Annotated in this window: 56 protein-coding genes, 1 tRNA gene and 1 pseudogene (1 of these 58 only partly in view); 23 read left to right on the top strand and 35 right to left on the bottom strand. The window is 66.2% G+C overall.

Annotation, left to right across the window (positions count from 1 at the left end):
- Positions 1-929, top strand: partial view of a DEAD/DEAH box helicase gene (locus tag EGT50_RS16800; RefSeq protein ID WP_127955782.1) — the final stretch only. 1,432 nt of this gene lie to the left of the window's left edge; 929 of the gene's 2,361 nt are visible here — the last part of the coding sequence; its start codon lies beyond the left edge, outside the window; its stop codon occupies positions 927-929.
- Positions 930-1,047: 118 nt separating this feature from the next.
- Here EGT50_RS16800 and EGT50_RS16795 read toward each other — a convergent pair whose 3' ends face one another.
- Both EGT50_RS16795 and EGT50_RS16790 read right to left on the bottom strand, forming a co-directional pair.
- Positions 1,048-1,461 carry a hypothetical protein gene (locus tag EGT50_RS16795; protein WP_127955781.1) on the bottom strand — a complete coding sequence of 138 codons (414 nt, stop codon included), beginning with the start codon at positions 1,459-1,461 and terminating at the stop codon, positions 1,048-1,050.
- A gap of 170 nt (positions 1,462-1,631) precedes the next feature.
- Positions 1,632-2,255, bottom strand: a complete 624-nt coding sequence (locus tag EGT50_RS16790) for a TetR/AcrR family transcriptional regulator (protein ID WP_127955780.1) — start codon at positions 2,253-2,255, stop codon at positions 1,632-1,634.
- Positions 2,256-2,355: 100 nt separating this feature from the next.
- Here EGT50_RS16790 and EGT50_RS16785 point away from each other — a divergent pair, with 100 nt between their 5' ends.
- The 3 genes from EGT50_RS16785 (at position 2,356) to EGT50_RS16775 (ending at position 5,941) form a co-directional block, all read left to right on the top strand.
- Positions 2,356-4,026, top strand: a complete 1,671-nt coding sequence (locus tag EGT50_RS16785; RefSeq protein ID WP_235870795.1) for an FAD-dependent monooxygenase — start codon at positions 2,356-2,358, stop codon at positions 4,024-4,026.
- 45 nt (positions 4,027-4,071) lie between these two features.
- Positions 4,072-4,854: an alpha/beta fold hydrolase gene (locus EGT50_RS16780; RefSeq protein WP_127955779.1), complete on the top strand. Its 783-nt coding sequence runs from the start codon at positions 4,072-4,074 to the stop codon at positions 4,852-4,854.
- 166 nt (positions 4,855-5,020) lie between these two features.
- A complete protein-coding gene (locus EGT50_RS16775) occupies positions 5,021-5,941 on the top strand; it encodes an SMP-30/gluconolactonase/LRE family protein (protein WP_127955778.1) in 921 nt (306 codons plus the stop codon).
- 40 nt (positions 5,942-5,981) lie between these two features.
- Here EGT50_RS16775 and EGT50_RS16770 read toward each other — a convergent pair whose 3' ends face one another.
- Genes EGT50_RS16770 through ssd form a run of 7 tightly spaced genes read right to left on the bottom strand, consistent with a single transcriptional unit; the run spans position 5,982 to position 10,671 of the window.
- Entirely contained in the window at positions 5,982-6,335 is a 354-nt protein-coding gene (locus tag EGT50_RS16770) for an Rv3654c family TadE-like protein (protein ID WP_127955777.1), read from the bottom strand.
- Positions 6,332-6,688 (bottom strand): TadE family type IV pilus minor pilin, encoded by a 357-nt coding sequence (locus EGT50_RS16765; RefSeq protein WP_127955776.1) that lies wholly within the window; start codon positions 6,686-6,688, stop codon positions 6,332-6,334. Before EGT50_RS16765 ends, EGT50_RS16770 begins: the two co-directional genes overlap by 4 nt.
- Positions 6,685-6,888 (bottom strand): DUF4244 domain-containing protein, encoded by a 204-nt coding sequence (locus EGT50_RS16760; RefSeq protein ID WP_127955775.1) that lies wholly within the window; start codon positions 6,886-6,888, stop codon positions 6,685-6,687. Before EGT50_RS16760 ends, EGT50_RS16765 begins: the two co-directional genes overlap by 4 nt.
- Before the next feature lie 60 nt (positions 6,889-6,948).
- Entirely contained in the window at positions 6,949-7,536 is a 588-nt protein-coding gene (locus EGT50_RS16755; RefSeq protein WP_408014654.1) for a type II secretion system F family protein, read from the bottom strand.
- Entirely contained in the window at positions 7,533-8,354 is an 822-nt protein-coding gene (locus EGT50_RS16750; RefSeq protein WP_127955773.1) for a type II secretion system F family protein, read from the bottom strand. The genes EGT50_RS16755 and EGT50_RS16750 overlap by 4 nt, the downstream gene beginning before the upstream one ends.
- On the bottom strand, positions 8,351-9,529 hold the full coding sequence (locus tag EGT50_RS16745) for a TadA family conjugal transfer-associated ATPase (protein ID WP_127955772.1): 1,179 nt from the start codon (positions 9,527-9,529) through the stop codon (positions 8,351-8,353). The genes EGT50_RS16750 and EGT50_RS16745 overlap by 4 nt, the downstream gene beginning before the upstream one ends.
- Complete coding sequence (gene ssd, locus EGT50_RS16740; RefSeq protein WP_127955771.1) at positions 9,526-10,671, bottom strand: septum site-determining protein Ssd; 1,146 nt, start codon at positions 10,669-10,671, stop codon at positions 9,526-9,528. The genes EGT50_RS16745 and ssd overlap by 4 nt, the downstream gene beginning before the upstream one ends.
- Before the next feature lie 311 nt (positions 10,672-10,982).
- Between ssd and EGT50_RS16735 the strand changes: the two genes are divergently transcribed.
- Positions 10,983-11,927 carry an HAD family hydrolase gene (locus tag EGT50_RS16735; protein ID WP_408014656.1) on the top strand — a complete coding sequence of 315 codons (945 nt, stop codon included), beginning with the start codon at positions 10,983-10,985 and terminating at the stop codon, positions 11,925-11,927.
- Between the two features lie 409 nt (positions 11,928-12,336).
- On the opposite strand, the gene EGT50_RS16730 is transcribed toward EGT50_RS16735, so the two are convergent.
- From EGT50_RS16730 to EGT50_RS16710, 5 genes are all read right to left on the bottom strand, one after another.
- Complete coding sequence (locus EGT50_RS16730; RefSeq protein WP_127955769.1) at positions 12,337-13,098, bottom strand: Fic family protein; 762 nt, start codon at positions 13,096-13,098, stop codon at positions 12,337-12,339.
- Between the two features lie 140 nt (positions 13,099-13,238).
- Entirely contained in the window at positions 13,239-14,855 is a 1,617-nt protein-coding gene (locus EGT50_RS16725) for a dipeptide ABC transporter ATP-binding protein (protein WP_127955768.1), read from the bottom strand.
- The gene (locus EGT50_RS16720) at positions 14,852-15,694 is read right to left on the bottom strand and encodes an ABC transporter permease (protein ID WP_127955808.1); all 843 of its coding nucleotides are present in this window, start codon (positions 15,692-15,694) and stop codon (positions 14,852-14,854) included. The genes EGT50_RS16725 and EGT50_RS16720 overlap by 4 nt, the downstream gene beginning before the upstream one ends.
- Positions 15,695-15,713: 19 nt before the next feature.
- On the bottom strand, positions 15,714-16,640 hold the full coding sequence (locus EGT50_RS16715; RefSeq protein WP_127955767.1) for an ABC transporter permease: 927 nt from the start codon (positions 16,638-16,640) through the stop codon (positions 15,714-15,716).
- A 3-nt stretch (positions 16,641-16,643) separates the two neighbouring features.
- Positions 16,644-18,260 (bottom strand): peptide ABC transporter substrate-binding protein, encoded by a 1,617-nt coding sequence (locus EGT50_RS16710; protein ID WP_127955766.1) that lies wholly within the window; start codon positions 18,258-18,260, stop codon positions 16,644-16,646.
- Between the two features lie 294 nt (positions 18,261-18,554).
- Between EGT50_RS16710 and acs the strand changes: the two genes are divergently transcribed.
- From acs to EGT50_RS16680, 6 genes are all read left to right on the top strand, one after another.
- Positions 18,555-20,501, top strand: coding sequence for an acetate--CoA ligase (gene acs, locus EGT50_RS16705; protein ID WP_127955765.1), 1,947 nt, complete (start codon positions 18,555-18,557; stop codon positions 20,499-20,501).
- Positions 20,502-20,772: 271 nt separating this feature from the next.
- Positions 20,773-23,103, top strand: a complete 2,331-nt coding sequence (locus tag EGT50_RS16700) for an ATP-binding protein (protein ID WP_127955764.1) — start codon at positions 20,773-20,775, stop codon at positions 23,101-23,103.
- Positions 23,104-23,240: 137 nt separating this feature from the next.
- Positions 23,241-23,618 (top strand): Zn-ribbon domain-containing OB-fold protein, encoded by a 378-nt coding sequence (locus tag EGT50_RS16695; protein WP_127955763.1) that lies wholly within the window; start codon positions 23,241-23,243, stop codon positions 23,616-23,618.
- Positions 23,619-23,876: 258 nt separating this feature from the next.
- Positions 23,877-25,100, top strand: coding sequence for a Na+/H+ antiporter NhaA (gene nhaA, locus EGT50_RS16690; protein WP_127955762.1), 1,224 nt, complete (start codon positions 23,877-23,879; stop codon positions 25,098-25,100).
- A gap of 55 nt (positions 25,101-25,155) precedes the next feature.
- A complete protein-coding gene (locus EGT50_RS16685; RefSeq protein WP_127955761.1) occupies positions 25,156-25,680 on the top strand; it encodes a phage holin family protein in 525 nt (174 codons plus the stop codon).
- Positions 25,681-25,711: 31 nt separating this feature from the next.
- Positions 25,712-26,647, top strand: a complete 936-nt coding sequence (locus EGT50_RS16680; protein WP_127955760.1) for an alpha/beta fold hydrolase — start codon at positions 25,712-25,714, stop codon at positions 26,645-26,647.
- 24 nt (positions 26,648-26,671) lie between these two features.
- Here the strand turns inward: EGT50_RS16680 and EGT50_RS16675 are convergent, their stop codons facing one another.
- From EGT50_RS16675 to nth, 4 genes are read right to left on the bottom strand one after another with little or no spacing between them, the layout of a single operon-like run.
- Complete coding sequence (locus EGT50_RS16675) at positions 26,672-27,862, bottom strand: MarP family serine protease (RefSeq protein WP_127955759.1); 1,191 nt, start codon at positions 27,860-27,862, stop codon at positions 26,672-26,674.
- Positions 27,859-28,665 (bottom strand): NUDIX hydrolase, encoded by an 807-nt coding sequence (locus EGT50_RS16670; protein ID WP_127955758.1) that lies wholly within the window; start codon positions 28,663-28,665, stop codon positions 27,859-27,861. The genes EGT50_RS16675 and EGT50_RS16670 overlap by 4 nt, the downstream gene beginning before the upstream one ends.
- Entirely contained in the window at positions 28,662-29,330 is a 669-nt protein-coding gene (locus tag EGT50_RS16665) for a TlpA family protein disulfide reductase (protein ID WP_127955757.1), read from the bottom strand. Before EGT50_RS16665 ends, EGT50_RS16670 begins: the two co-directional genes overlap by 4 nt.
- 5 nt (positions 29,331-29,335) lie before the next feature.
- A complete protein-coding gene (nth, locus tag EGT50_RS16660) occupies positions 29,336-30,016 on the bottom strand; it encodes an endonuclease III (RefSeq protein ID WP_127955807.1) in 681 nt (226 codons plus the stop codon).
- A gap of 175 nt (positions 30,017-30,191) precedes the next feature.
- On the opposite strand from nth, the gene EGT50_RS16655 reads away from it, so the two are divergent.
- Together EGT50_RS16655 and EGT50_RS16650 are read left to right on the top strand one after the other, a co-directional pair.
- The gene (locus EGT50_RS16655) at positions 30,192-30,479 is read left to right on the top strand and encodes a hypothetical protein (protein ID WP_127955756.1); all 288 of its coding nucleotides are present in this window, start codon (positions 30,192-30,194) and stop codon (positions 30,477-30,479) included.
- 233 nt (positions 30,480-30,712) lie between these two features.
- The gene (locus EGT50_RS16650; protein ID WP_005515884.1) at positions 30,713-31,387 is read left to right on the top strand and encodes a Crp/Fnr family transcriptional regulator; all 675 of its coding nucleotides are present in this window, start codon (positions 30,713-30,715) and stop codon (positions 31,385-31,387) included.
- A 129-nt stretch (positions 31,388-31,516) separates the two neighbouring features.
- Here EGT50_RS16650 and EGT50_RS16645 read toward each other — a convergent pair whose 3' ends face one another.
- The 4 genes from EGT50_RS16645 to EGT50_RS16630 all read right to left on the bottom strand — a co-directional run bounded on the left by EGT50_RS16645 (position 31,517) and on the right by EGT50_RS16630 (position 33,848).
- Positions 31,517-32,302, bottom strand: a complete 786-nt coding sequence (locus EGT50_RS16645) for an MBL fold metallo-hydrolase (protein ID WP_127955806.1) — start codon at positions 32,300-32,302, stop codon at positions 31,517-31,519.
- A 128-nt stretch (positions 32,303-32,430) separates the two neighbouring features.
- Positions 32,431-33,195, bottom strand: coding sequence for an SDR family NAD(P)-dependent oxidoreductase (locus tag EGT50_RS16640; protein ID WP_127955755.1), 765 nt, complete (start codon positions 33,193-33,195; stop codon positions 32,431-32,433).
- 12 nt (positions 33,196-33,207) lie between these two features.
- Positions 33,208-33,678: a RidA family protein gene (locus tag EGT50_RS16635; protein ID WP_127955754.1), complete on the bottom strand. Its 471-nt coding sequence runs from the start codon at positions 33,676-33,678 to the stop codon at positions 33,208-33,210.
- 5 nt (positions 33,679-33,683) lie between these two features.
- Positions 33,684-33,848 carry a DUF4177 domain-containing protein gene (locus tag EGT50_RS16630; protein ID WP_127948305.1) on the bottom strand — a complete coding sequence of 55 codons (165 nt, stop codon included), beginning with the start codon at positions 33,846-33,848 and terminating at the stop codon, positions 33,684-33,686.
- Between the two features lie 49 nt (positions 33,849-33,897).
- On the opposite strand from EGT50_RS16630, the gene EGT50_RS16625 reads away from it, so the two are divergent.
- Positions 33,898-34,920, top strand: coding sequence for an ArsA family ATPase (locus EGT50_RS16625; RefSeq protein WP_127955753.1), 1,023 nt, complete (start codon positions 33,898-33,900; stop codon positions 34,918-34,920).
- Positions 34,917-36,056, top strand: coding sequence for an ArsA family ATPase (locus tag EGT50_RS16620; protein WP_127955752.1), 1,140 nt, complete (start codon positions 34,917-34,919; stop codon positions 36,054-36,056). The genes EGT50_RS16625 and EGT50_RS16620 overlap by 4 nt, the downstream gene beginning before the upstream one ends.
- 145 nt (positions 36,057-36,201) lie before the next feature.
- Here EGT50_RS16620 and EGT50_RS16615 read toward each other — a convergent pair whose 3' ends face one another.
- A complete protein-coding gene (locus EGT50_RS16615; protein ID WP_127948302.1) occupies positions 36,202-36,525 on the bottom strand; it encodes a WhiB family transcriptional regulator in 324 nt (107 codons plus the stop codon).
- Positions 36,526-36,833: 308 nt separating this feature from the next.
- On the opposite strand from EGT50_RS16615, the gene EGT50_RS16610 reads away from it, so the two are divergent.
- Positions 36,834-39,161 (top strand): penicillin-binding protein, encoded by a 2,328-nt coding sequence (locus tag EGT50_RS16610; protein WP_127955805.1) that lies wholly within the window; start codon positions 36,834-36,836, stop codon positions 39,159-39,161.
- A 44-nt stretch (positions 39,162-39,205) separates the two neighbouring features.
- Positions 39,206-39,838: a DUF2231 domain-containing protein gene (locus EGT50_RS16605; protein ID WP_127955751.1), complete on the top strand. Its 633-nt coding sequence runs from the start codon at positions 39,206-39,208 to the stop codon at positions 39,836-39,838.
- 96 nt (positions 39,839-39,934) lie between these two features.
- Here the strand turns inward: EGT50_RS16605 and EGT50_RS16600 are convergent, their stop codons facing one another.
- Positions 39,935-40,411 carry a GatB/YqeY domain-containing protein gene (locus tag EGT50_RS16600; protein WP_127955750.1) on the bottom strand — a complete coding sequence of 159 codons (477 nt, stop codon included), beginning with the start codon at positions 40,409-40,411 and terminating at the stop codon, positions 39,935-39,937.
- 100 nt (positions 40,412-40,511) lie between these two features.
- Between EGT50_RS16600 and EGT50_RS16595 the strand changes: the two genes are divergently transcribed.
- On the top strand, positions 40,512-41,450 hold the full coding sequence (locus EGT50_RS16595; RefSeq protein ID WP_206615862.1) for a metallophosphoesterase: 939 nt from the start codon (positions 40,512-40,514) through the stop codon (positions 41,448-41,450).
- A 54-nt stretch (positions 41,451-41,504) separates the two neighbouring features.
- A tRNA-Pro gene (locus EGT50_RS16590) sits at positions 41,505-41,581 on the top strand.
- Between the two features lie 150 nt (positions 41,582-41,731).
- On the opposite strand, the gene EGT50_RS16585 is transcribed toward EGT50_RS16590, so the two are convergent.
- The 9 genes from EGT50_RS16585 to EGT50_RS16535 all read right to left on the bottom strand — a co-directional run bounded on the left by EGT50_RS16585 (position 41,732) and on the right by EGT50_RS16535 (position 49,602).
- Positions 41,732-42,469, bottom strand: coding sequence for a hypothetical protein (locus tag EGT50_RS16585; protein WP_127955748.1), 738 nt, complete (start codon positions 42,467-42,469; stop codon positions 41,732-41,734).
- Between the two features lie 214 nt (positions 42,470-42,683).
- Positions 42,684-43,847: a YVTN family beta-propeller repeat protein gene (locus EGT50_RS16575; RefSeq protein ID WP_235870792.1), complete on the bottom strand. Its 1,164-nt coding sequence runs from the start codon at positions 43,845-43,847 to the stop codon at positions 42,684-42,686.
- Positions 43,848-44,041: 194 nt separating this feature from the next.
- Complete coding sequence (locus EGT50_RS16570) at positions 44,042-44,869, bottom strand: metal-dependent hydrolase (protein ID WP_127955746.1); 828 nt, start codon at positions 44,867-44,869, stop codon at positions 44,042-44,044.
- Positions 44,870-45,096: 227 nt separating this feature from the next.
- Positions 45,097-45,936 (bottom strand): mycofactocin-coupled SDR family oxidoreductase, encoded by an 840-nt coding sequence (locus tag EGT50_RS16565; RefSeq protein WP_127955745.1) that lies wholly within the window; start codon positions 45,934-45,936, stop codon positions 45,097-45,099.
- Positions 45,937-46,039: 103 nt separating this feature from the next.
- On the bottom strand, positions 46,040-46,876 hold the full coding sequence (locus EGT50_RS16560) for a mycofactocin-coupled SDR family oxidoreductase (protein WP_127955744.1): 837 nt from the start codon (positions 46,874-46,876) through the stop codon (positions 46,040-46,042).
- A 46-nt stretch (positions 46,877-46,922) separates the two neighbouring features.
- The gene (locus tag EGT50_RS16555; RefSeq protein ID WP_127955743.1) at positions 46,923-47,759 is read right to left on the bottom strand and encodes a mycofactocin-coupled SDR family oxidoreductase; all 837 of its coding nucleotides are present in this window, start codon (positions 47,757-47,759) and stop codon (positions 46,923-46,925) included.
- A gap of 45 nt (positions 47,760-47,804) precedes the next feature.
- A complete protein-coding gene (locus EGT50_RS16550) occupies positions 47,805-48,644 on the bottom strand; it encodes a mycofactocin-coupled SDR family oxidoreductase (RefSeq protein WP_127955742.1) in 840 nt (279 codons plus the stop codon).
- 31 nt (positions 48,645-48,675) lie between these two features.
- Positions 48,676-49,065, bottom strand: coding sequence for a hypothetical protein (locus EGT50_RS17425; RefSeq protein WP_408014653.1), 390 nt, complete (start codon positions 49,063-49,065; stop codon positions 48,676-48,678).
- A gap of 303 nt (positions 49,066-49,368) precedes the next feature.
- The gene (locus EGT50_RS16535) at positions 49,369-49,602 is read right to left on the bottom strand and encodes a hypothetical protein (RefSeq protein WP_127955741.1); all 234 of its coding nucleotides are present in this window, start codon (positions 49,600-49,602) and stop codon (positions 49,369-49,371) included.
- 67 nt (positions 49,603-49,669) lie between these two features.
- Between EGT50_RS16535 and EGT50_RS16530 the strand changes: the two genes are divergently transcribed.
- From EGT50_RS16530 to EGT50_RS16520, 3 genes are all read left to right on the top strand, one after another.
- Positions 49,670-51,040 (top strand): MFS transporter, encoded by a 1,371-nt coding sequence (locus EGT50_RS16530; RefSeq protein WP_127955740.1) that lies wholly within the window; start codon positions 49,670-49,672, stop codon positions 51,038-51,040.
- Positions 51,040-52,506 carry a pyridoxal phosphate-dependent decarboxylase family protein gene (locus tag EGT50_RS16525; RefSeq protein ID WP_127955739.1) on the top strand — a complete coding sequence of 489 codons (1,467 nt, stop codon included), beginning with the start codon at positions 51,040-51,042 and terminating at the stop codon, positions 52,504-52,506. The genes EGT50_RS16530 and EGT50_RS16525 overlap by 1 nt, the downstream gene beginning before the upstream one ends.
- Positions 52,507-53,073: 567 nt before the next feature.
- A complete protein-coding gene (locus EGT50_RS16520) occupies positions 53,074-53,829 on the top strand; it encodes an SDR family oxidoreductase (protein WP_127955738.1) in 756 nt (251 codons plus the stop codon).
- Positions 53,830-53,856: 27 nt separating this feature from the next.
- Here the strand turns inward: EGT50_RS16520 and EGT50_RS16515 are convergent, their stop codons facing one another.
- Complete coding sequence (locus EGT50_RS16515; protein WP_127955737.1) at positions 53,857-55,647, bottom strand: multicopper oxidase family protein; 1,791 nt, start codon at positions 55,645-55,647, stop codon at positions 53,857-53,859.
- 90 nt (positions 55,648-55,737) lie between these two features.
- Positions 55,738-57,006: an ion channel protein gene (locus tag EGT50_RS16510; protein ID WP_235870791.1), complete on the bottom strand. Its 1,269-nt coding sequence runs from the start codon at positions 57,004-57,006 to the stop codon at positions 55,738-55,740.
- A 370-nt stretch (positions 57,007-57,376) separates the two neighbouring features.
- On the opposite strand from EGT50_RS16510, the pseudogene EGT50_RS17120 reads away from it, so the two are divergent.
- A pseudogene (locus tag EGT50_RS17120) lies at positions 57,377-57,671 on the top strand (hypothetical protein); the annotation flags it as partial.

Raw genomic sequence — 57,671 nt, 5'->3', positions numbered from 1 at the left:
ACCTGGACGCGGCAGAGGTGCTCGCCGACCTCTCGGCTCGAGGTCTGATCCGGCGGCGCCCGCAGGGCTGGTTCATCGCCTCGGACTGCGATCCGCACTCGTCGCTCGATATCCGGGGCGGCATTGGAGGCCAGGTCGCGATCGTCGACGGCGAGTCAGGTCGCCTCCTCGGGACCGTCGACGCAGGCCGAGCGCCCGCGACCACCCATCCTGGCGCAGTCCATATCCACCAAGGTGAGTCGTTCGTCGTCGACGAACTCGATCTCGAGGAGGGCATCGCGATCGTCCATGCCGAGGAACCCGAGTGGACCACCTCGGCGCGTGAAATCACCGACATAGCGGTCGGTGACATATCGGAACACAAACGCTACGGCGAAGTCGACGTTGCGTTGGCGCACGTCGAGGTGACCCACCAGGTGGTCGGCTACCTGCGTCGGCTGGCGTCGGGACAGGTGCTCGACTCCGTTGAACTGGACATGCCCGCCCAGACACTCCATACCCGAGCCGTGATGTACACCATCACACCCGAAATGCTCGCGGACGCGGGCATCGGCGCCGACCGGGTCCCCGGCGCTCTGCATGCCGCCGAGCACGCCGCCATCGGGCTACTCCCCCTGGTGGCGACGTGCGATCGCGGCGACATCGGCGGCGTATCTACGGCCCTCCACCCCGACACCGGGCTGCCGACCGTGTTCGTCTACGACGGCCATCCGGGCGGAGCCGGATTCGCCGACCGTGGCCACGCCGAGTTGGTGCGCTGGCTCGGCGCGACCCGATCGGCGATCGTCTCGTGCGAGTGCGCCGCCGGCTGCCCGTCGTGCGTGCACTCCCCCAAGTGCGGCAACGGAAACCAGCCACTGGACAAGGATGGCGCGATCCGTGTCCTCTCCGCGGTACTCGTCTCGGTGGCTCCGGAGTCAGCTGCTTGAGTCCGACATCGCGCCGCCGAACTCGTACCCAAGGAACTTTGTCATCTCCAGCGGTGACCCAAGGGGCCATCCCTATCAGCTGCCGCCCACTGCGATCACATACGCGTGTTGCGTGTGATCACTTCTTGGGTTCGGTGGCGTGAGGCGAGTCGAACCAGCGGAAGATGTCATCAGGTGTCGATTGCGGGGCGTAGTTGAAAACGAAACGCGCCGAAGGCAGTTCGGCATGGACGAGGTTGACCAATGACTCGAACAGCAATGTATTCCGCGCAACCAGCCGTACGCCCGCGCCGATCAGCACGGCATCGTATCGGGTGGTGGTGATCGCATCGCGGATCACGTCGACGGCGGTTTCACCGAAATCGATGAGGATGTTGTCGACATCGAATCCAGCCGCACGCAGAGCCGCGACATTGTCGTCGTTGGCCTTGCGCAGCGCGTCTGGAGTCAGGCCTTCGAACTGAGCGAAATCAGGTGAGGTGAAGTCGATCAGGTCCGGGTCGAGGCCGGTCTGCAGCACCTTGACGGTCATGGCGGACCTCCGGGATCACACAAGAAGTCATCATCTGTTGACAATGCTGCCACGGAGCACGAGGTATGTCAACGCATGGTGACTAGGGGTCGAAGCGCAGACAGAACGACGGCGAACGCGGCGTCGAGGCTGGAAAGAACTGTTCTCATAGCACCGTCTGGTACCACGCTTCAGGTGTTCGTTGTGCGTGCCGCAGACCCTCGTCGGCGACGCACCGTCTTGGGCTTGATCTCTTCGGGAGCGGGGCCGGCTAGAAGCTGGCGGATCACCGGGCTGATCCACGCGGCGAGTTCGTCGTGGCTCAAGTTGGCGACTGCGGGATTGGCCAGCACATACCGTGTAGTTGCCAACCCGATGATGAGAGCACCCATGAGGCCGGCGCGTTCAGCAGCGTGATCAGGGGTGATCGTGGCGAGCTTGGGTGCCACCTGCTCGGCGAACACTTGCCGCATCGTCTCGGCGGCGGTGGGACTGGTCATCGCCGCGCGCAACAGGGCAACGAATGTGGTTTCGTCTTCCCATACCGCAAAGAACTTCGGCAACAGCGCTTCGGCCACGTCTTCGGGATCGGTGTCGTTGAGGTCCGGCAGCTCGACGCGGAAATCCGCGGCCGCGGCGAAGAGATGTTGTTTGCTACCGAAATAGCGGATCACTAGGGCCGCATCCACACCGACGTCGGCGGCAACCGCTCTCAGCGTTGTGCGCTCGTAGCCGTCGGCACCGAAGCGAACACGTGCAGCACGAAGGATGTCAGCGCGGGTTCCCGCGGCATTGCGAGGCCGGGCGGCAGTCATCTCACCAGCATAAGTCATCAACAGTTGACATCATCATGCCGCCGGGGCTACGGTTAAGTCATCAACTGTTGACTTGGGTAAGGGCCAAGGAGTGGGGACCATGAAGTCGCAGATGATTCGCGCCGAGAACAAGGTGCCGGTGGTGATCGTTGGAGCCGGACCAACCGGGCTGACAGCCGCGGTTGAACTGTCTCGGCTGGGTATCAACGTACGCATCGTCGACAAGGCGCCGAGGCGGTCGGACACATCACGAGCGCTGGCCATTCAGGCGCGCACCGTCGAGCTGTTGAGGCCCCGGGCTGTCGGCGAGGAAATGCTCCGACTGGGCAATCCGGTGAGTGCAACGACCCTGTACGCCAAGGGCCGCAAGCTGGCCGATGTGGAGCTGTACCGGATGCCCAGCGAGTTCAACTACATTCTGCTGCTCGCACAGTCGGAGACCGAACGTATTCTCGCCGATCAGTGCGCTCGTCAGGGCGTGAAGATCGAGCGCGGTGTCGAACTGATTTCGGTCACACAGAATCACCAGGCTGCCAAGACCCACGATGACAACACGGTGGAGGTGCTGCTGCGCAGCGCCGATGGGACCGACGAACGGGTCGAGGCGTCGTACCTCATCGCCGCGGACGGTGCACACAGCCCCACCCGCAAGGCGCTCGGGCTGAACTTCGAGGGCACTTCGTTTACCCAGAAATACGCCTTGGGCGATCTGCACCTTGCCGGCGAACTTGCCGAAGACCAGATGTCCGTCTTCTTGGCACCCAGGGGGTTCATAGCAGTATTCCCGATGGGCGAGGGGCGATTCCGGTTCACCGCGACCGACCCCGACGGGATTGCCGGTGAGGCGGCCGAACCGACACTGAAGGACATTCAACGCCTCTACGATCGCGTCTCTCACGTTCCGGCAACGCTGTACAACCTGAACTGGAGCTCGCGGTTCCGCATCAACAGCCGACACATGTCCACGTTGCGCGCCGGGCGAGTGTTCTTCGGCGGCGACGCCGCCCATGTGCACAGCCCAGCCGGCGGGCAGGGCATGAACACCGGAATCCAGGACATGATCAACTTGTCGTGGAAGCTGGCAATGGTGCTCAAGACCCAGGCGAAACCCGAATTGCTCGACACCTACCAAACCGATCGGCTCCCGGTCATCAAACAAGTGGTCCATATGACCCGAAGAATGACCAGAGTTGTCAACTCCACCAATCCACTCGTGCATACGGCGCTGACACGACTTACACCGCGCCTGCTCACCAGATCAGCGACCCAGGACAAAGTCACACCGCGGCTCGGACAGCTCACCGCCACCTATCGCAACTGCCCTATTGCCAAGCATGCGGGCCGCATTGGCGACCTACGGGCCGGTGACCGCGTCCCCGATATGGACCTGCACACGGTCGAGGACGAGCAGACAAAAACTGGGCCACCTGGCGCTGGCCGGTGTCGGCACCTCTACGACATGCAAGACCTGTCCGGCCTGACGCTGTTCATCACCGCCGCGGACTCCGCCATCGACGATTCCTACCGCCCGTTCCGGCATCTGATCACCGTCCATCGCGTGCGCATCGCGACGAGCCAACCGCGGCTGCGCGGCAGTGACGCCGACATCGCAGAACGGTTGGCCGCCCAGCCCGGCTGGATGCTAGTGCGGCCCGACGGCTACCTCGCCGCCGCAGGCCACCCAACCGATGCGGCCACACTGACCCGCTGGCTCGAACAGTGGTTCATTCGGAATGTGACAGTTGCGAAATCCGCGACCTCAACGAGTTGACGGGTATCGACGACTGACGCCGAGAGGTCTGGAAACATCGGGACAGTGACTGCGGTATTGCATGCTCACCGCTACGGCCCGGCCGGACCCATCCGAGTCCTGGCCATCCACGGATTGGCAGGACACGGTTATCGCTGGCGGCAGCTGGCCAGGCAGTACCTCGATGACCTGCCGCTGGTCGCGCCGGATCTGCTGGGTCACGGCCGCTCGTCGTGGGCCGCGCCGTGGACGCTCGAGGCCAACGTCGCCGCGCTCGCCACACTGATAGAACAGGACGCTGATCAGCCTGTGATGGTGGTCGGGCACTCATTCGGCGGCGGGTTGGCATTGCATCTGGCCGCGGCGCGGCCCGATCTCGTCGACTCGCTGGTGTTGCTCGATCCAGCGATCGGGTTGGACGGGCACTGGATGCGCCGAAGCGCCGAGGAGTTGTTGGAGGCGCCGGACTACGCCGACCGCGACGAGGCTCGCCAGCACAAGGCATTGGACTTGTGGAGCGACGTACCCGCCAGCGAGCTGGAGGCCGAGCTCGACGAGCATCTCATCCCGTGGCCCGCGGGGCGCGTCGGTTGGCGGGTGTGCCTGCCGGCGATGGTCAGCTATTGGAGTGAACTAGCGCGGCCGATCGTAGTACCTCGAGAAAGAATTCGTACAACCCTTCTACGGTCCACCCGCACCGATCCTTCATGCGTCACACCCGCGTTGATCGAGGCACTCAAGAGCGGCCTGGGCTCGAACTTCGAGCTTGTCAATGTTGCGTGCAAACACATGGTGCCGTTGGCGCGTCCAACTGAGACGGCTGCCGCCATCCGACGGCGGTTGGTGTAGCAATGCTTGACTCTTCGACGACGCCGAAATTGACTGGTCGACAGGATAACTCGTGTGATACCAAGGACCCGTGGACGAATCGCCGGGGACATGAAAACAATCGTGCGATAGTGCACCTGGAGACACCGCCAAGACCGGCCTGATCGGACTGAACAAGGGAGCGGCCATGGTCGAGATCGAGTGCTTGTGGGAATGCAATGATGGACTCGGCGAAACGCCGATTTGGGTCGCCGAGGAGTCGTCACTCTATTGGGCAGACCACGTCGGCCCATCAATCGACCTCAATGGTGCGCGAAAGCCGTCGATTCGCCGGCTGAACTTCGAGACCGGCGAGCGCACGGTCTGGCTCATGCCCGAACAGGTCGGTTCGTTCGGGTTCCGCGAAGGGGGCGGTTTGATCGGGGGCTCGAACTCAGGTTTCTGCGCGATTGACCTGGAACGCGGCACCTTCGAGCGGATTCTCGACCCCGAACCGGACAAGCCATTCAATCGGCTGAACGACGGCAAGATTGATCGCCACGGACGGTACTGGTGCGGAAGCATGGACGGCAAGCTGAGAGACGAGTCGTCTTGCCTATATCGGTTCGACCCTGACCTCTCTTGCCGAAGAGTGGCTGAGGACTTCACGTTCATTTGCAGCAACGGTATTGCGTTCGATCCGCAAGACACGCGAATGTACTTTGGCGACACCAAGGGCGGCATGATCTACGTGTTCGACTTTGACATCGACGAGGGCCGCATCGAGAACCGCCGACCATTCTTCTCCGTCGCGGACTACGCACCCCCGCCCGCGATCGTCGACGGTGCCACGGTCGACGCCGAGGGCTTTTACTGGTTCGCTCTCAACCTCGGCGGCAAGCTCCTCCGTGTGGCACCCGACGGGCGCCTGGACCGAGAAATCGACATGCCCGTCCGCACGCCTACCTGCGTGACATTCGGCGGCGACGACTACGAAACACTCTTGGTCACCTCCCAGCAGGCCTTCGCAGCCCCTGAGGAATTGAAACAGCACCCTCAACCCGGAAGCGTGTTCGCAGTGCACGGCCTCGGCGTACGCGGACTGCCCGAACCCAGGTTCGCGGGGTGAAGCATCGATACGCGCCAAGGGAGTCAGCGGCCTAACCCTGTCAAGCGGGTCCGGCTCTTGCTACAGCCGTAGCGGAGCCGAGCACGAACCGGGACGGCCCCACGAGCACCTCGGTGGACACGACGACATCCCAGTCCTCGACGCGACAGTCTTTGATCTCAACCTGCATCCGCTGCCCGAGCAACGCCGCTGTGGTACACGCTGCTTCCTCCCCACGCACGAGCGATTGTGCCGCCGCGAGCGCGGCCAGGTCAGCGGCAGCCTGAGCCTGATGTCGCGCCGCAACGGCCCCACCGAGGTGCAGCAGGACGGCAGTCACCGCGACGAGGCCGGTCAGCGCGAAGCACGCGAACACCGTCGCGCTGCCGGACTCGTCCCGAAGGAACCTTGTCATCCGTACGCCGGCTCTGGTTCGCGAGCAGCGACCGCCTCAGCCGACAACTTGACCAACGGCAACAGCGGCACAGTTGCCCGGACGGTTGCCACTACGAACGCCCCATCGTCCCGCACCACAATGCCCGCATCACGTGGCGCCACCCGTTCCGCGACGACGATCGCATCGGCGCGGCCTCCGCGGGCAGCGAGACGGGCCGCCTCCCGGGCCGCGTCGATGCACCGCACTTGCGCGGCCGCCGCCGCGATCGCGCCGACACACAGAACTACGACGGTCACTATCGACGCGAGCGCGATCGCCGCCTCGACCGTGGTCGACCCATCGTCGTTCCGCGGCTCGAGCCGACGACTCACACCGACGTGGCCAGCGCCCTGTCGATGATTCCGGTGAGCGCGGAGACTATCGAATCCCCGGTCACGACGGTGTAGAGAATCGCCCCGAACGCTGCCGCTGCGATGGTCCCGATCGCATACTCGGCGGTCGACATCCCGTCGTCGGGAGTCGCTGCCAGTACGATCCGAGACTGAATTTCGTGGAACCTCTTCGACCACATTGCTTTTCCCCTCCATTCGATTCCGGCGCGGCTGTTCCGCGCCGGGCCCTCCCGTGCCGGTCACGGGAGTCCTCCTGCGAGGACCCCACCGGCGAGCCCGATCACCACTGGGACGATTCCCAGACAGACGAATGCGGGCAGGAAGCACAAACCCAATGGGCCGCTGATCAGGACACCCGCCCGCTCGGACGCTGCTACCGCGCAATCCTCGGCATCGGTGCGCTGCTGCGTCGCCAGTTCCTCGATCGCGCTCGACAGTGCGGCACCGGACCGTGCGGAGCGCCGTGCCATCCGCGCCAGCGCCTCCGTTGCTGGTTCTGCGGCCACAACATCCCAGGCGGTCACAGGATCGGCGCCGAGCGCCAGCAGATCCGCAGTTCGGCGAAGGGATTCCGACAGCGGCTGCGGTGCAGAGGCGGCGACGGCGGCAGCGGCCGCCGGCGCCGGCAGTCCCGCCTTGAGGCATGCCGCCAAGAGATCGAAGGTGCCGGCCACGGCCAGCGGATCCGCGGCCTCCGATGCTGAGTCTGTCTCCGGCGGTCGGTCGGAGGTCGAGATCGCCGATCCGCGAAGACGTCGGCGCGCCTTCGTCGGGACGGGAGCCAAGAGCGCGGACGCGGCGACAAGCATCAGGGACAACCACATCACGTCACCACCCGGTCGACTATGCGGTCGGTCCACCACAATCCGGTCGCCACCAGGGCCGTTCCGATCACCAGCAGTATTTCGCCGAGGGCACTTCCGAGTAGCACTCGAACCGGTGTGGCGCCCATCATCTGTCCCAGAACAACCCCGAGGACGGGCAGGGCTGCCAGAACAGCGGCCGTCGCTCGAGCCCCGGCCAGACCCGCTTCTGCCCGCATACGGAACCTGATGCGGCCCGACAGATCCGACCGTGCAGCGTCCAGAAGCTCGGCCAACGCAAGGCCGTGCTCCTCGGCGACCGCCCACGCGTTCGCAATTCTCCGCAGGTCGTCGTCGACGCCACTGTCGTTCGCCGCGAACCCGCTCGCTGCCGAACCCCCGAGCCGGGCTCGGGCGGCCGCGCAGCGGAGCGCCTCTGCCGCGGCGCCATCGCAGTCAGCCGCAGCGGTCTCGCACGCCACGGCCGGGTGCGCCCCCACTCGCAGTTCTGCGATCACTACGTCAAGCCCGGAAAGCACGTTGCGACGTTCCCGATCTCGACGCTTGGATAAAAGCTGCCGCCGGTGGCGCCGACGGGCGGTGGCCGCCACGATCGCAGTCGCGACAGCCGGGCCCACCGAGCCCATTGCCACGAGCGGCACACACGCGGGGAACACGAGGTCGAACGGTGACATTCCGCGACCCAGCGCCCACCGTTTCCCCCGAGCAACCACGCTCCGCCGGGCGGCCGGATGGGGACCTATCGCTCGTAGCCGCTCACGCGCACCGCGCGTGGGAACCACCAGGATCGCCGACGCAAGACAGAGCAGGGCGGCGGTCACCGCAGAATCCTCCGGTCCAGCAATTCACGCAGTGTCCGGATCGCGGGGCCGGCGCCGGATTCCCTCGTCCAGGCGGGCGCGATACCCACCGCACCTGCGGAGTCACGTTCGAGTACGCCGACTTCCACTAGCCCGCGGCGGCCGGACGAATCACGACGCACATGCAGGACCACCTGGACGGCGGCGGCGAGTTGACTGTGCAGCGCACGACGATCCATCCCTCCCAGCGCAGCGAGAGCCTCGAGTCTCGCCGGAACCTCACTGGGCGAGTTCGCATGCACGGTCCCGGCGCCACCATCGTGCCCCGTGTTGAGGGCGGCGAGTAGGTCGACCACTTCAGCTCCACGCACCTCGCCGACGACGATGCGGTCCGGGCGCATCCTCAGGGACTGCCGGACCAGGTCTCGCACCGTCACCTCGCCGACCCCTTCGACATTGGGTGCCCGCGCCACGAGTCGCACGACATGTGGATGGGAGGGCACCAACTCGGCAGCGTCCTCGACACAAACGATCCGCTCAGCCGGATCGACCCGCCCAAGCATTGCAGCGAGCATCGTCGTTTTTCCGGCGCCGGTTCCACCGGTGACGAGGAAGGCGATCCGCGCTCGCACGATCTCCTCGACCAGAGCCCGCGCCTCGGGAGTGACTGCATCGCGTGCCACGAGATCGTCGAGTTCTTCCGTCGCGGGCCGAAGAACCCTCAGCGACACACACGTTCCACCCTGCGCGACTGGTGCCAGAACAGCGTGAAGTCGAACTCCCAAGTCACCGTGCGTGATTCCGTCGAGACGACCGTCCACCCAGGGTTGCGCGTCATCGAGACGCCGACCTGCGGACAGTGCCAAGCGCTGGGCGAGCCGCCGCACCGCAGCCTCGTCGGGGAACGAGATCGCCGTGCGTTCGAGTCCGGCACCCCGGTCGATCCACACCGCGTCGGGTGCGGTGACGAGGATGTCGGCGACACCGGGGACGCCGAGCAACGGCTCGAGCGGCCCCGCTCCGGTGAGTTCGGTCTGCAGGATCCGCAAAGCTGCGAGCAGGTCGGTATCACCGAGGACCCCGCCTGATTCAGTGCGGATTGCGGATGCGACCGTCGCAGGGGTGAGTTCACCTTCCGTGAGCGCGAGACGCTCGCGTACCCGCTCGAGGAGATCGGGCGAGGCGATGGCGCTCACGCCGACCTCCGTCCGCGGTGCGGCTGGGCGGTGACGACATCGAGGACGGCCCTGGCACCAACCGATAGTGGTGACCGCCTGCCGAGATCGAGCCCTCCGCGTTCGAGCATCCTGTCGATCTTCGGCTCTGGGCGCATTGACGCAAGCAGCGGCGTGCGGAGGCTCTCGGCGAGGTCGCCGCTCCGGAGGCCGCCCGGCGCGGGTCCGCGAATCACGATTCCCAAGTTTGGGTTTCGTTCGGAGACCCGAGCCAGCACACGTTCGGCCGCCAATCCTCCACGGACTGTTGCGGGAAGCACCACGACGACGAGGTCCGCACCGTCGAGCAGGCTCTCGCCAACCGTGGAGAGGTCTCGGGGAACATCGCAGACCACCAAGCCTCCCGCAGATCGACCGGACTCGACGACCGCCTTCGCCGCCGCTGGAGCCGGTCCATCAGGCTCGCCGTCGCCGCGACCACACGCTAGGACGCTGAGCCCCTTCCCATGCGACGGCAGCGCCGCACGCAAGGCGTCGGCGAAAACGCGCCCGCCTTCGACGGCCAGACCCGGCCACCTCAGGCCCTGCTTCCCTTCGATACCCAGGAGCACGTCCAGCCCGCCACCGAGCGGATCCGCGTCGACCAGCAGCGTCCACCGCGCTCGACTCTCGTCGCCGGCAGCGCGGGCCGATGCCAGCGCCGAGCCCCGGGCAGATTCGAGAGCAATGGCGGCCGCCAGACTCGAGGCTCCCGCTCCGCCGCAGCCGCCGACAACAGCGACTACCGCTCCATCGGTCGTGCTCCGAGTTCGTCGCTCACTGAATGCAGCCACCAAAGTCGGCTCGTCGTCGGGAACCCCGAGGACGCGCTCGGCCCCGACCGCCGTCGCCGCCTGCCAGTCGGCGAGGGCCGGCACGCCGTCGCACACCAGGACGACCCGATCCCGACGCGGCAGTCGCGCTGCGCACTCACGTGCAGCGTCCGCGTCCAGCACCACGAGGTCTGCCGATGCCCAGTCCATCCTCCCAACCGACGTCGAAGCCTCGACGAAGGTTTGGTCGGTTGCTGCCGCGATCGAACGCAGACACTCGACGACGGCCTTCGCCTGAACCACGCCCAGCACTCCGAGTCCGCCGGGGAGGTCGATGCGGTCGATGTTCATGCCGCCAGCCTGCGTCCTGGAACTCCAAGCCCGGAACCCGCGACAGACGAATGTGGACAGATTCGAACCCTGTGGACGAATTTATGTACAGCCGTACCAATTTGGGCCGACAGTGGGGGCAGGGCCCTGGAGACAACGACGGAGGCGCCGGCCGCTCGGTCGACACTGGAAGCCGAACAAGACCGGAGTGGGTCGGCGATTTGGGCCGGAAAGGAGACGACCCCCGCCAGGGGGGGAGGAGGCGGGGGTCGTCGGAGTTCAGCCCCGGGGGGTCGGGCTGAACACGCCTGGACCACGTCCAGGTAAATGGGATACTACACCTACATCGGGGACCAAATGCAAGTACATCGGCCGCCGCTCCCGGGTCCGGAACGTCGGATCTCCCGAGTTCCGCGCGGTGCACCACGAACGCGCCCCGCTCCCCTATTCTTTCTCCTGTGACCGGGCATCCGAGCGCACAGACCGAACGCGGCCGCGTTGCCGCGTTCTTCGATCTGGACAAGACCGTCATTGCCAAGTCCAGCGTCCTCGCCTTCAGCAAGCCGTTCTTCGCGCAAGGCCTCATCACCCGCCGGTCGGTACTGCAGAGCAGCTACGCACAGTTTCTGTTCCTCCTCTCCGGTGCCGACCACGATCAGATGGAGCGGATGCGCGCCCATCTGACGACCATGACGGCGGGTTGGGACGTCCAGCAGATCCGAACCATCGTCGCCGAGACGCTGCACGACATCGTCGATCCGCTGATCTATGCCGAGGCCACTGACCTCATCGCCGACCACAAGGCCCGCGGACACGACGTCGTAATCGTGTCGGCATCCGGCGAGGAGGTGGTCTCGCCCATCGCCGGAGCCCTCGGCGCCACACACAGCACCGCTACCCGGATGGTGATCGAGGACGGCAGGTACACCGGTGACGTCGAGTTCTACTGCTACGGCAAGGGCAAAGTCGAGGCGATGCAGGAACTCGCCGAGAGCCAGGGGTACGACCTCGCGCAGTGCTATGCGTACTCGGACTCGGTGACCGATCTACCGATGCTCGAGGTCGTCGGGCATCCCACCGCGGTCAACCCGGACCGAGCCCTGCGCCGTACCGCATCCGAGAATGGTTGGCCCATACTGTCTTTCTCCAATCCGGTGTCGATTCGTGCTCGAATCCAGACTCAGTCACGCACGACCGTCGCGGCGGCCGCGGCGGTGATGTCGGGCGCCGCGGTGGCGGGCGCCTTCACCTACGGCCGGCTCCGGCGAAAACGCTGAACACGCGTCTGCCACAAAGGAAAATTGCCACTTGAAGTGGATTGGAGCACAGGGTACAAAGGAGTTACGGAAGGCCGGAAAGACAGGATCGCTCCGGAAGAGAAGGGTCGATCCCCCCGCACGGACTTCCCAGCACGGACACCAGGAACCCACGCTGAGCACAAGCCACTATAAGGGCAGAAGCGTTGTGGGCTTGCGTGACTCGAATGATGACGGCGAGGACTTCGCACTGGTTGCGGAGACAAACCGGCACCGCCCGAGCCTACGCCGAGGCCGTTGACACACAACCCACCTTGCACGCTTGGTAACCTGGCAGCCCGTGCTAGCGGGTGGCGACATCGATCACGGTCGGTGCACCACCCGCTTTGTATGTGCGCGGCCCGTGAATCGAGGTTCACTCCAAGCAGCGTCAACTCGCGGCAGCGTCGGCGATCGACATCGCCTCGCGGGCGCCCGCTTCCAAGGCGCCGCAGCACAGGATCACCCAACTGCCCACGCCCTCCGGCGTTCCCGCCGCGAATCCCTCGAGCCCATCCTGGTAGGCGGGGATGCGGCGCATCCAACTGACCTCTGGCACGCCGAGATTGTGCGGGTCGAGCCCGGTCGACGTGGCAACCAGTCGGGATGCAGCTCGAGCCACGATCCCATCGGCAACCCCGAACGGCCGCAGAGCGAGCAGTTCTCCGTGAACGATGGCGGCGAGTACGGGTGCCGGTGCCTTCGTGCCACCCGTGACGAGCTGCGCGAGCACGTCCAGTCGCTCGCCAACGCCGGGATCGGTCCGCGGGCGACCCAGCGTCGCCTCGTCGGTGACGAGATCCGCCGCAGCGAGAAGGTGAAGCCGGGCGAGCACTTGGAGCGGAGCCCGCTGCCAAGTCGGGAGGATGACGGTCAGCGCCTCACCGTCAAGGGCCTGCGCCACGCGCAGAGCCCCGGACAGCACCGGATCACCGACGGTGCCGGGAGCCGGCAGTTCCATCGAACCGCCGTCGATCGAGGCCGACGCACGTGCCGCACGCACCGACGCCTCGGTGGCCGTTTGCGGCCAACCTCGACGGTTGGTCTTGTGCCGATGAACCTCGCCGAGCGCGTCACGCGCGCGATCCGCCGCATCGAGCACACCGGGCAGGTCCAACAGCGGCCGCAGGGGATCAGTTACGGGAACACTCACGGCCCAGACGCTACCCGCTGCCCGTTCGTCCTCCCGACCGCCGCGTGACCGGCCAAGTGTCGCCGACCGCCGCGTGACCGGCTCAGTGTCGCCGACCGCCGCGTGACCGGCTCAGTGTCGCCGACCGCCGCGTGACCGGCTCAGTGTCGCCGACCGCGCGGTATGGCATCGAGCAGGCGACGCGTGTATTCGTGACGCGGATTGCCGAACACCTCCTCTGCGCCGGCGGCCTCCACCACCCGGCCGCCGCGCATCACCACGACTTGATCGGCGATCCTCCGCACGACCGCCAGGTCATGGCTGATGAAGACGTACGTCAGACCGAGGTCGCGCTGCAATTCGTCGAGCAGTCGGAGGATCTGATCCTGAACGACGACGTCGAGCGCGGACACCGCCTCATCGCACACGACGAGGTCGGGTCCGAGTGCTAGCGCCCGCGCGATCGCGACGCGCTGGCGCTGCCCCCCGGACAGTTCGGCAGGGAATCGCCTCGCGATGTCGGCCGACAGGGCGACCCTGTCGAGCAGTTCGCGGACCCGTTCGGCGCGCTCCCGCCTGCTGCCCACACGGTGCACGCGCAGCGGCTCCTCGACGATCCGCTGCACCGAATAGGTGGGGTCCAGACTGCCGTACGGGTTCTGGAAGACCGCCTGGACCCGACGCCGGAACGGTCTCTCCCTGCGTCCGAGGGTTGCGATGTCCGTGCCGTCGAACACGACCGATCCGGAGTCCGGCGGCAGCAGACCCAGGATCATCTGGGCGACGGTCGACTTTCCCGATCCGGACTCCCCGACTATCGCCGTGGTCGTGCCCTGAGGGACGGAGAAGGAGACATCGTCGACCGCTGTGACGTCCACGTGTCGACCGATATTGGTCCCGCGACGTCGGAACACCTTGCGCAGGCCGTCGACGGCCAGCAGCGGCTGGACGCTCGGCGCAGGGGTGGGTCGCGGTCCGGATCGAACCACGGACAGAGGCGACACCGCGGCCACGAGTCGGCGCGTGTACGGATCCTCTGGATCAGTGAGAATCTGCTCGGCGGGACCGGACTCGACCACCCGGCCCCGGTGCATGACGACGGCATGCTCCGCGCGTTCTGCCGCGACGCCGAGGTCGTGAGTGACGAGCAGAACCGCGGTGCCCAGCTCACCCGTCAGGTGGGCGAGATGGTCGAGCACACGCTGTTGCACCGTCACATCGAGCGCCGACGTCGGCTCGTCCGCGATGAGCAGACGCGGTCGGGCTGCGAGCCCGATCGCGATGAGGACCCGCTGCCGCATGCCGCCCGAGAACTCGTGCGGGTAGTGCGTGGACCGGTCTGCAGCGCCCGCGAGCCCAGCCTCCTCCAGTAGTTCGTCGGCGCGCCTGCGGGCCGCGCGTCCCTTCGCGATCCCGTTGGCTTCCAGAGCTTCCCGAACCTGGAAGCCGACCGTCCATACCGGGTTGAGGTTGGTCGCCGGATCCTGCGGCACGAATCCGATTCCACTGCCCCGGATCCGGACGAACTCCCGCTCGGCCGCGCCGACGAGATCAGCGTCCCCGAACTGGATCCGCCCGCTGGTGATCCGGCCATCACCCGGCAGCAGACCGATGATCGCGTGTGCGAGCGTGGACTTGCCGGAACCCGACTCCCCGACGACCGCGACCGTCTGCCCCGGCTGTACCGCCAGGTGGACGCCCTGCACCGCGCGCACCTCGGCCGCCCCCGACCCGTAGGACACGTCGAGCCCGTCGACCGAGAGCAGCGGGCCGGTCATTTTCGCCTCGCAGTGGTCGGATCGAGCGCGTCACGCAGGGCGTCGCCGAGGAGGATGAAGCCCAGTACCGCGATCGCGAGCGCGCCCGCCGGATAGAACAGGATCATCGACCCGCTCCGCAGCGTGACCTGTGCGGTGCTGATATCGCCACCCCAGGAGACCGTCGTCGGCGGCAATCCGATCCCGAGAAACGACAGCGTCGCCTCCGCGACGATGAACGTGCCGAGCGACATCGTGGCCATGACGATGATGGGTGCGAGCGCGTTCGGCAGTACGTGCCGCACCAGGATCGACGGATGCGACATCCCTACGACCCGGGCGGCGAGGACGTAGTCGTTCGATTTGGCCGACATGACAGATCCGCGTGCGATTCTGGCCATCTGCGGCCAGCCGAACAGGGCCAGCACCGAGACCACCGTCCAGATAGTGCGTTCGGCGAACAGCTGCATCAGCACGATCGCCGCGAGGATGAAGGGGATAGCGAAGAAGATGTCGGTAACGCGGGACAGGAGTGAATCGGCCCACCCCCCGAAGTAGCCGGCCAATGAACCGAACAACACACCGACCACGAGCACTGCCGCGGTCGCACACACCCCCACCACGGTCGATGGTCGCGCCCCGTAGACAGTCCGCGCGTAGATATCACAACCCTGACGATCGAACCCGAACCAGTGCCCCGATCGCGGAGGTGCGAGGCTGTCGGAGATATTGCAGTAGCGCGGATCCAGATCGGTGAACAACCTTGGGAACAGCGCCGCAGCGGCAACCACCAGCAGGATCGCGACGGCCACCCAGAACATCGGACGCCGACGCAGCCGCCCCCATGCCGACGCCCACATCCCTTGTGCCCGAACCACATCAGCCATATCGGATCCTCGGATCGAGGGCGGCGTACAACAGATCGACGAGCAGATTCGCGACCAGATACACAACCACGAGGACGCTGACGAACGAGACGACCGTGGGTGCCTCACCGCGGATGATGGCCTGGTAGATCGTGCCACCCACCCCGTTGATGTTGAAGATGCCCTCGGTGACCACCGCTCCGCCCATCAGCGTCGCGAGGTCGACCCCCAGGAACGTGACGACCGGGATGAGCGAGTTACGCAGCACGTGCGCTCCCACGACTCGCCGTCGGGACAGCCCCTTCGCGGACGCGGTGCGGACATGGTCTGCCGTCAACGTCGCGGCGACGGAAGTACGGGTCAGACGCAGGACGTATGCGAACGATACTGAGGCAAGCACGAAGGCCGGCAACAGCATCCTGGCGAAGCTCGTGTCCGCGCCGACAGTGGGTGGGGCCAGCCCCCACCGGATTCCGATGAAGAACTGGGCGAGGAATCCGATCACGAACACCGGGACCGCGATCAGGACGAGGCTCACGATCAGCACCGTCGAGTCGAAGATCCCACCCCGGCGCAGGCCCGCAATCAGGCCCGCCCCCACTCCCAGTACCGTCTCGATCGCCACGGCCATCACTGCGAGCTTCAGCGTGATCGGAAATGCTTGCGCCAGAACATCACCGACTGGTCGCCCCGAGTACGATGTGCCGAAGTCGAGCGTCACGATCCCCTTCAGATACTGGAAGTATTGCACTAGGAAGGGCTGGTCGAGGTGGTAGCGGGCCCGTAGTTGCTCGGTGACCGCCGGGGTCAGTGCCCGGTCACCGGCAAGCGCTGCAATCGGATCGCCCGGCAGCAAGAAGACGAGCGCGTAGATCAGGAACGTGGCACCGAGGAACACCGGGATCATCTGCAGCACACGACGGCCGGTGTATCGGAGCATGGGTCAGTTCTTCTCGATCAGGTAGTACAGCGGCACCCCGTCCCAGCCGATCTGCACGTTGGTCACGTATTCGGACCAGCCGCCGGTCGCGTTGCGGTTCCAGTTCGGAACCGCCGGCAGATCGCGCAACAGGATCTCCTGCGCACGGTCGATCAGCTCCTGGGACTCGACGGGGTCCGTCGCCCCGGCCGACGCCCGCAGCACACGGTCGAACTCGGGGTTCGAGTACCCGCCATCGTTGGAACTACCTCCCGTCTGGAAGTTTTGGGCGAGGAACCCGTACTGCTGCGGGTAGTCGGCCTGCCACCCCGAACGGAACGCCGTCTGTATCGTCCGCTCGGTAACCTCGGTCCGAAGCTGAGCGAACGTCGGATAGGGTGCACCGCGCGCGTCGATACCGAGTGTGTTGCGGATGCTGTTGCTCACCGCGTCCACCCAGTCCTGGTGTCCGCCGTCGGAGTTGTAGGCGAGCTGGAACGCTCCCGACCACGGTGCGATTTCGTCGGCCTGTGCCCACAGTGCTCGCGCCCGGTCGGGTGCGAAGTCGAGGTTGTCGGATCCGGGCAGGTCGGGCGTCCAGCCCTCGACAGCGGGAGAGGTGAAGTCCCGAGCCGGGGTCCGAGTGCTCGCGAACAGTTGCTCGGTGATCTGCTGGCGATCGATCGCCAACGAGATCGCCTGCCGCCGCAGTCGCCCCTCCTCGCCGCCGAAGTGTGGCAGTCGCTCCGGGATCGTGAACGTCTCGATCGTCGCGGACGGCTGGTTGACGGTGCGCCCCGGCAGATCACGCTCATACGTCTCGAGCGCGCTGGACGGCACGCCGTCGAGCACGTCGAGATTGTTCGACAACAGGTCGGTGTAGGCAGTGTCCAGGTTGCTGTAGAGCACGAAGGTCAAACCCTCGTTCCGTGCCGTCCGGTTGCCTCGATAGCCGGGGTTCGCCTCCAGGTCGATCCGCACATTGTGTTGCCAGGCATCTTCGTTCGCAAACCGGTACGGGCCGTTTCCGATCGGGTGCTGTCCGAACGCCGCCATGTCCGCGTACGCCGATTGCGGCAGCGGATAGTAGGCGGCGAAGCCCAGGCGCGTCGGAAAGGCGGACTCCGGCTGCTTCAGTGTGATCGTGAAAGTGCGATCGTCGACCACGCTCAGCCCCGACATGGTCTGCGCCGTCGGGTTGGCTGCCGCGACCTCGTCGTAGCCCGCTATCGGGTCGAAGAACGACGACTGGAGCTGCGCGTTGGTCGATAGCGCGCCGTAGTTCCATGCGTCGACGAAGGACCGTGCGGTGACCGGGGTTCCGTCGGTGAATGTCCACCCGTCCTCGAGCGTCACGGTGTAGAGCTGCCCGTCCGCGGTCTCGATGGACTCGGCCACCTCGTTCTCGGTGGTGCCGTCGGCGGTGTAGTAGACGAGACCCGCGAACAGTGCATCGAGCACCCGGCCACCGGTGCTCTCGCCTGTGTCGGTCGGAATCAGCGGGTTCTGCGGTTCACCGCTCCACGCGTACACGATGCCGGTGCCAGACGTCGTCCCGCTGGTACACGCCGCGAGGACCAACACGAACAGGCTCACCACCACGGCCATCGCAGCGCGCGCCATGCCCGACCGCACAGCCATGACCCACCTCCCGACTTGCCGGATGGTGTTAGCGACGATAGACAGGCCCGAGGCCCCCCGCGCGAGTCCGGGACCCCCGGCTCGGATCGGCACCTTTTCGAGGCCCGTTCGCAACATGAAGCACACCAGTGCGCACGAACGGACCTAGTGCGCAGCAGACGCCTGCGACACGAACTCGACCTTTCGCCGCGGCCGACGACCACTCCCCGGGAGCGTACACTGCGCCGTCCCTAGTGTGTGACTACTCTCACATGTGCCAGGAATGTCTATTTTGACCGGAAAGAAGGCAGCCGAATGACGAGCAGTGCTCCCGACGCCCCTGAGGTGTACCCGCCCAGCGCGGAGTTCGCAGCCACGGCGAACGCCGGCCCCGAACTGCAGGCGGAGGCCGACCGCGACCGCCTCGCCTTCTGGGACGCTCAGGCCCGACGCCTGGACTGGGCGACTCCGTGGACCGAGGTCCTCGACTGGTCGGACGCCCCCGTCGCGAAGTGGTTCGTCGGCGGGCGCCTCAACGTCGCGTTCAACTGCATCGACCGGCACGTGCTCGCCGGCAACGGCGACCGCGTCGCAATCCACTTCGAGGGAGAGCCGGGCGACAGCCGGGATATCACCTACAGTGAGCTACTCGCCGAAGTGAGCCGCGCCGCAAATACCTTCACCGACCTCGGCCTGGTCGCCGGTGATCGCGTTGCGATCTACATGCCGATGATCCCCGAAGCAATCGTCACGATGCTCGCCTGCGCCCGACTCGGGCTGACTCACTCTGTCGTGTTCGCCGGATTCTCCGCCACCGCCCTGCGCCAGCGCATCGACGACGCCCAAGCCAAGCTGGTCGTCACCGTCGACGGACAGTGGCGCCGAGGTCAGGCGGCCCCCCTCAAGCCCGCCGTCGACGAGGCCTTGGCCGGCGAGACCGGCGATCCCGGCGCCAGTTCCGTCCAGAACGTAATGATCGTCAAGCGAACCGGCGCCGATGTCGACATCACCGATGGCCGGGATCTGTGGTGGCACGACACGGTGGCGAAGGCGTCGGCCGAACACCAGGCACAGCCGTTCGACGCCGAGCATCCGCTGTTCATCCTGTACACCTCGGGTACCACCGGGAAACCCAAGGGCATCATCCACACCTCCGGCGGCTACCTGACGCAGGCGTCGTACACGCACCACAACGTGTTCGACCACAAGCCTGGGCGCGACGTCTACTGGTGCACCGCCGACATCGGTTGGGTCACCGGGCACAGCTACATCGTCTACGGTCCGCTGTCGAACGGCGTCACGCAGGTCGTGTACGAGGGCACCCCCAACTCGCCCGACGAGCACCGCCACTTCCAGATCATCGAGAAGTACGGCGTGACCATCTACTACACGGCGCCGACTCTGGTGCGCACGTTCATGAAGTGGGGCCGCGGGATCCCTGACGCGCACGACCTGTCGTCGATCCGCCTGCTCGGCTCGGTGGGTGAGCCCATCAATCCGGAGGCCTGGCGCTGGTTCCGGGACGTCATCGGCGGCGGCGGTGTTCCGATCGTGGACACGTGGTGGCAGACGGAGACCGGCGCGATCATGATCTCGCCGCTGCCCGGTATCACCGCGGCCAAGCCCGGCTCGGCGATGGCGCCGCTGCCGGGTATCTCCGCGAAGATCGTCGACGACGACGCCCACGAACTCGGTGCCGGCGGCAGCGGGTATCTGGTTCTCGACCAGCCGTGGCCATCGATGCTGCGCGGCATCTGGGGCGACATGGACCGGTACCGGGACACCTACTGGTCGCGCTATGCGGAAGAGGGCTGGTATTTCGCCGGCGACGGCGCCAAGTACGACGAGGACGGCGCCCTGTGGGTCCTCGGCCGAGTCGACGATGTCATGAACGTCTCCGGGCACCGCATCTCCACCTCCGAGGTGGAGTCGGCACTGGTCGGGCATCCCGCGATCGCGGAGGCGGCAGTCGTCGGTGCGGCAGACGAGACCACCGGCCAGGGGATCGTGGCCTTCGTGATCCTGTGCGAGGGCATGGAAAACACTGGCGAACTACTCGTATCGGAGTTGCGCACTCAGGTGTCCACCGAGATCTCCCCGATCGCCAAACCGCGGCAGATCACTGTTGTGCCCGAGCTCCCGAAGACTCGCTCCGGCAAGATCATGCGTCGTCTCCTACGCGACGTCGCAGAGGGTCGCGACCTCGGAGACACGTCGACGCTCGTCGATCCGAAGGTGTTCGACGCGATCCGCGGCCACTAGGCGCGGCCACTGGACACGGCCTCTCGACAGGGGCGACAGGAGAAGAGAAACATGGCCGAGAAGCAACGGGTGCCTGCATGCCTTCCGGGGCAGCAGGGCACCCGTTGCACGTTCTCCAGCCCCCGTCCCGATATCACTGTCCGTCAAGATTTCCCTGCCCCTCCTGGTATCCCTTCCGTACCGAATATCCAGGTCAAATCCCTGGCGAACCAGCTCAGGCGTACCGTGTCCGGTGGAGACGGAAACAGGGTCATCGGAAAGAGGGACATCGATGGCGCATGCCGTGCGAGGCAAACTCGGCAACCTACCTCAGGATCTAACCAGTTTTGTTGGGCGCCGACGTGAAGTGACGGAGGCGAGACGATTGCTCGCCGGGTCCCGTCTGGTGACGCTCACCGGCATCGCCGGCGTCGGAAAGACCCGCCTCGCGCTTCGCGTGGCCACAGATGCACAGCGGGCGTTCGATGATGGCGTCTGGCTGGTCGAATTCGGTGAGCGGCGTGAACCGCAACTGGTCCCCGAAAGGGTGGCGGCAGCTCTCGGTCTGCGGGAGCAATCGGCCGTCCCGACGATGCAGTTCCTCACCGACTACATGTCGACCCGGAACACGCTGCTCATCCTCGACAACTGCGAGCACCTGATCGACGCCATCGCGAAGCTCGCCGAGACCCTGCTCCGCGCGAGCCCCGAGTTGCGGATCCTTGCGACTAGTCGCGAGCCCCTCGCGATCGGTGGGGAAGCCGTTCTGCGTGTGCCTCCGCTGACCTTCCCCTCGCCCGAAGAATCGATGAAACCGCGTGCGCTGGCCCAGTACGAGGCGGTCAATCTGTTCACCGAGCGCGCCGCAGCGGCGGTTCCCGGGTTCGAGCTGAACGAAAGCAATCGAGAGCAGGTGGTCGCGATCTGCTCCGAACTCGACGGGCTCCCACTGTCCATCGAGCTCGCGGCCGCGCGACTGCGCGCTATGTCGATCGACCAGATCCTGGAGTTACTCACGGACCGCTTCCGTCTCCTTACGGGGGGCAGCCGCGCCGCGCCCGATCGTCAGCAGACGCTGAGGATGAGCATCGACTGGAGCCACGATCTGTGCACGCCGACCGAGCAGCAAATGTGGCGGCGGCTGTCGATCTTCTCGCACGGATTCGAACTCGATGCCGCGGAGGCGATCGCCGCCCCTGATCTCACGCCGACCTATCTGCTCGACGTCGTCGCCGCCCTGGTCGACAAGTCGATTCTCATCCGCGAGGAACACGACGGCGTCGTGCGCTATCGACTGCTCAAGACCCTGCGCGACTACGGACGTCAACGCCTCCACGAAGCCGGTGAGTACGCGAACCTTCGTAGACAACACCGGGACTGGTACCAGGAATTGGTGTGGAGGGCCGATCACGAATGGATCGGACCGAACCAGACGGTGTGGATCGGACGCATCGACCGCGAACGGCCCAATTTGCATGACGCGCTCGAGTACTGCATGACCGAACCAGGCGAGGCCGAGGACGGGTTGCGCATCGCCTACTCGATGTACCGCTTCTGGAGCTCTCGCGGCCTTCTCAACGAGGGGCGCTTGTGGCTCGGCCGCACGCTCGCTGCGCAGGGCGGAGAACCGACTCCCGATCGGGCCAAGGCATTGTTCGCGGGGATCAGTCTCGCCGCGAACCAGGGCGACGTCCAAGCCGGAGAAGAGCTGGTCGCCGAGGCGTACAAGATCGCGGCCCGGCTCGAGGATCCCGAGATCGACGTGGTTGTCGCTCTCGGCGACTCGATTCTGGCGCTCTTCGCCGGTGACACGCAGAAGACCATGCGACTCTGCAACGAGATCCTCGACACCGTCCGAGCCGGTCCGGATCGCTCACTTCACATTCAGACACTTCTCGCTCTCACGATGGGCGCGGCCGTCTTGGGCGAACGTCGCGAGGCCGTCGAGTACTCCGACGAGGTCACCGCTATCACCACCGCATGCGGTGAGTCGATCTACCGGTCGTACGCTCTGAGCTTCCGTGGCCTTGCACTGTGGCGCAGCGAACCAGATGACACATTGCCGTTGTTCAAGCAGGCGCTCCAGCTCAGTGAGGGTGTCGATGACCTCCTCGGAGTGGCCATCGGTACCGAAGGACTCGCGTGGACGACCACCCTGCGGCACGAGTACTGGAGGGCCGCCGTTCTCCTCGGTGCCGCCGAATCTCTATGGCTGGCTGTCGGATACGAGAGCATGGGCATCAAGAAGCTGCATTCGAATCGCGGCGAGTCCCGCACTCAGCTCCTTCGCGCTCTTGGCCCGCGAACTTTCGACTCCGCGGTGAATCTCGGAGCCGGGCTCACGCTGAGTGAGATCGTCACCTTCGCGATAGAGGACCGACTTCCGGAGGAGTCATCGGCCGAGCGCTCCTCGACCGACCTGACGCCCCGCGAGCAAGAGGTCGCCGAGCTGGTGGCCCGGGGCATGACCAACAAGGCGATCGCCGACCAACTCGTCATTTCGCAGCGCACCGCCCAGGGCCACGTCGAACACATCCTCGCGAAACTGGCGTTCAATTCACGGACCCAGATCGCTGCCTGGGTCATCGAACAGGGCAAAGACGCCCAGAACGATGCGGTCTGAGCTGGGCTTTCACGCCGATGTAGGTACCTGGATCGAAGACAGGTAGGTCCACAGGTAGTTCTACCGTCGTGTGATGAAGTCGTCATTGGAATTGTGGGAGTCCGAAAGCCAACGATTCACGCAGTCGAGGTCTCCCGATGCACGATCAGCTTCATCGCCCAGCGATCACCGTTCACGACGACTTCACGATCTGCCGCTGCGACTGGTGCGAGACGCTCCTCTCCCCCGATACGGCAGTCTGCTCGTCGTGCCACAGCACCGAGATCAGCCGGACGGGTTCCCCCGGGTGCGGATCGATCGTCTCGTGGACCGTGGTCGAGGTCTTCGCCAGCCGCACGTCCAACGATCGCGTCCCGCAAACGATCGCGATCGTCGCCCTGGACGAAGGCCCGTGGACGTACGCGTGGATTACGGGCGCGCCTCGAGCGAACGGAAAGGCACCCATCCGGGTCCGGTACCACCACATGATCCCCGGCGAGCCCTATCCGATGTTCGTGCTCCAGGCGACCCGCTGAGCGTCGTCAGAGCCCGAGGGTCGCCCAGAAGGAAATCATCACAATCACCGCGCTGAGCGGGAACGGGATCGACCATCGCCGCATGAGGAACGCACCCTGCCTCGCAGACACTGGAATTGAACATTTCGTACGCTTCGCCCGCGACCGGGACTCCCCTACTGAACGGTCGCAAAGGTCGCGCTAAGATTCCATACGGTGTGCCGGGAAGCCTGGTCGGCGCCGACCAGCCGTACCCAAATCCCAGGTGAGAGGCCATTCTTGATTCCCGCCACACGTTCTGAGCTCGCCCGTTTTCTTCGCACTGAGACCGTTGGCGGATCCGTACTCCTCATTGCCGCCGCCATCGCCGTGGTGTGGGCAAACTCGCCATTGGTGGATTCCTACATATCGCTGCGCGACTGGAAGGTCGGCCCTAGCGAGATCGGCCCTATTCCCCTCCACTTGAATCTCGACCTTGGTACCTGGGCGAAAGACGGTCTGCTGGCGGTCTTCTTCTTCGTCGCCGGTCTCGAACTCAAGCGTGAGCTCGTCGTCGGCGAGCTTGCCGACCGCAAGAAGGCGCTGCTGCCGATCATCGCCGCCCTCGGCGGCGTCCTCGTGCCGGCGGTCATCGCGGCCGTGGTCGGTGCCGGCGCCCCGGGCATGAACCAGGGCGGCTGGGCGATCCCGGTCGCCACCGATATCGCTTTCGCGCTGGGCGTCCTCGCGCTCACCGGGTCACGAATACCCGCGAGCGCACGAGTCTTCCTGCTCAGCCTCGCTGTGGTCGACGACCTGCTCGCCATCATCCTGATCGCGCTGCTGTTCACGGCGTCGATCGCGATGCTGTGGCTCCTGACCGCTGTTGCGTGCCTGGTCGTCTACTGGTTCGCGCAGCAGCGGCGCATCACGACCCCGTTCCTCTATGTCCCCCTCGCCCTGCTGACCTGGTACAGCGTCCACGAGGCCGGGGTTCACGCCACGCTGGCCGGTGTCGCGTTGGGCCTGCTCACCCGTGTCCGGACAGATCCGGGCGAGCAGGAAGCGCCGGCAACCCGGCTCGAACACCGCATCCAACCCTGGTCAGCCGGGTTCTGTGTGCCGATGTTCGCGCTGTTCGCGTCGGGTGTCCCGATCAACGGACAGGTTCTCGGGGAACTGTTCACCAATCGGATCTCCCTCGCGATCATCCTTGGTCTGCTCGTCGGCAAGACCGTCGGCATCTTCGGGATCTCGTGGTTGGCCATCCGTCTCGGCATCGCCACCAAGCCGCGCCTGCTCGGGTTCCGCGACATGTTCGCGCTGTCGATGCTCGGCGCGATCGGGTTCACCGTTAGCCTTCTGGTAGCCGATCTTGCGCTCGCGGGTGTCGGCGAGAGCGAAGCGGAGATCGCGAAGGCCGCGGTGCTCGTAACATCGTTGGCTGCGTCACTGATCGGATCGGCGTTACTGTTACGGCGCGGACGGGTCCACCAGGCCCGCGCCGCCGCCACCGATTCGTGAGAGCGCTCGCTTATCGGGGTATCAGCGCGCCAAGAGAACCTGGAGGGGTCGAGAAGTGAGTTTCACCAACGGCAACGAAGCCGCAGGAGACAGCAATCGGTTCACCGGGGACGGAGTCCCGACGACGGTTTCCTCGATTCCGCTCACAGACCTCCACGATCCGCAGACTGCGTCCATCGGCACCCTCGTGCGCGATGCGACCGCGCAGATCTCGACGTTGTTCCGCGCCGAGGTCGAACTTGCGAAGGCTGAGGTCACCAGAGAGGCGAAGAAGGGCCTCCAAGGCAGCGCGTTCCTCGTCCTGGCGCTCGCCGTGCTCACCTTCAGCGCATTCTTCTTCTTTTTCTTCCTCGCCGAGCTGCTCAGCGTGTGGCTCGATCGGTGGGCCTCGTTCTTGATCGTGTTCGCGCTGATGCTCGTCGTCACCGGTGTCCTCGCGCTGCTCGGCTACGCCCGGTTCCGCAGGCTGCATGCCCCGACCAAGACGATCGACTCGATCAAGCAGACCGCAACGGTTCTGCCCGGACAGCGTCCGGACGCGACTTCGCCGACAGGCACGGGAGAGACCACCGCCGGGTGAAGCCCCCGTTGAAGCTCCGGTGGCAAGCTCCGTGACGCAACCCGACCCGTCCACGGTCCGCTACGACGGACCGTGGACGCATCGTGACATCCACGCGAACGGCATCCGCATACACGTGGCAGAGGCCGGCCCGTCGCGACCCGACGCCCGCCTGGTCGTCCTGCTGCACGGCTTCGCCGATCTCTGGTGGTCTTGGCGTCACCAACTTCCCGCCCTCGCCGACGCGGGTTTCCGGACGGTAGCCGTCGACTTGCGCGGGTACGGCGACACCGACACCCCGCCTCGCGGCTACGACGGCTGGACGCTCGCCGGCGACATCGCCGGGCTGATCCGCGCGATGGGTCACTCGAACGCGACACTGATCGGGCACGCCGACGGCGGCCTCGTGTGCTGGGCGACAGCACTGCTACACCCACGGCTGGTGAAGTCCATCGGCCTGATCAGTTCACCGCATCCGATTGCGCTCAAGCAATCCGTCCTCCGGGACCGTCGCCAGCGCCGGGCGCTTCTCCCGACTTTCCTCGACTACCAGCTGCCGTGGCGGCCGGAGCGACGACTTGTCCGCGACAACGGCGCCGAGGTCGAACGCCTCTTGCGGGCTCGGTCCGGTCCTGCATGGCCGCGGTCCGACGAGTACCCCGAGGTCGCCACGCGGCTGCGGTCCGCGATCCAGATCCCGAGGGTTGCCCATTCCGCGCTCGAATACCAGCGCTGGGCGTTCCGCAGCCAATTCCGCCCTGAAGGCCACCGTTTCATGGCGGCGATGGACCATCGACTCGAGATCCCGGTGCTGCAGATCCATGGCGACCTGGACCCCTACGTGTTGGGCGGAACGGTGGAGCGCTCGACTGCGCACGCGCCCGGACAACAGCTGTGCCGGGTCGCCGATGTCGGCCACTTCGCCCACCAAGAGTCGCCCGACCAGGTCACCGCCGAACTGATCCGGTTCGCATTGGCGTCCCGTTGACGGTGCGGCGCCCCGCCCCGGGCATCAGACGATGCACATCCCGGTGCCTACCGGAGCGCTCGCCTGCTCGGCCTGCTCGAGCTGCCTGGACACCTCGTCCGCGGTGAGCGCGAATCCGGTGTCGCTGTTGTCTACCGCGGCCCCGAACACCACACCGAGGACACTGCCCTGCTCGTCGATCAGCGGACCCCCCGAGTTGCCCTGTTGGACCAGGCCTCGCACCGTGTAGACCTCGCGCTCGACCGTGCCGGACCGGTAGATGTCCGGGCCCTGCAGGTCGAGGACCTCTCGAACGCGTACGGCGCTGGCCGTGTACGGACCGCCACCCGGGTAGCCGAGGACGATCGCGTTGTCGCCCGTGCGGGCATGTCCCGAGGCAAAGGCAAGCGGCGCGGCGGTCAAGCCCGGTACGTCGAGCACTGCGACGTCAACGGCCGGATCGAACACCACGACGTGGGCGTCCAGCGGCCCGATCGCGGTGTCGACAATGACCCTGGAGGTGCCGGCCACGACGTGCGCGTTGGTCATCACGAGCTGCGGGCCGACGACGAAGCCCGAACCTTCCAGCGCCTTCTCGCAACTCGGCGCAGCACCACGGATCCGGAGGACGCTCGGGTGCAACTGCTGCGCGACCGGACTGGCGAGCACCGATGCGTCGGGCGGCTCGACGTTCGTGATGGGGGTGCGCCCGAACGGACCGATCACATCGGGCAGGCCCGACGTGTCGAGCAGGGCCGAGAACTCGCTGGGCACCCGGCGTAGCCAGTCGGGGGCGACGTCGTCCACGGTGCTGAGCACCTTCGACCCGCGCACCGCCGTCGCCACGTTGGCCTGTGCGGATGTAGTGAGCGGTATCGCGATGAGCCACGCGATGACCAGCACCGCAACGAACTGCAGGCCCGCGCCCACTGTGCTGTCCGCGCCCCGGGCGACGGGACTGTGCATACCGCCGCGGGCGGCACGCCCGAGCACCATGCCCGCGGCTTCGCCGATCACCACCAGTACGACGATCAACGCGATGCCCGCGAGCAATCGCAGCCGTCCTTCGTCGACATGGACGAGCACGTGCGGCGCGATGAGGATGCCGGCCACCGCACCGAGCACCACGCCGAGGAACGCGAGCGCCGACGCCACCGCGCCCTGCCGCCACCCCGAGGACGCGGCCAGCAACGCCACGAGGATTACCGCCAGGTCGATCCACCCGGATCCGCTCAAAGCTCCCCCAATCCCCGTATCGTGTGGTGCCCGAAATCGTCCCCAGCCGGGAGCTGCCGGAAGCCGCTGGTCAGTTCCCTCTCCTCTACGCCGGTCGCAACCCGGGTGAGCGTTGCGTCGAGGTCCCGGACATCGAGGTGGTCCCATTCGATTTCCCAGCCGGACACCGCCAGCAGGCCAGCGATCACTCCGGCGGTGAACCCCCACACGAGCATCCCGTCCACCTCGAATGCCGGGCCCTGAAAACCGGCGCGATGCCGGATCTGGAACCGGTTGTCGGGGTCGATCAGCTCACGCAGTGGCACCCGCACGACGCGTTCGGCCTCTGCAGCATCGACGACACGGACCGGACTGGGATCGCGCCAGTAGGCGAGCACTGGGGTGACGTCGAATCCGGATGGCGGAATGAAGATCTCGGGCAGCGTCGCGAGCGGCTGGACACCGCCACGGACGAGTCCGGTCTCCTCCTCAGCCTCGCGGAGTGCCGTGTCGACGGGGCCCTCGTCCTCAGGGTCGGCGGCGCCACCGGGGAAGGCGATTTGGCCGCTGTGCTGCCGCATCGTCGATGCGCGCTGAGTCAGTAGGACATCGGCATCGGCAGGAAGCCCGCCGATGGCGAGCGGATCCGACTCGGGAGACCCGCCGAACAGCACCAGCACGGCGGCCGGCCGGGCGTCATCCGGGGAGCGTCGGTTCAGGACAGGGTTTACGCGGTTCGGATCTGCGGGCAACGTGCGCGTCATCGCGCGTAGCCACTCCGGTGCGGCGTCCGGGTTCAGCTGGGGATGAGGGTAGAAGCTCATGCGGCGACACCGAGGTGCTGCTGGACGGCCTGGGCGATCTCGTCGACGCTGCGGAACTGCTGCGGGAGGATCTTCGCGACCGTGCCGTCCGCGCGGATAAGCACCGACACCGGCAGCACGGCCGGAGCGCCGACGGCCGCCTGCACCCGCGCCGATCCGTCCTGCACACCCGGCAGGTGGACGTCGTACTCGGCGAGAAAGCGGAGCCCGTTGGCTTCGTTGGAATCGGTGTGCACCGTCAGAACGGTAGCCGCGTCTCCGACCTGATCCGAGTACTGCTGGAGGTACGGCAGTTCTTCGCGGCACGGAGCGCACCAGTAGGCCCAGATGTTCAGCAGCGCGGGCTTGCCGGCGAGTGCTGCCCCGAGGTCCACGCGACTGCCGTCGCCGATGCATTCGAGCGTTATCCCCCCGAGCACCGAGCCGTCCGGGGCCGGGCCGGTCGGCGTGGGGCACGCCGCCAATTGTGCGTCCGCCCGCAGCGGGGCGAGTGCCTCCGCTGTATCGGCGTCTCGACGCTCCAATTGCGAAGTCGACCGGCCCGCATCCGGGTAGGCCCCGACCCCTTCGTCGCCGTCCTTGTCACGTGGCCAGATCGCGATGATCAGCGAAACGACCACGACGAGCGCGACCAGACTCCACCGCGCTGCACCCGAAATCCGCATACCTCTCACAGACCTGCCAGCTCGAGAAGATGCTCGGTCTCCGGGCCCTTCACCAGCTTCCCCGCGGCGACCTTGTCGGTCGGGCCGACGCCATAGGAGGGGCAGTCCTTCGCCAGGACACACACCCCGCACGCGGGCTTGCGCGCGTGACAGACCCTACGGCCGTGAAAGATCACTCGGTGCGACAGATCCGTCCACTCCTTGCGTTCGATCAGTGCCCCAACCGCGTGTTCGACCTTGACCGGATCCGTCTCCTCGGTCCACTTCCATCGTCGGACCAATCGGCCGAAGTGCGTGTCGACGGTGATTCCCGGCACACCGAACGCATTGCCGAGGACCACGTTCGCGGTCTTGCGGCCGATACCGGGAAGCGTCACGAGGTCCTGCAATCTGTTCGGGACCTCTCCGTCGTAGCGCTCGAGGAGTGCCTGTCCGAGACCGATGATCGAGTTTGCCTTGTTGCGAAAGAAGCCGGTTGTTCGGATGTACTCCTCGAGCTCCGTCCGGTCCGCTTCGGCGTACGCGCGGGCGTCCCGATAGCGTGCGAACAACGCGGGAGTTGCCTGGTTGACTCGCACATCCGTGCACTGGGCCGACAGGATGGTGGCCACCGTGAGTTCGAGGGGAGTCGTGAAGTCGAGTTCGCAGTAGACGTGCGGGAAGGCCTCCTTCAGACGGCGGTTCATCCGGCGCGCCCTGCGCACGAGAGCCAGCCGTGACTCTCCGGTGGGTGTGGTCTCCGAATCCGAATTCTGGTCGTCTGCTGTGGCGGCGTGCACCTCGACAACTCTACGGACCGTTCCGCCGACCGGACCCCCCGCCGTGTTTCTTCCGAGACCTTGACAGTGTTTACTTCCCCCTATGCAAGGTCTGGCTGTCGTGCTGTTCCCTGTGCTGCTCATGTTGTTCGCCCTCGCCATGGAGCGTGTCGAGTACCGCCTCCGGCGGCTGACGGTCCGTGAGCAGGAGGTCGAGGAATTTCTCGACCAGGCGAGCCAGGACGAGGTCGCGACACTCGCGGCATCTGGGTTCCCGAATGCGCTGGCCAGGTTCAACCGTCGGCGTAGGCGTGGGCGCCGCGGCGCAGCCGACGGTCCCGACAGCACATCCGTCGGCGAGGACGATCAGAGCCCCCGACGCGCGAGCTGATTCGCGTCCGCTAGCGGGCCGATACCGGGTGGTGGACAGGCCGCACGAGACGACGAACGTCGAAATGCGAGGATTTGTGAAGATTGTTTCACGGAGTTGCAGAACCCTGCACTGTGTCCGTGATTCCTCCCACAGCCGCGCCAAGTAGACTCTGTTCGCGTACGGGTTGCATGAGACCGAAGTCCCCGTGCAGCAACCTGCAATCGATGAACAGTTTTCCAAGAGGAGCGCAAGTGGACGAGGTCCTTGCCAGAGCGGGCATCTTCCAAGGAGTCGAGCCCTCGGCGGTGGCTGCGCTGGTCAAGCAGCTCCAGCCCGTCGACTTCCCCCGCGGGCACGTCATCTTCAACGAGGGTGAACCCGGCGACAGGCTGTACATCATCGTCTCCGGCAAGGTCAAGCTCGGCCGCCGCTCGCCGGACGGTCGTGAGAACCTGCTGACGATCATGGGTCCATCGGACATGTTCGGCGAGCTGTCGATCTTCGACCCGGGTCCGCGTACGTCTACGGCCACCACCGTCACCGAGGTGCGCGCCGTGAGCATGGACCGCGACGCCCTCAAGTCGTGGATCGACCAACGCCCGGAGATCGCGGAGCAGCTGCTGCGTGTCCTCGCACGTCGCCTGCGTCGCACCAACAACAACCTCGCTGACCTGATCTTCACCGACGTCCCGGGTCGTGTCGCCAAGGCACTGTTGCAGCTCGCGCAACGCTTCGGCACCCAGGAGGCTGGTTCCCTCCGCGTGACGCACGACCTCACCCAGGAGGAGATCGCTCAGCTCGTCGGCGCCTCCCGCGAGACCGTGAACAAGGCGTTGGCCGACTTCGCGCACCGTGGATGGCTGCGTCTCGAGGGCAAGAGCGTCCTGATCTCCGACTCGGAGCGTTTGGCGCGACGCGCTCGCTGACTGCACCAACTTCGCCGGACGAGGCCATCTGCCTCGCCATCGGCTGAAGCAGCCGTCCCCTGCCGGGGCCGTGTCAGCCAGAGGTGAATGGTGGGCCCCTGATCGGTCCCGGCTGCGCCGTGTGCGAAGTCAGCGGCGGAGATACTCCAACTGCACCCGGACCGACTGCTCGGCCGCGGGCCAGAGGGTCTCGTCGATGTCGGTGTAGACGTGCTCGACAACCGCCCGCACGTCCGCGTCCGCACCGAGAGTGTCCAGCGCACCCCGGATCTGCGAGAGGCGCTCCTCACGGTGCGCGAGGTAGCGCTTGGCGACCGATTCGAGGTCGGGCAGCTCCGGCCCGTGCCCGGGCAGGACCATTCGGCCTGCCCCAAGGCCGATGAGGGTCCGCATCGACTGCAGGTAGTCACCCAGGTTGCCGTCCGAGGCGTCTAGCACGGTGGTGCCCCGGCCGAGGATGGTGTCGGCAGTGAGCACGGATCCCTCGTCCTCGATCACGAACGACACCGAGTCTGCCGTGTGCCCAGGAGTGCGGAGCACCCGTAGCGTGAGGCCGGCCGCTTCGATCAGTTCGTCGTTCTCCAGCCCGGCGCCGCCGCCCCGGCGTAGCTGTTCCTGCACCGCATGCACGGGCGCCCCCGTGAGGTCGAAGAACCGGTCGATGCCACCCGTGTGATCGTGGTGGCGGTGCGAGATCAGGGTCAGCACAACGGTCCCCGCACCCGCAACCCGCGCCAGGTGCGCCGGGTCGTCGTCACCGGGATCGACCACGATGCACTCGTCGTTGCCGGGCGTCCGCAAGATCCAGGTGTTGGTGCCCTCGAGCGCGTACATGCTCGGATTGTTCTCGAGCATCACGGCCGCGACGGGAGTGACCTGCCGCAGCTGGGCGTACGCGGGGTGCTGAAGCGTCATCGACGCACCTTCCTGACGGGTGGACAGCGGGTTCGGCGGACCGAGCATCGCGGAATCGAGCATCACTGTACGACGACTGTCCCGAATTTCCCGCCGTCCACCCCGCGCGTGGTGCGGCGCAGGACCAGTCACATATGGGCGCCGCCGTCGATCCGGATCTCGGTCCCGGTGACGAAGGCTCCGTCGTCGGAGGCGAGCATCGCGACGACGCCGGCAACTGTCTCCGGACTGGCGAAACCCTCACCGATCCACGGGTAGAGCTTGCCGATCAGGCTGGCGTCGACGCCCTCGGGGAAGCCGGGGTTGCTGGTCATGCCCGACGCAATGCTGCCGGGCGCCACCGCGACCGCGCGTAGGCCCTGCTTGGCATATTCGAGCGCTATCGCGTGGGTGAACGACTGGATTCCGCCCTTCGAGGCTGCGTAGGCCGCCATGTACGGGTGCGCGAACTGCGCCGACGTGGAACTGAAGTTCACGATGACGCCCTTGCCCGTCTCGAGCAGTGCAGGCAAGGCCTGCCGGGTGACCAAGAACGTGCCGGTCAGATTGGTGCCGATGATCTCGTTCCAGAATCCGAGGTCGGTGTCGTGGGTGTGCGACGAACGCAGGATGCCAGCGGCGTTGACCAGCACGTCGAGGCCACCCAGGTCGGTGATCGCGCCGCCGAGGTTCTCACGGACAGAAACCTCGTCGGAGACGTCGGCGACGACCGAGCGCAGGCGGTCGGAGAAGCCGGCCCGCTCGGCACGCTCGTGCGTGACGGCCAGCCCACCCTCGGACACGTCCGCTCCGGTGACGATGCCACCCTCCTCGAGGAGGCGGGCCACGACCGCCTGCCCGATGCCCGAGCCCGCGCCGGTGACGAGGATGCGACGGCCTTCGAAACGCTTCATGATCTCTCCGTACTAACGCACCTCTGCGATCAGTTCGACCTCGACGGGTGACCCCAGCGGCAGCTCGGCAACGCCGACGGCCGACCGGGCGTGGATGCCGGCGTCCCCGAACACCTCGCCGAGGAACTCGGAGGCACCGTTGATTACACCGGGCTGACCCGTGAATCCCTCGGCCGAGGCCACGAAGCCGACGACCTTGACGATGCGCACGATCGAGTCCAACCCGACCAGCGCGTCCACTGCGGCGAGCGCGTTCAACGCGCACGTGCGGGCAGCAGCCTTCCCGTCGGTCTCCGAGACACCCGCACCGAGCTTGCCGGTAATCGACAGGGTGCCGGCGACGAACGGCAACTGGCCCGAAGTGTGAACGTGACTACCGGTGCGGACGGCCGGCACATAGGCAGCGACAGGGGCGGCCACCGGTGGCAGGGCGATGCCCAGCTCGGCTAGGCGCGCGGTCCAGGACTGTGTGACGTCTGCCATTCGCCTCAGCCCTTGGGCCGCTTGAGGTAAGCCACGTGCTGCTCGCCGGTCGGCCCGGGGAGCACGGTCACCAGCTCCCAGCCGTCGCCACCCCACTGGTCGAGAATCGCCTTGGTCGCGTGCGTCAACAACGGCACGGTCGCGTACTCCCAGGTAGTCATTTCGCTCATGCCGCCGAGCCTATCTCCCACGCATACCGACCCCACGACTTATAGGCTCATGGCCGTGGCAGCACCGATAGATTCGGCCGCTCGAGGGTGGCCGCAGAACGCCGTTACAGCGCGACTCCACTTCGTCTCCGGCAAGGGTGGCACGGGCAAGTCCACCGTGGCCGCCTCGCTGGCGCTCGCACTCGCCGCCGAAGGACGGCGGGTGCTGCTGGTCGAGGTCGAAGGCAGGCAGGGCATTGCGCAGTTGTTCGACGTCCCACCGCTGCCGCCACAGGAAACGAAGATCGCTACAGCTGAGGGTGGCGGTGAAGTGTTCGCCCTCGCTGTCGACCTGGAGACCGCGTTCCTCGAGTACCTCGACATGTTCTACAACCTGGGGTTCGCGGGCCGCGCGATGAAGAGGATAGGCGCCGTCGAGTTCGCGACGACCCTCGCGCCGGGACTGCGTGACGTCCTACTCACCGGAAAGATCAAGGAGTGCGTGGTACGCACTGACAAGTCCGGTCGCCGCGCATACGACGCCGTGGTCGTGGACTCGCCACCGACGGGCCGTATCGGCAAGTTCCTCGACGTGACCCGGGCCATGTCGGATCTGGCGAAGGGCGGGCCGATCCACTCGCAGAGTCTGGGCGTCGTCCGGCTGCTGCACTCGGAGGAGACCGTCGTGCATCTGGTGACGCTGCTCGAGGCGCTGCCCGTGCAGGAGACGACGGACGCGGTCACCGAACTCCAGGAAGCCGGCCTGCATCTCGGAGCGGTGATCGTGAACCGCACCGACTCTGCGCACCTGCCGAAGGAGGCACTCGACGACGCAGCGAACGGCCGGATCGATGCCGAGGGAATCCACAAGGGACTCGCGACCGCAGGTATCACGCTGTCGGACGACGATTTCGCAGGCCTGCTGACCGAGGTGATCGAGCATGCGGCCACCCTGGCCGCGCAGGACGAAAGCGCCATGCAACTCGACGAAGTGAAGGTGCCCCGCATGTATTTGCCGACGCTGGTGGACGGCGCCGATCTCGGTGGGCTCTACGAACTCGCCGAGCGGCTGATCGCGCAGGGTGTGCGATGAATCTGCCGCGCACCGCCCCGGCCCTTGACCTCGAAGCGGTCCTCACCGACCCGCGAACCCGGATCGTCGTGTGCTGCGGCGCGGGCGGTGTCGGGAAGACCACGACGGCCGCGTCCATGGCACTGCGCGCCGCCGAGCAAGGCCGACGAGTCGCGGTCCTGACTATCGATCCGGCACGCCGGCTAGCGCAGGCTCTGGGAGTGCAGGACCTCGACAACGAACCTCAACTCGTGGATCTCGCGCCCGGGTCGACCGGGGAGTTGCACGCGATGATGCTCAACATGCGCCGGACGTTCGACGAGATGGTGCTCGAACACTCGCCACCCGGGAAGGCCGAGCAGATCCTGGCGAACCCCTTCTACCAAACTGTCGCCACGTCGTTCTCCGGAACACAGGAGTACATGGCGATGGAGAAACTCGGCCAGCTCGCCGCAGACCGCCGGTGGGATCTGGTGGTCGTCGACACGCCACCGTCGCGCAACGCGCTCGACTTCCTCGATGCTCCGCAGCGGCTCGGGGCGTTTCTCGACGGCCGCATGATCCGCCTACTCACAGCGCCCGGGCGGGGTATCGGCCGGCTCGTGACCGGAGCGATGGGGCTGGCCCTCAAGGGTGTGTCGACGGTGGTGGGCAGCAGGATGCTCGCCGACGCGTCGGCGTTCGTGCAGTCACTGGACTCGATGTTCGGGGGCTTCCGGGAGCGTGCGACGCGCACATACGATCTGCTACGCCGGGAGGGCACCCAGTTCGTCGTAATCGCGTCCGCCGAGCCGGACGCGCTGCGGGAGGCCGCCTTCTTCGTGGACCGGCTGTCCGGCGACCGGATGCCGCTCGCAGGCCTGGTCCTCAACCGCACCCACCCCACGCTTTGCTCGTTGCCCGCCGACCACGCCCTCACGGGCGCCGATCTGCTGGACGAGCGCGACCCGACTGATGCGGCCAACGAACTGACCTCCGCGGTCCTGCGGGTTCACGCGCATCGCGCGGTGACCGCGAAACGGGAGGTACGGCTGCTGAGCCGCTTCACGGCCTCACACCCCCATGTACCGATCATCGGGGTGCCGTCACTCCCATTCGAGGTCTCGGACCTGACAGCGCTGCGTGCGGTCGGGGATCAGCTGACCCGCCAGGGCTGAAACGGTCGGGTCCAACCAACCAGTGTGACGAGCGCAGCCGCGGGCACGAAGCCGTGCGCGAGGCTGCGCCGTTACGAGATCGAACCGGTCTCAGGTGTTTCCGGTCGGGCCTGTTCCGCCGACGAGGGCCTATCCGGGCTGCTGGTCAGACCGCGGACTGATGCTGACGCTGCGCCTCGAAGAAGTCTGCCCAAGACTCGACTTCGGGGTGCTGCTTGAGCAGTGCTCGGCGCTGGCGTTCGGTCATGCCGCCCCACACCCCGAACTCGACGCGGTTGTCGAGTGCGTCGGCTCCGCACTGCATGAGGACCGGGCAGTGCCGGCAGATAGTTGCGGCCTTGCGCTGCGCCGCACCACGAACGAAGAGTTGATCGGGGTCGATTTCACGGCATCGTGCCTGCGCGACCCACTGGATACGGGCTTCCGCCTGTTCGTAGTCGAGCCGCGTGGCGGGGCTGGTCATGTGCATTCGGTTCCCCTTCGTCGAAACGCCGTTCCCCACGGCGCTCAGGATGTTCTCACAGCCCCCGGTAGCACGTGAGGACTGCACCACATTCCTAATTCAGTGTTAGCTGTATCACACTGACGAGAGTCAATTTAGGTAAAGAAACTCCGGTGCGCAAGATCACAGTCACAAATTCTGGTACGGCCGTGCATACTTCGTCGCCTTTGACCGGGTCACGGGCGTTTCTTCGTCGCTCAACTAGCGTCCAGTTCTCGTCGCAGGTGGGCGTCGGCGGTACACGTACTCTGTTGGACGTGTCGAGAGCCAAAACGATCGCCAAGCTCGCGGGGTGTACCGCGCTCGCCGGGGTCCTTGTCGCCGGTCTGATGTTTCCGTTGGCAGGAGGATTCGGGTTCGCCTCCAACCGCGCCGCCGACGCCGTCGACAATGCGTCGGCCGAACTCGTCGAGGGCATCGTTCCGGCGGTGACGACGATGACCGACGTCGACGGCAATCCGATCGCCTGGCTCTACGAGCAGCGCCGGTTCGAGGTCCCGAGCGACCAGATCTCGAACGAGATGAAGCTTGCGATCGTCTCGATCGAGGACAAACGCTTCGCCGAACACGACGGCGTCGACTGGCAGGGCACCGTGCGCGCGTTCATGACGAACACGACGAGCGGTCAGGTCCAGCAAGGCGCGTCGACCATCGAGCAGCAGTACGTCAAGAACTACCAACTGCTGGTGGTGGCGCAGGACGAGGCCGAACGCCGGGCCGCGATCGAGACCACGCCGGCACGCAAAATCCGGGAGATCCGGATGGCGCTCGCGCTCGACAAGGAACTGAGCAAGGACGAGATCCTCACCCGCTACCTCAACCTCGTTCCATTCGGTAACGGCTCGTTCGGAGTGCAGGATGCCGCACAGACCTACTTCGGTACCGATGCCAAGGACCTGAATCTGACACAGGCAGCGATGCTTGCCGGCATGGTGCAGTCCAGTTCCGCACTGAACCCGTACACGAATCCGGACGGGGTTCTCGAGCGTCGCAACACCGTGCTCGACACGATGATCGAGAACATCCCGGACCGGGCCGAGGAGATCCGCGCGGCGAAGGCCGAGCCCCTCGGGGTGCTTCCCGAGCCCAATACCCTGCCGCGTGGCTGCATCGCTGCCGGCGACAAGGGGTTCTTCTGCGACTACGCGCTGCAGTACCTCGAGGCCTCGGGTATGAGCCGGGACCAGATCAACCGCGGCGGCTACACGATCAAGACGACGCTGGACCCGGTCGTGCAGGAGTCGGTCCAGTCGGCGCTGGTGAACAACGCCGACCCCCAGCTGAACGGCATCGCGAACGTGATGAACGTGGTCGAGCCTGGTCAGGACGAGCACCGCGTGCTGGCGATGGGCTCGAGCCGCACGTACGGACTCGACTCCTCAGAGGAAGAGACCGTGCAGCCGCAGCCCTACTCCCTCGTCGGTCACGGCGCTGGATCGGTCTTCAAGATCTTTACGGCCGCCGCTGCGATGGAGGAGGGTCTGGGCATCAACGCGGTCCTCGATGTTCCTCGGCGCTTCGAGGCCCGCGGTATGGGCAACGGCGGCGCCCGGGGCTGCCCGCCGGCTACGTACTGTGTCGTGAACGCGGGGAACTATCCGCCACGGCTGTCGGTCACGGACGCGCTCGCTCAGTCCCCGAACACGGCGTTCGTGAAGCTGCTCCAGTCGACCGGTGTCGATGCTGCCGTCGACATGGCCGTTCGCCTCGGCTTGCGGTCGTACACGGACCCGGGCTCGTCCGGCTTCGGCGACCAGAGCATGGCGGACATGCAGAAGGAGCAGAACCTCGGCTCGTTCACCCTCGGTCCCACGTGGGTCAATCCGCTCGAGCTCGCCAACGTCGGCGCGACCCTCGCCTCCCACGGCAAATGGTGCCCACCGACGCCGATCGACTCCATCATCGACCGCTTGGGCAAGCCCGTCCCGATCACGCAGCAGGCGTGTGAGCAGGTGGTCGATCCGGGCCTGGCCGACACTCTGTCGGTGGCGTTGAGCAAGGACGACGCCCCGGGCGGCACGGCCTTCGCGGCCGCCAATTCGGCCGGGTGGAATCTTCCGATGTCGGGCAAGACGGGCACCACCGAGTCCAACATGTCGTCAGGGTTCCTGGGGTACACCAACAACTTTGCGGCCGCCGCTCTGGTCTACGGTGACTCCACGTCGCCCGGTCAGATCTGCTCATCCCCACTGCGGCCATGTAGCAGCGGCAGCCTTTTCGGCGGCAACGAACCGGCCCGCACATGGTTCCAGGCGATGATGCCGATCGTCAGCGACTTCGGCCCCACCACGCTGCCGGAAGTCGCCGACAGGTACGTCAGGGGATCGCAGAACGCTCGGGTGCCCGACGTCGTCGGCATGACTGAGGAAGCCGCGACCGCCGCCCTGAAGGACGCCGGTTTCGCGGTGAGCACGGCGAGCGCCGAGTCCGACAAGCCCGAGGGCGATGTCACCGCCAGTTCACCGGCGGGCCTGGCGGTGCCGGGGTCGACCATCACGATCTACGTCAGCGACGGCTCCGTGAGCGCCGAGCCTTCCGATACGGAATCGCCAGAGCCGACTCCGTCGGCATCACCTACGCCGACGACGACGCCCGGTGGCTGAACCCGTCGGGTTTCGTCGGGCCAGGAGCCGGGTAGTCGGGGTGCATGAACCTACGTCACCTGTACAACCGGGCTGAGTCCGCGTCCTTCCTCGATGGACTCAGCGCCACATTGCAGCACCGCATACAGTCCGGGCTGGGCCGCACCCCGATCGGTGATCGCCTCCGCGGCGGCTGGCTGGGGCATCCCGTGCATCCCGGCCTCGTCGCCGTACCGATCGGAGCGTGGACAAGTTCCCTGATCTTCGACGTCTTCTTGCGCGACCACCGCGGGGCGCGTCGGCTCATCGGTGTGGGTTTGCTCGCCCTGCCCCCGACCTTGGCGACGGGCTGGGCGGATTGGAGCGAACGCGACGTCCGCCAGCGGCGGGTCGGCCTGCTGCACGTCGCAGCCAACGGGGTGGGAATCACATTGATGCTCGCATCGTTCCGCCGTCGCCGACAGGACCCGAGCGCTCCGAACCGACTGGCCGTCGTGCTGTCTGCAACTGCCCTGGGGGCAGTCGGGTTCGGCGGTGCGCTGGGCCAGCACCTCGTCTACGGCCAGGGCGCAGGCCTCGAGATGACGGCCTCCAACGATGGCCCCGCATTCGATCCTGTGCTCGCCGATGTCGACACCGACACCGAGACGCATGAAGGGAACGGCCATCGCCACCTGTTGAGCGGTAGAGCACATTGACGACCGACCTACGCTGAGCGCTACCCACGGGGCCCGCTGGCCCCGCACCGTCTCAGCCCGTTGGGAAGTCAACGGGCGGACTACAAGCGGGGCGGACTACAGGCGATCCTTGACCGCCTTCGAGATTCGCGATCCGTCGGCCTTACCCGCCGCGAGCGCGGTGGCGACCTTCATGACCTGACCCATCTGCCGCATACCGGGGCGCTCGCCCAGTTCCTCGGCGATCTGTGCGATGGCGGTGTCGGCAACGTCGGCAAGTTCGGCGTCTGTGAACGGTGTGGGTAGATACGAATCGATGACCTGTGCCTCGGCACGTTCGTTGGCGGCCAGTTCGCCCCGTCCCGCCGCGGTGTACACCTCGGCGGCCTCGCCGCGCTTCTTCGACTCTTTGGCGAGGACCTTGAGAATCTCTTCATCGCCGAGTTCGCGGGACTCCTTGCCGGCCGTCTCCTCCTTCTGGACCGCCGAGAGGAGCATGCGCAGCGTGGACAGGCGCAGCTGATCCTTCTCCTTCATCGCGATGGTGAGGTCGGCACGGAGCTTGGACTTGAGGGTGGGAGTGATATCGGCCATGCGCCGAACGCTACGCGCCCGGTGCGGTGTCCTGCACCCGCATTGCCCGTATTCTGGAACAGTGTCTGATGTGTCTAGCCGTACCCCGAAACGCAGCGCCATGAACCGGGCCGCGCTCGCCACCGCCGGCGCCGCCGCCCTTGGCGTCGGCTACGCCTCACTGATCGAGCGCAATGCGTTTGCTCTGAGGGAAGCGACATTACCGGTGCTTGCGCCGGGCTCGGCGACCCTGCGGGTGCTGCACGTCAGTGATCTCCACATGATGCCGAACCAGAAGCTCAAGCAGAAGTGGCTGCGTGAGCTGGACCGCCTCGAGCCGGACCTCGTCGTCAACACGGGCGACAACCTGGCGCACGCGAAGTCGGTACCGGCCGTAGTGCAGTCGCTCGGCGGCCTGCTGGCCCGCCCGGGTCTGTTCGTCTTCGGCAGCAACGACTACTTCTCACCCAAGCCGAAGAATCCGCTCGAGTACTTCAAGAGGAACCGCCGACGGGCACTCGGTGCCCCGCTGCCGTGGGCGGACCTGCGGGCCGCATTCAACGAGCGCGGCTGGCTCGACGCCACCCACGTGCACCGCGAAATCGAGGTCGCGGGCGTGCGTATCGCCGCCGCCGGCGTCGACGACCCACACCTGGGTCGCGATCGCTACGACACCATCGCGGGCCCGCCGAACCCTCTCGCACAGCTCAAGTTGGGCGTCACGCACTCCCCTGAGCCACGGGTCCTCGATCGGTTCGCCGACGACGGTTATGACCTCGTGCTGGCCGGGCACACGCACGGCGGTCAGTTGTGTCTGCCGTTCTATGGCGCGCTCGTCACGAACTGCCAGTTGGACCGCTCCCGGGTGAAGGGACCTTCGCGCTGGGGCGCACATACGCGACTGCATGTTTCCGCGGGTGTCGGAACGTCGCCGTACGCGCCGGCCCGGTTCTGCTGCAGACCCGAGGCGACACTGCTCACGCTGGTCCCGGCACCGCACCAACACACCGCCGCCGGCCGCGGATCCGCAGCGGTCGAAAGCACCGTTTCAGGTCGCTGACCAGCCGATTTACCCCCTACGGGCCGGTCATGTAGGCTATCGGAGGTTCAACACCGGGGTGTGGCGCAGCTTGGTAGCGCGCTTCGTTCGGGACGAAGAGGTCGTGGGTTCAAATCCCGCCACCCCGACCAGTGTCAGAACAGATTGAGGCCCTATTCGAGGAGTTCGGTAGGGCCTCTTCTGCTTTCTGCATGCAGTGCACCGGCAGAGTTTGAGCGGACTGCCCGTGCTGCCTCTGGACCGCCGACGTCGGCCCGACGCTGACCGCCGCCGGGGGGCGATCAAGAAAAGCCGAGGACGCCCTCGAGGCTGCCGTAGTCGAGGCTCGCGAGGCTGCCGGAGTCGCCGCTACCGTAGTCGAGGCTCGCGAGGCTGCCGTACTCGCCGCTACCGAACTCGAGGCTCCCGAGACTCCCGAACTCGCCGCTACCGAACTCGAGGCTCCCGAGGCTGCCAGAGTCGCCGCTACCGAACTCCACGCTTCCGGAGTCGCCGCTACCGAAATCGACGCTTCCGGAGTCGCCGCTACCGAAATCGACGCTTCCGGAGTCGCCGCTACCGAAATCGACGCTCTCGAGGCTGCCGGAGTCAAGACTGCCGAGGCTGCCGGAGGCCGTGCCGTCGCCGGTGCGAACCGGGGTGGTGAAGGGGAACGACTCGACCGTCTTGCGCCCGAATTCCCCAGTCCCCCACGACTCGAGCAAGTTCGTGCAGCCCCAGCTGATGTGATAGTTGCCTTCGTCGTAGCCCGCCCTGGTGCGATCCTCACCGCCGGGTTCGACGATCGTCAAGACGATCGGGGGAATGAAGTCGGCAGGGTTGGCGTCGTCCGCGACCTCCCAGTAGCAGAGGATCGGCAAGCGGCTTTCGTTGGCGACGGTGACCAATACGTCGTTGCCCGTGACATCGGCAGAGAGGGTGACATCTTCGGGTGCGGCGTTGGCTGGTGCGGCGAACACGGCGGCCAGGAGCGGGGCGGCCAAAGCTGTGGTTACCGACGCACGTACTGGCTTGTTCACAAAGTTCCCCTTTCGCTTGTTCTCCGTATGCAAGCCCGCGTGCGGGAGGTAGTGCACCGGTGGTACCTCGAAAGAGCGCGGGTATCTCCGCCCCGACGTGAAGGAAATTAACACCGGAGGGCGCTGCCTTCCGGTAAGCCACGCCATCGGCGTCGAACGCGAACCCAAGTAACTGGCCCCACGGACGCCGATGGACGTTGCTCTTCGGGGAGGGTCAGCTGGAGGTGCTGCCCGTCAAGCCGCCACCCGCCAACGAACCGGTGCCCGTCAGAGAGCCGGCGCCGCTCGAACCCGTGCCCGTCCCCGAACCGGCACCCGCCAACGAACCGGCGAACGAGCCGGTGCCGATGCACAAAGATCCGAGGCACCTCTCGACCGCGATCACCGACACTGCGCCGTCGCCACCAAGGGTGACGTAGACACGCGACCCATCCGGCTTCACCGCCACCCGACGCGGGGCGTCGCCGACCGGGATAGTGTCGGCCGTCGTGTTCGTGAAGGTGTCGATCACCGACACGGTGTCGTCGTTGACAATGGTGACGTAGACGCGCGAGCCGTCCGGGCTCAGCGCCACCCCGCTCGGAGTGGTTCCGACTGCGATGGTGTCGACCACCGTGTTCGTGAAGGTGTCGATCACCGACACCGTGCCATCAATGCGGTTGGCTACGTAGACACGAAACCCGAACGGGGACACCGCCACCCCGTCCGGATTGTTCCCGACTGCAATAGTGTCGACCACCGTGTTCGCGAAAGCGTCGATCACCGACACCGTGCCGTCGGTACGGTTGGTGACGTAGACGCGGGAACCCAGTCGGTTCACCGCCAACCCTCGCGGGCCATTCCCAACCGCAATGGTGTCGACCACCGCGTTCGTGGCAGTGTCGATCACCGATACCGTGCCGTCGGAACGATCGGTGACGTAGACGCGAGACCCCAGCGGTGACACCGCCACCGCGACCGGGGTGATCCCGACAGCAACAGTGTCGACCAACGCGTTCGTGGCGGTATCGATCACTGACACTGTGTTGTCGGTGGCGTTCGCGACATAGACACGGGACCCATCCGGGTTCACCGCCAACCCTCGCGGGCCGTTCCCGACCGCAATGGTGTCGACCACCACGTTCGTGAAGGTGTCGATCACCGACACAGTGGCGTCGATGGAGTTGGCGACGTAGGCACGGGACCCCGACGGGGACACCGCCACCCCGTCGGGGGAGGTTCCGACCGGAATGGTGTCTATGACCGTGTCTGCTGCCGCGGCCCCCGCCCCCATGCCGGCCATACCCATTACCATCGCGGAAACAGCTGCCGCCGCGAGCATCAGACGCGTGGCGCGCTCCCCAACCGGGTAGCCTCGAAAATCACTGAGCCAATTCACATTTCTCTCCTACCGGAACAGAACGGACAGGCCTTACAGTGCGGCAACGGACGCCCGGACACGAGCACCAGCCGGAAAGAGGCTAACAACCACAATCCCGATAGACCCGGGTATTCACCGAAAGCACACGCAGCTGCCGGTCCGATACCGCGCCGTGAGGCTGTCGGAATCTGCGACACCGCGTGCTGTAGCCGTCAGTTCTGACCGGTCGTCAGATCCGCTGACACCGCGTTGCGCAGCGCATCGGTGATCGCTGCCGGGGCCCCGTCCACGGCCAGCACTGCAAGCATGACGGCCACGAACGTCAGAAAAGGACCCAGGATTGCTCGTTCGAATCCACCTCCCGCCCGGATCGCGAGAAGCGAGGGCAGTTTCAACTCCCACCACCGTTCGCCCCTGATCTGAACGAACGGCGCCAGGAACGGCACTCCCTCCTTGGTGATCATGTCGCCGAGGCAGTGCACCGCACACCCGAGTGCAACGGCGACGCCCAGTCCTGTCGAGCCCACCTTGTCCGGGAACCACTGCCAGGCCAGGATCGACAGGAACGCCGAGACCACGGTGACCACCAACCACCCCTTGTCGCGCGCCCAGTCCCCGAACAGCCCACGTAGTGCCAGACCCAACGTGACGAACAGCGTGATGATGATGGCGGGGCGGCCGAACTGGACCACCAGTGCCGAGGTCATCGCGCCGAGGCCGACTGCGAACAACGCGGTGTGTGTGAACGTGCGGTGGCTGCCGCGCCGGTTGGCGTCCTTGCGCCCCTTGGTCACCCGGTACACACCCCGGGACAGCGCGCCGATGCCCGAGGCCAGCATCCTGGAAATTGGACCGTACGAGCGGGCGACCGTGGACTGCGTAGTGTCGAGGTCCGGCAGCAGCGCGGCCCCCGCGCACACGCCAGCGAACGCGAATGTCTCGGCAGTCGAGGTCGGCCCACCCCAGTCCGTCGGCAGCAGGTCCGCGACGGCAAGGCCGACGGCAGCACCGGACATTGCATGGGTAGCACCCATAACCATGGGGGACAGCACCTTTCGAGGACCAACAAGCGGATCGGAAGTACGTGAGAGATCCGACGCTTCGACCTCGGACCCGCGTCAGACCGTAGCAACGGCTCCCGACACGCCACTTGAACGGCCGGTTCGGACCGAATCCTGACCTGGATTGACGCCTCGACGATTCCCCTATAGCCGGGGATTTCCAGCTCAGCCCCTGCGGAGATGTTGTGTGGATCAGGGCTTGCGACTCATTTCACCAACGCTCCGGCATCGACGGGGAAGGTGACCCCGGTGACGTACCGCGCCTCGTCACTGCCGAGGAACAGCACGGCATTGCTGACGTCGGTCGGCTCGACCCACGGTATGGGCAGCGTGTTTATCGACATGAACCCCTGTACCGCCAAATTCTGGGACGGCTCGGAATCGCCTGGAGACATGATCGCGTACATGCCCGGATTCTGGATCATGAGGGTGTCGACATTCGTGGGATGGATGGTGTTCACCCGAATGCTGTACGGCCCCAACTCGTTGGCCATGGTCCGCATCAGACCGACTATCGCGTGTTTGGCGGCCACGTAGTGCCCGGCCCCCTCGATCCCCTTGAGCCCGGCGATCGAACTGGTGAACAGGATGGACCCACCACGACCGGCATCGATCATGCTCGGGATCGCGACCTTGGCCGTGTTGAACACACCGGTCAGATTGACGTCGATCACGTCCTGCCACTGCTGCGCGGTGAGCTCCCACGACCGTCCGAAGGATTCGATGCCGGCGTTGGCGACGACGATGTCGACGTGGCCGAGCTGCTCGACGCCGGTATCGAAGGCCTTCTGAAGACCTGCGACGTCGCGCACATCGGCCTTGACGGCCACGATCCGCCCGCCGAGCGCCTCCACCTGTGCGACGGTCTCCTGCAGCTCCTGATCGGTGGCAAGAGGGTAGAACGGCGTAACCGTCTCGATGTTCTCGCAGATGTCGACCGCGATGATGTCTGCTCCCTCCTCCGCCAGCCGTACTGCGTGACTACGCCCCTGCCCCCGCGCGGCACCGGTAATGAATGCGACCTTGCCCTCGACACGACCTGACATGCTCGGAAACCTCCTGAGGGTGTTGGGGATCAGAGCGGAAGAAGTGCCGTGCGCGCCGGGCGGAGGTCCTCGTTGTCATCCACTCCCAGAGCGGGTTTACGAGTCATTTCACCAACGCTCCGGCATCGACGGGGAAGGTGACCCCGGTGACGTACCGCGCTTCGTCGCTGCCGAGGAACAGCACCGCATTGCTGATGTCGGTCGGCTCGACCCACGGTATGGGCAGTGTGTTGCGTGACATGAACCCCGGAACCGCAGTGTCCTGAGACGGCTCGGATTCACCGGGAGACATGATCACGTACATATCCGGATTCTGGATCATGAGGGTGTCGACATTGGTGGGATTGATGGTGTTCACCCGAATGCTGTACGGCCCCAACTCGTTGGCCATGGTCCGCATCAGACCGACTATTGCGTGTTTGGCCGTCACGTAGTGCCCGGACCCCTCGATCCCCTTGAGCCCCGCAGTAGAGCTGGTGAACAGGATGGCCCCACCACGGCCGGCGTCGATCATGCTCGGGATCGCGACCTTGGCCGTGTTGAACACGCCGGTCAGATTGACGTCGATCATGTCCTGCCACTGCTGCGCGGTGAGCTCCCACGACCGTCCGAAGGAGAGAATGCCGGCGTTGGCGACGACGATGTCGACGTGGCCCAACTGCTCGATACCGGTATCGAAGGCCTTCTGAAGACCGGCGACGTCGCGCACGTCGGCCTTGACGGCCACGATCCGCCTGCCGAGCGCCTCCACCTGCGCGACGGTCTCCTGCAGCTCCTGATCAGTGGCCAGGGAGTACGACGTGATCGTGTCGATGTTCTCGCAGAGGTCGACCGCGATGATGTCTGCTCCCTCCTCCGCCAGCCGTACTGCGTGACAACGCCCCTGCCCCCGCGCGGCACCGGTAATGAATGCGACCTTGCCCTCGACACGACCTGACATGCTCGGCAGACCTCCTGAAGATGTTGTGTGGATAGGGGTTTGCCGGTCACTTCACGCACGCTCCCGCATCGACGGGGAAGGTGACCCCGGTGACGTACCGCGCTTCGTCGCTGCCGAGGAACAGCACCGCATTGCTGATGTCGGTCGGCTCGACCCACGGTATGGGCAGCGTGTGTTGCGACATGGCGTTCGGAATCGTCGTGTCCATGGTGGGCTCGGATTCGCCGGGCGAGAACACCGAGTACGTGCCCGGATTCTGGAACATCGGTGTGTCGACACTGGTGGGATGGATGGTGTTCACCCGAATGCTGTACGGCCCCAACTCGTTGGCCATGGTCCGCATCAGACCGACAACTCCGTGTTTGGTGGCCACGTAGTGCCCCATCATCTGCAACCCTCTCAGCCCGCCGGTCGAACTGGTGAACAGGATGGACCCACCACGACCGGCGTCGATCATGCTCGGGATCGCGACCTTGGCCGTGTTGAACACGCCGGTCAGATTGACGTCGATCACATCCTGCCACTGCTGCGCGGTGAGCTCCCACGACCGTCCGATGGTGATGATGCCGGCGTTGGCGACGACGATGTCGACGGGGCCCAACTGCTCGATACCCGTATCGAAGGCCTTCTGAAGACCGGCGACGTCGCGCACGTCGGCCTTGACGGCCACGATCCGCCTGCCGAGCGCCTCCACCTGCGCGACGGTCTCCTGCAGGTCCTGGTCGGTGGCGAGCGAGTACCACGTGATCGTGTCGATGTTCTCACAGATGTCGACCGCGATGATGTCTGCTCCCTCCTCCGCCAGCCGTACTGCGTGACTGCGCCCCTGCCCCCGCGCGGCACCGGTAATGAATGCGACCTTGCCCTCAACACGACCTGACATGCTCGGAAACCTCCTGAAGGTGTTGTGTGGATCAGGGTTTGCTAGTCACTTCACGCACAGCCCGGCATCGACGGGGAAGGTGACCCCGGTGACGTACCGCGCCTCGTCGCTGCCGAGGAACAGCACGGCATTGCTGACGTCGGTCGGCTCGACCCACGGCACGGGCAGCGTGTTGCACGACAGGAACCCCGGTATCGCACTGTCCTGGGACGGCTCGGATTCACCGGGCGACATTCTCGCGTAGATGCCCGGATTCTGAATCATGAACGTGTCGACACTGCCGGGATGGATCGTGTTCACCCGAATGCTGTACGGCCCCAACTCGTTGGCCATGGTCCGCATCAGACCGACAACTCCGTGTTTGGTGGCCACGTAGTGCCCCATCATCTGCAATCCCTTCAGCCCGGCGGTCGAACTGGTGAACAGGATGGACCCACCACGACCGGCATCGATCATGCTCGGGATCGCGACCTTGGCCGTGTTGAACACGCCGGTCAGATCGACGTCGATCACGTCCTGCCACTGCTGCGCGGTGAGCTCCCACGACTGTCCGAAGGAGAGAATGCCGGCGTTGGCGACGACGATGTCGACGGGGCCGAGCCGCTCGATACCCGTATCGAAGGCCTTCTGAAGACCTGCGACGTCGCGCACATCGGCCTTGGCGGCCACGATCCGCCTGCCGAGCGCCTCCACCTGCGCGACGGTCTCCTGCAGGTCCTGATCGGTGGCAAGAGGGTAGAACGGCGTAACCGTCTCGATGTTCTCGCAGAGGTCGACCGCGATGATGTCTGCTCCCTCCTCCGCCAGCCGTACCGCGTGACAACGCCCCTGCCCCCGCGCGGCACCGGTAATGAATGCGACCTTGCCCTCAACACGACCTGACATGCTCGGAAACCTCCTGAAGATGTTGTTCGGATCAGGGTTTGCGAGTCATTTCACGCTCGCTCGGGTATCGACGGGGAAGGTGACCCCGGTGCCGCACCGCGCCCCGCCACTGCCGAGGAACAGCACGGCATCGCTGATGTCGGTCCGTGTTGAACACACCGGTCAGATTGACGTCGATGTCCTGCCAGTGCTGCGCGGTGAGTTCCCAAGAGCGTCCGAAGGTGATGGTTTCGGCGTCGGCGACGACGAGGTCGCGCACATCGGCCTTGGCGACCACGATTCGCCTGCCGAGCGCCTCCACCTTTGTCACGGTCTCGGGCTGCCCGGTCAGCAGGCGCTGTAGCGACCCGGCGTCGACGGGGTCCGTCTGCCGTGCGAGCTCGTTCTGTAGGCGAACCATGTCGTCATACGTGTCGCTCACGGCGCTGCGGAACACGCCGGTCACCGCATGCGTGAGGTTCTGCCCCGGAGTCTCGACAGAGCGTGGGCGTAGTCGGAGTCGGCGGTATGAGCATCATGTACTTCGTCATCCTCGCTACGGTCCGAACGTCGAAGCCCCAACTGATGACAATAGCAATGGATATTGAGCCGTCAACGGGCGTGGAGGACCTCACTGAACGGGTCCGTATGGCTGGAGCCGCGGGTCTTCCAACGGCCCCGTTCGAGGGCCTGACCGTAGGCGCGCAACATTCGCCGGCGCCATCCAGGAGCCTGTCGCAACCATTCATTTGTTCTTGCGCGCGACGGTGAGGAACTTCGATAGCCTCCCGAAGGTCGGCCTGTTTCCCGACTTCTGTTGGTGGACGGCTTCGTCCCACAGGAACCGGCGACGGTGCCATTCGTCGAGCAGTGCGCGCTCGGCTTGCACGCCGGGGCGCAGCCGATACGTGTACTGCACCACCTCTATACCCCGACCGGAGATCCGGCCGACGCCACCGACGCAAAATGGAGTAGCCAATGCCGAACGCAACACCCCGCCCTTACCTCCCCATGGCTGAAGCCGGGGGTTTCTCGGGCGGCGATCTATGACGGCCACGACCACCTCTACATCCACGACCACCCGACTGAGCTCGGCGACGGTTCGCGGCTACGCCCTCGGGTCGGTCGGTACCGGTGGCTTCGCGACCCTGCCCGGCCTGGTGTTGGCCTACTACCTCACCGACACCCTCGGTGTCGCGGCCGCCGCTGCAACCGTCGTGGTGTTCATTCCCAAGGTCCTGGACGTGGTGCTCAATCCCCTGATCGGGTCGTGGAGCGACGCATCGGCCCACCGGACCGGCGGCCGACGGCGGTTCCTCTTGGTCGGCGCGGCCTTGCTGCCGATCTTCTTCGCCCTCACCTTCGCCGTGCCCGACGGCCTCGGTACCGCGGCCGGTGCGGTTTGGGTGGCGGTCGCCTTCATCGCCTCTGCGATGGCGTTCAGTTTCTTCCAGGTGCCGTACATCGCGCTGCCCGCCGAACTGACTGACGACTACCACGAGCGATCCCGCCTGATGGCCTGGCGCGTCGCAGTGCTCGGGATCGCGATTCTGCTGTTCGGTGCGGGCGGACCAGAACTGCGCGAACTCGGCGGCGGCGGACGTTGGGGCTACCTCGTTATGGGCGTCGTCGCGGGGATCGTCCTCGGCCTCGGAATGTTCGCGGCGTCACGGGTTGCGCCCTCCCGTCCGACGCGCACGGCCGCAACCGGTGGGGGTGTGTCGTTCGCGGCGTCCCTGCGCGTCGTCCGGTCGAGCGCCCCCTTCCGAGTGTTGTTGACCGCGTTCGCACTCCAGGCACTCGCAACGGGGACGATGCTAGCGGGGGCACAGTACGTGGCAACGTATGTGCTCGGCGACGAGCGGTCGGTGTCGATCCTGTTCGTGGCGCTCGTCGGACCGGCGGTGGCGGTGATGCCGCTGTGGTCGAGAAGTGTGCGGGCCTGGGGTAAACGCCGGGCGTACCTGCTGGCGTCGACACTCTTCTTCGCCGCGACCGTCGCGCTGCTGGGCCTGATGACCGGCGGCGGGTGGTGGGTCTTCGCGGTGGTGGCCCTGGCCGGTGTCGGGTATGCGGGCATGCAGATGCTGCCGATGTCGATGCTGCCGGACGTCATCAGCGACCACGAACGCTCCGAGTCCGGCACCGCCCGCGCCGGGGTGTTCAGCGGAGTGTGGACAGCTGTCGAAACCGTCGGTCTCGCCCTCGGCCCTGCCCTGGTGCTCGCGATCCTGGCTGTCACCGGGTTCGTCTCCTCCACCGGTGACGAACACGCGGTCCAGTCCGCGACCGCTGTCAATGGCATAATCCTCGCCTTCTCGGCGGCTCCGGCGATCCTCACCGCCCTCAGCGTCGTCGCACTCCTGCGCTACCGGCTCGCCGCCGAGGACGCACACGCACAGAACAGGAGCCACTGATGCAGTTCCGGCTCGATCCCACCGACATCCTCTCCCGTCTCGACGCGCTGCGTACCGCGGACGCCCCGACGTCGGGCGGCCGTCTGCTGTCGTACGTCTACGACTCCGGCATCGCCGAACTGTCCGACCTCGCCGGCGCGGCCGCGCTGCGGGCACAGTCGCTGAACGGGTTGGATCCCACCACTTTTCCGTCGATCGCGGCGATGGAGCGCGACCTGGTGGCACTCGCCCGCGACGTGCTCGCAGGCGGTGACCCGGACGTTGTCGGCAGCGTCACCAGCGGCGGCACCGAAAGCTGCATGCTCGCTGTGAAATCCGCGCGCGACACCTGGCGGGCCCGAACCAGCGCCGAGCATCGCCCGACGCTTCTCGTCGGGTCGACCGCTCATGCCGCGTTCCACAAGGCAGCGCACCACCTCGATCTGCGCCTGGAGGTGTTGCCGGTCGATCCCGTCACCGCGCGGCTGCGCCCGGACGATGTCGCCGCGGCCCTGTCCCCCGACGTCGCAATGGTGGTCGCGAGCGCCCCGTCGTATCCGCACGGCGCGCTCGATCCGATCGCCGAGATCGCCCGAGTATGTGCGGCACGCGAGGTCGCGTTGCACGTCGACGGCTGCATCGGCGGCTGGGTGCTGCCGTGGTGGCCGGGCCCGGAGAACCGTCGTTGGGACCTGACGGTGCCGGGGGTGTCGAGCCTGTCGGTGGATCTGCACAAGTACGGATACGCCCCGAAGGGCATCTCGCTGCTGCTGTTTCGCGACCGTGACCGGCACCGCGCGCACTGGTTCGCCACCACCCGCTGGCCCGGCTACGCGGTGGTCAACCCGACCCTGCTCGGGTCCCGCAGCGCGATGCCCATCGCGGCCGGTTGGGCAGTCGCACAGGCGTTGGGTGAAAAGGGGTTTCGAGAATTGGTGGCTGCGATGGTTCGCACGACGGGCAGGATCCGAGAGGCGTTCGACCGGATCGAGGGGCTACGGGTCGTCGGCGACCCGGTCGGTCCTTTGCTGGCGATTGCCGCGGACGAGCGGGCGCCCGCCGAACGCCGGGTGGATCCGCACCGCTGGTCCGACGCCGCCGAGGACGATGGTTGGGCTCTGCAGCCGCAGCCGCGCCACCCCCAGTCCGACGGAACGGTGCTGCCCCGCACCACCCATCTCACGATCACACCGGTCACCGAAACCGTCGTCGACGACCTGGTTGCTTCGTTGACCAAGGCCGCCGACCGCACCCGCGGCGTCGCGGGCGCGAGGGCACCGGCCGAGTTCGTCGCAGCGGCGGAAAACATCGGCCCCGCTGATCTCACCAGTGAGATCAGCGCGGGTGTCCTCGCCCTGGCCGGGCTCGAACCGAAGGTCGGGCTCGACGGACCCAAGGCCGACATCCTCGCACTTGTCGAGGAGCTTCCGGCGCCGGTCGCCGAACGGCTGCTGATCGAGTTCCTCGCGCGTTTCCTCGAGCCCTGACCGGACCAACTTGCGTCTTGCGTCGAACGTCGGCTTGGACGTTCGCCACGTGCGAATCGCCCGGTCCGATCGACAAACGCGACAGCCGGGACCCATCGCCCTCATCGGCGTTGAGGGCGCATGGTTGAGGGCGCATGATGGAAAGAGGCGTCCACTACCGGGGAGGCGGTGATGCGGTGATGGACACTCTTCTTCTGTGGGTGGCAGCGACTCTCGCCTACTGGTTCAGCATGCTTCCCTGACGGAAAGCGTACGACCGAGGACCCGTCCCGGACACGATCCACAACGGGTCCTCACTGGTCGGATGACTACTTCGACCCGGCCCCAGACGTTCCTCGACCTTCTTGCCGACCCGCCCGATCGGGGCACATCGCGTTGGTTCTGCGAGCCGGCAGCTGGCTGCGGCCCGTTCTCCGCCTGATCAGATCCAATTCGGCCATCTCGGAGCTGGGGTGGCGAGCCGTTCGGCATAGCCGTCACGCGTCGATGGGCACACACTGGCCATGTGGCACAGATGGGCACCGAATGCTCGTGCCAGAGGCTTCCCGACCCCGAAAGTGCAAGACCATGCCCCGTACCTACCTCGTCACCGGTAGCGCCTCCGGGGTCGGCGCCGCGACCGCCGAACTTCTGCTCAATCAGAACGCTCGCGTGATCGGCGCCGACCTGAGCGACGCCGACATTACTGCCGACCTCGGCGTCCAGCAGGGCCGGACCACGCTCGTCGCACAGGCGCGTGAACGCAGCGGCGGACACCTCGACGGTGTCGTCGCGTGCGCCGGCGTAGCGCTGTTCGACCCTCTCACGATCAAGGTCAACTACTTCGGTGCCGTGGCTGCCCTCGAGGGCCTGCGTTCGCTGCTCGCGGCGGGGACCGATCCGCGCGCCCTGGTGATTTCGTCGGCGGCGTCACTACATCCGGCGGATCCGGCGATCGTCGACGCCGCGCTCGCTGGTGACGAGGCCGCTGCCGTTGAGGCCGCCCGCACGGCAGTGACGCAGGGCGACGGCGCACAGGTGTATTCGTCTTCGAGAGTCGCGATCGCACGCTGGATCCGCCGCACCGCCGTCACACCCGAGTGGGCCGGCTCCGGGATCCCGCTCAATGCGATCGCTCCCGGCATGCTGATCGCGCCGATGATCGAGGCCATGCTGGACACGGAGGTTGGACGACAGGCAATCGACGACAGCATCCCGTCGGCTCTGCACGGCCGTGTCCTTCCCGCGCAGGTGGCGCCCCTGTTGTCGTGGCTCGTCTCCGCGGAGAACTCCCACGTGACCGGCCGCGTCATCGTCGTCGATGATGGCACCGGCGTGGATTAGCGCGACCACAACCGGTAGGCCGGCAAGTCACTCTGCCACGACGCGGTATCCGAGCATCATGTCGTGGTCCTCGTGGTCGAGCATGTGGCAGTGCCACACGTAGCCCTGCAATGGAGCGGGGTCTCCCGGTGGTGCTGCCCCGACCGTCCCGGCGGCGAAGGTTGCGTCCGGATCGAAGCCCAACTGGCCGGCGGTCGGGAATCTCACGACGATCTTGGTGACGGTCCCCGGATTCGCGACGACGGTGTCCTTCAGCCCGGCTTCCCACGGTTCCGGTGGCGCCAACGGGGACGCGACGAACTCGTCGACGGGTGGCGCCCACCTTGTGCCGACCGGTGGGGGCGGATGCCGCCGCGTATAGGTCGGCACGTCGATCGCCTGGCGCCCGAGGATCCGAAAGTTGACCAGGTGCAGGTGGATCGGATGCGGCTCGGGCGTGACGTTGACGATGTTCCACTGCTCGACAGTGCCCTGCCGCGGCATCTCGATGTCGGTGTCCCCGAAGCGCAGGTTGTTCAGTGACATGAGCACCCCGCCGGTGGAAGGATCGGGCAACTGCATCACGGTGACGGTCCGCTGCACCTGAGGTGTCGGGACGGGCTCGAGGTCGGTCGGCCGGCCGCGTCCACCGCGGAGGGTCTCCGGCACCGCACCCGCGATGCCGCGGCCGTTGGCTACCCGGAACCGGCAGAAAAGCGGCATCGCCCGTGCCCCACGCTGCAACGCTCCCAGCGGCGGCGGCTCGTCGTTGCGCAACTCCACCGTCGAACCCGGTTCGAGCGCACCGAAATCGACCAGCAGATCGACGCGTTCGCCGGGAGCCAACCGGACCCGTGTAGACGGAACCGGCGCCGGCAGCATGCCGCTCTCCATTCCCAGGATCCAGAACCGCATCCGATTGCCGAAGAACAGATTCCACACGCTGAACGACGCGGCGTTGAGTACCCGCAGGCGGTACATTCCCCGAGCCACCTCGAGGTCCGGCCAGATCTTGCCGTTCACCACTCCGACGTCACCGGGCGTTCCCGCGTCCCACCGACCCTGCGGCACGAGAGGGGTCGCACGGATGCTTTGACGTCCGTCCGCGGTGAAGCGCTTCTCCTGCAGCACGAGCGACACCTCGAACTCCCCCGACGGCAATCCCCACGCGTTTTCGGCTGTGCCCGTGTCGAATTCGTCGCGCAAGAGAAACAGGCCGGCGAGTCCGGCGTATACGTTGAGCCGGGTGATCCCCATCGCGTGGTCGTGGTACCAGAATTGGGTGGCCTCGTGGACGATCGGATAGCGGTGTACGTGCCCCTGTCCGGGGCGCTGCAGGAAGGCCGGGTGTCCGTCGTGCTCGGGCGGTGTCACCGCACCATGCAGGTGCATCGACGTCGGCACCGCTGTCCGATCCTGTTCGGTGACGCCGTGCAGGGAGGTGTCGAAGTCATCCGCGAGGGGGTGTACTCCGATCTCGTTGCGGTATGCGACGGTCAGTGGGTCGCCGCTGCGCGCCTCGACCGTCGGGCCGAGATAGTCCATGCCGCCGTACGCCAAGGCCGGCGAGGGATCCAGGTCCCGATGGAACCGGTGCACGGTGCTGGCGGCGCGTAGCTCGAGTTCCGATCCGGCGATCACCGGCAGAAGGGGCAGTTCGTCCACGAACGGCTCCAGGTTCGGTGACGCGAAGAGCAGCGGGTGTAAGGGATCGACACTGCCGAGGTCGCCGAGGTCCTGTGCACCGGCCGCGGCCGACTCCGCCGCACCGAGCCCTACGGCCCCGGCGGTCCACGCGAGCCCGCGATTGAAGGTACGCCTCGAGATCCCTCCGCTCATGTCACCCTCGTACTCCCTGTGGTCGACCTGGGCACGCGCGCACACGACGCTACGCCGGAACTGGTTGCTGCCCTGACACTTTGGATGAATCTATCCGGATACGCCGGGAGGTTCCGGGTGAGCGGGACGAATCGTCATCGTCGGTCGATGTGCCACCAGCAGCCACACCGGGATCATCGCGACGGCCAGCGCGGGCAGCAGCGCGACCGAACCGACCACGGCCGCCGGGAGGAAGAGGCCGAGCCAACCACTGCGGGCCGCGACCGTGACGGCTCCGAGCACGGCCGATGCGACCGCAACGGGCCCAGGGAGTGCAGGCACCACGGCATGCGCGAACACGCCGACTTGAACGCCGATGACAGCGGCCGAGACGACACGTCCTCCGCGGAATCCGCTCGCCGCCGCTACCGCGTAGGCCGCCAAGCTGCACCCACCCAGCAACATCAACCGCGCCACGCTCGTGCCTGACGCCTCGGTGACGGCGGACTCCATGGCCTCGACGTCCTTGAACATGGTCTGTGGGCCGCCCAGGGCACCGAGCACTCCCAACACGACACCACCGATCCCGGTCATGAGGACGGGATTGTTGATCCGGTGGAAGATCCCGTGCAGCCACCGGTACACGTAGACCACGCCGAGCAGCAACACGGCAGTTCCGGTCGCCACCACGGTGGCGCCTAACACGTCACCGAGCGACGGCCACGAATGACGCGGAAGGTCGACCGACAATGTTCGGCGGACCAGGACCTGCATCACGAGTGTGCCGACACCCGCCGCAACGAAGGGCGCGAAGAGTGCGTCCCACAGATTTCCGCGCACCGGTCGACCGGTGAGTTCGTGGTACACGAGCGGGGCGGCCACAGGCGTGCCGAACTGAACCCCAATGGTCGCCGCGGTGGACAGGGCGATGATCCTCTCGGACGCAAGATCCGGCCGCACGCGTGCGAAGATCCACACCGCCAGTGCCGAGTTCGCCGAGATCAGGACGTTCTCCGGGCTCAGACTGACGCCGGCGCCGAGCGCGAGAATGAGCACGAGCAGCAGGCTCGGCAACACCCGGAGGGGCGGCGGCGGCCCAATCAAACCCACGGTCGCGGAATCGCGGCCACCGTGACCTGGCACCAACCACACCACCGACCCGACCGCGATCCCGCTGACCGTGAGGACGCCGAAGATCCATGCTCGGGAGTCGGGGGCGAACCCGAGCGCCTCCGGCACTCGGACGTACAGCACATCGGTGACGCCGCGCACCGCGAGGAAAACAAAGAGGGGGACCACCGCGGAACCAAGACCGAGGACCAGCGCGAGGGCGGCGTCGCGCGCGATCACTCGCGTCGGCGGATGGTCGATACCGTCCAACGGTGCCTCCGGCGTTGTCGACGGCGCGGCGTGTGCGCACTGACACCGTACTGCCACGGATCGACCCGGACGAGCGTATCCGAACCGGCCACCGGGGACAGGCCTGTCCGCTTCTACCCAGTCACCCCGGGCACCAAAACGGGCCGGATGGTTCTGTATGAACAGAACTTCCCGATTTGGTCACAGCCGAACCATCGACCAGTAAACGTCGTTACTGTAACGTGACCCGATGTCCGACCATTCCATTTCGCCCGGGTTCGCTCGTTGAAGCTCTACTGACCAGCGTCGATGGCGGACACGTGATCTTCGTCTCGCACCTGCAAACAACCGGATCACTTTCCGGTGGTTCTTCATTTGAAAGGGGATGCACATGAAGTTACGTAAACGGAAGGCCCTCACTTGCGTGGTAGGTGGTGCCGCGACCGTCGCCTTGGTGGCGCTCGCGGCACCAAGCCTCGCGCCCGCCCAACCTATCCCGCTTGAAGCCCCGACCGTCACGACCACCGTGCAGGACACCGCGCTGTCGGTTACCGTCGCCAACCCGAACACCGATCCCACCGCCACCTGCGGCGCCATCGTCTTCGAGAGCGCCAAGCTGCCCGACTTCCAGGCCGACCCGACCAAGATCGACGAGGCGGGATTCCTGACCTGGCGCACCGACGACG

Source organism: Rhodococcus xishaensis (genome assembly GCF_004011825.1).
Lineage (GTDB): Bacteria > Actinomycetota > Actinomycetes > Mycobacteriales > Mycobacteriaceae > Prescottella > Prescottella xishaensis.
The sequence above is the reverse complement of the archived record's forward strand: the minus strand, read 5'-3'. Positions and strand labels throughout refer to the sequence as shown.

Coding starts and splice junctions, on each gene's coding strand:
- EGT50_RS16795 (WP_127955781.1), bottom strand. CDS start 1,461: ATGACCGTCAAGGTGCTGCAGACCGGCCTCGACCCGGACCTGATCGAC.
- EGT50_RS16790 (WP_127955780.1), bottom strand. CDS start 2,255: ATGACTGCCGCCCGGCCTCGCAATGCCGCGGGAACCCGCGCTGACATC.
- EGT50_RS16785 (WP_235870795.1), top strand. CDS start 2,356: ATGAAGTCGCAGATGATTCGCGCCGAGAACAAGGTGCCGGTGGTGATC.
- EGT50_RS16775 (WP_127955778.1), top strand. CDS start 5,021: ATGGTCGAGATCGAGTGCTTGTGGGAATGCAATGATGGACTCGGCGAA.
- EGT50_RS16770 (WP_127955777.1), bottom strand. CDS start 6,335: ATGACAAGGTTCCTTCGGGACGAGTCCGGCAGCGCGACGGTGTTCGCG.
- EGT50_RS16760 (WP_127955775.1), bottom strand. CDS start 6,888: ATGTGGTCGAAGAGGTTCCACGAAATTCAGTCTCGGATCGTACTGGCA.
- ssd (WP_127955771.1), bottom strand. CDS start 10,671: ATGAACATCGACCGCATCGACCTCCCCGGCGGACTCGGAGTGCTGGGC.
- EGT50_RS16725 (WP_127955768.1), bottom strand. CDS start 14,855: ATGACCGGCCCGCTGCTCTCGGTCGACGGGCTCGACGTGTCCTACGGG.
- EGT50_RS16720 (WP_127955808.1), bottom strand. CDS start 15,694: ATGTGGGCGTCGGCATGGGGGCGGCTGCGTCGGCGTCCGATGTTCTGG.
- EGT50_RS16715 (WP_127955767.1), bottom strand. CDS start 16,640: ATGCTCCGATACACCGGCCGTCGTGTGCTGCAGATGATCCCGGTGTTC.
- EGT50_RS16710 (WP_127955766.1), bottom strand. CDS start 18,260: ATGGCTGTGCGGTCGGGCATGGCGCGCGCTGCGATGGCCGTGGTGGTG.
- acs (WP_127955765.1), top strand. CDS start 18,555: ATGACGAGCAGTGCTCCCGACGCCCCTGAGGTGTACCCGCCCAGCGCG.
- EGT50_RS16700 (WP_127955764.1), top strand. CDS start 20,773: ATGGCGCATGCCGTGCGAGGCAAACTCGGCAACCTACCTCAGGATCTA.
- EGT50_RS16695 (WP_127955763.1), top strand. CDS start 23,241: ATGCACGATCAGCTTCATCGCCCAGCGATCACCGTTCACGACGACTTC.
- EGT50_RS16670 (WP_127955758.1), bottom strand. CDS start 28,665: ATGAGCTTCTACCCTCATCCCCAGCTGAACCCGGACGCCGCACCGGAG.
- EGT50_RS16665 (WP_127955757.1), bottom strand. CDS start 29,330: ATGCGGATTTCGGGTGCAGCGCGGTGGAGTCTGGTCGCGCTCGTCGTG.
- nth (WP_127955807.1), bottom strand. CDS start 30,016: ATGAACCGCCGTCTGAAGGAGGCCTTCCCGCACGTCTACTGCGAACTC.
- EGT50_RS16655 (WP_127955756.1), top strand. CDS start 30,192: ATGCAAGGTCTGGCTGTCGTGCTGTTCCCTGTGCTGCTCATGTTGTTC.
- EGT50_RS16645 (WP_127955806.1), bottom strand. CDS start 32,302: ATGACGCTTCAGCACCCCGCGTACGCCCAGCTGCGGCAGGTCACTCCC.
- EGT50_RS16640 (WP_127955755.1), bottom strand. CDS start 33,195: ATGAAGCGTTTCGAAGGCCGTCGCATCCTCGTCACCGGCGCGGGCTCG.
- EGT50_RS16635 (WP_127955754.1), bottom strand. CDS start 33,678: ATGGCAGACGTCACACAGTCCTGGACCGCGCGCCTAGCCGAGCTGGGC.
- EGT50_RS16630 (WP_127948305.1), bottom strand. CDS start 33,848: ATGAGCGAAATGACTACCTGGGAGTACGCGACCGTGCCGTTGTTGACG.
- EGT50_RS16625 (WP_127955753.1), top strand. CDS start 33,898: ATGGCCGTGGCAGCACCGATAGATTCGGCCGCTCGAGGGTGGCCGCAG.
- EGT50_RS16620 (WP_127955752.1), top strand. CDS start 34,917: ATGAATCTGCCGCGCACCGCCCCGGCCCTTGACCTCGAAGCGGTCCTC.
- EGT50_RS16615 (WP_127948302.1), bottom strand. CDS start 36,525: ATGCACATGACCAGCCCCGCCACGCGGCTCGACTACGAACAGGCGGAA.
- EGT50_RS16605 (WP_127955751.1), top strand. CDS start 39,206: ATGAACCTACGTCACCTGTACAACCGGGCTGAGTCCGCGTCCTTCCTC.
- EGT50_RS16600 (WP_127955750.1), bottom strand. CDS start 40,411: ATGGCCGATATCACTCCCACCCTCAAGTCCAAGCTCCGTGCCGACCTC.
- EGT50_RS16595 (WP_206615862.1), top strand. CDS start 40,512: ATGAACCGGGCCGCGCTCGCCACCGCCGGCGCCGCCGCCCTTGGCGTC.
- EGT50_RS16570 (WP_127955746.1), bottom strand. CDS start 44,869: ATGGTTATGGGTGCTACCCATGCAATGTCCGGTGCTGCCGTCGGCCTT.
- EGT50_RS16565 (WP_127955745.1), bottom strand. CDS start 45,936: ATGTCAGGTCGTGTCGAGGGCAAGGTCGCATTCATTACCGGTGCCGCG.
- EGT50_RS16560 (WP_127955744.1), bottom strand. CDS start 46,876: ATGTCAGGTCGTGTCGAGGGCAAGGTCGCATTCATTACCGGTGCCGCG.
- EGT50_RS16555 (WP_127955743.1), bottom strand. CDS start 47,759: ATGTCAGGTCGTGTTGAGGGCAAGGTCGCATTCATTACCGGTGCCGCG.
- EGT50_RS16550 (WP_127955742.1), bottom strand. CDS start 48,644: ATGTCAGGTCGTGTTGAGGGCAAGGTCGCATTCATTACCGGTGCCGCG.
- EGT50_RS16530 (WP_127955740.1), top strand. CDS start 49,670: ATGACGGCCACGACCACCTCTACATCCACGACCACCCGACTGAGCTCG.
- EGT50_RS16525 (WP_127955739.1), top strand. CDS start 51,040: ATGCAGTTCCGGCTCGATCCCACCGACATCCTCTCCCGTCTCGACGCG.
- EGT50_RS16520 (WP_127955738.1), top strand. CDS start 53,074: ATGCCCCGTACCTACCTCGTCACCGGTAGCGCCTCCGGGGTCGGCGCC.
- EGT50_RS16515 (WP_127955737.1), bottom strand. CDS start 55,647: ATGAGCGGAGGGATCTCGAGGCGTACCTTCAATCGCGGGCTCGCGTGG.